This is a genomic window from Phormidesmis sp. 146-20, assembly GCF_052939475.1.
Map to the genome: position 1 here is coordinate 1 of NZ_JBJPHT010000037.1, position 55903 is coordinate 55903.

The following is a 55903-nucleotide window of genomic DNA, read 5'->3' on the forward strand; positions in this document are numbered from 1 at the left end:
CTGCCTCGAACATCGGAGTCTTGCGTCTTATCTTTAAGGAGATTCGCCCTTTTCTGAGCAATTGCTTCCGGGTTTTTCAGGACACTCTTTAAGTCTTTTGCTTCATACTCAGTCAATTGGCTCAAAGCAAAGCCTTGCACTTGGGGAGAGCGATCGTCCAGTGCCGCCAAAACTCCATTAATCTGCCACTCTTGCGGCTTTGGTTTCGGTTTTTCCTTGGCGCTGACCCAGGGAGAGGCAACCAACAGCACAGCAGTCAAGCAAACCACAAACAGCAAGCGGTAAAAAGCAAGCTGTCTCTGAAAACGTTGGGGGCAAACCATAGGTAAAGATGCAAACAAGGGGCAAGCACAGGAATCCGATCGACCACAAGCCCAAAGCATTATTTTACGGACACCAGTAATGCTGTCTAAACTATGACCTGTGCTTTTGCGAACCCCGCTTTTCTTAATCCATCCTCAACAATTTCCCCTCAAACTGCGATCGTTCCTGTTTGAAGTGCGATCGTTCCGACTTAAAGCAACAAATTTCTTGTTTAAAGCACGATCGTTCCTGTTTGAAGTGCGATCGTTCCGACTTAAAGCAACAAATTTCTTATCTGAAGTGCGATCGTTCCTGTTTAAAGTGAGGATGTTCCTGTTTGAAGTGCGATCGTTCCGATTTAAAGCAACAAATTTCTGATTTGAAGTGCGATCGTTCCTGTTTGAAGTGCGATCGTTCCAGTTCCAAGTGCGATCGTTCTCATGTCAACCTGCAAATCCCGAATTCAAAGCGCGATCGCTCTATTCATACTTTCAAACGCGATAATGAGAGCAAGTAGAGGACTTTGCGATGATTGCCACACCTCAACCTCAAAAGATGTCGATCGAGGAATACCTTGAATGGGAACCTCGCCAAGAAATACGCTACGAATACGTTGACGGTGAAGTTCTCGCCATGACAGGTGGCACCCTCCCTCACAACGACATTGCGATTAATTTTCTGACACTCGTGCGATCACAGGTTCGGGCTAGAGGCTGTCGGATCAACATGGCAGATGTCAAAGTTCAAGTTAACGCATCCGGTCTTTATTACTACCCAGATCTGATCGTCAGTTGCGACCCTCGTGACCTCACTGCCCACAAATTAATCCAGTACCCCAAGCTAATTGTCGAAATTCTCACGCCCAGCACAGAGTCCAAAGATCGGGGCGACAAGTTCACAGCCTATCGCAACCTATCGACATTACAGGAATATGTGCTAGTAGACTCCGAAAAAGTCAGCGTTGAATGTTATCGTCGCGGTGAAGGTCGGATGTGGCTCTATACGCCCTATACAAAGGGTGACATCCTGAGCTTAGAAAGCATTGCCTGGAAAGGTCAAACAGAATTGCTTTATGAAGACGTACAGTTCTTCTCACAATAAATTAAGTTACTCACTTCAGTGGCTCACTCAAGTCCTACACCCTGGAGAGAGTTACCGTGACTTCCCAAAATCTACAGTTTGGATCAGGAGAACACAGCCGCTTTCCAGACTCATCACTGCAATGGGTAGACTAGCGGCACGAGTACATTAGGAAAGATTGGATGATAATCGAGGCGATCGCTCCAGGCAGCCCCCTAAATCCCCCACGAGTGAGGGACTTTGAGCAAGAAATCCTCTCCGAAAGTCCCCCAGATTTGGGGGTTGGGGGGCAGAAGCGTTAAATAATGAAGCGAAAAAACTCTATCGAATTCACGTTACATCAGGAAAGATTGGATGATAATCGAGGCGATCGCCACCCTTTTATTAGGCGCACTCTGTTTTCGGTGGGGAATGAAAGTCGGGCGAGTGCTGCTGCGTCAAGGCTCCACGGCGAATGATTTATTTCGTGGCAAGAATACGAACCCTATGGGAAGCGAAGCTACCGCCCTGCTCTTTCTGGGTCTCTACGTCGGCTTGATTTTGCTGGCGCTAAACATTCCTCAGATGCAAGTCTTTCCCCTCACCTGGCGCGTCTATGGAATGCAAGTCACCTGGACAGCGATGCGCGTGATTTTATTAGGATTTTGTGGAGTTGCCTTTGCGATCGTCTGGTCAAGCGCCCGAAAGCAAGTATTCGCCATTCTGTTACTCGGTCTAATCGGTATCACCGGATTTACCGCCACCGAAGCTTACTTTCTCGCCCCCATCTACACTGACCTGTCCAACAACTTGCAGCCCAACGGAGTCTTTCGACAAACCTCCATGAGTAGCTGTGCCCCCGCCGCTCTCGCTACCATTCTGCATCGGTGGGGCATTCCAGAAGCGACCGAAGTCAGTGTGGCTCAACAAGCCAGAACCAGCCAAATGGGAACAACCATGCCGCAGTTAATCGTGGCTGCTCGTCACTTTAGAATGGATGGCGTTGAGCTTGCCCCAACCTGGGAGCAGATGCGTCAAATCAACCGTCCCGGTGTCCTGGGCGTGTGGTTAATCGACGGCAAAAGAAAGCTCCCCCATGCGATCGCGCTTCTCTCAATGAACCAAAACCAGGCAGCGATCGGTGACCCAGCCAGCGGCAAGATTTTCATTCTCAATCAAGCTGAGTTTGCCAAAATATGGCGAGAGCAATACGTCCCGATTTTTCGCAGAAACGAAGATTTGTCTATCACGACGACTCAAGCGATCGACTATCTAAAGCGACTCGGTTACTCAACGCAAACGTTCAAATCAGCCCTACAAGACTTTCAGAAAACAATGGGCATTGAGCCAACAGGCAACCTCGACACTCAAACCAAACTACTGCTAACGGGATCTTTTCTTAAAGGAGTCCCTACGCTCAAAGATTTGGATCTAAGCAATCCAACATAAAGACTCTCAATTAACGCGAATTCGACGAAATTCATCGTTTTAGTTGTAGGTTTGATCCCCCTTAAATCTCCTACAAGTAAGGGACTTTGAACTAAAACTTTTGTCTAAAAGTCTCCCAAAATTGGCAGCTTGGGGGGCAGAAGCCGTGAACAACGAAGCGAAAAACTCTCATCGAATTGACGTTTAACTAACCAATTAAATCAACCAAGTCGTTATCGCCGCTTTGTTGCTTCATATAAATAGAACTTGCCAAACAAGCCTACTGTCTCAAACTGATAAGCGGGCAGCGGCAGTATCGACAGTTGGGGGACAAGCGATCGCACCGATAGATTCGTCTCGTAGTAGCTAAATATTCCAAAGTCTCGCCGCTCTGTGTTTTGGGTGATGATTTTTTTGAGTTCAGCCCGATTGTCATCCACAAACTTGGGACACTGCTTATCTAATCCCAACGACAGTTCTTTGCAGGCATCCTCTCGAATTCGCTCCAAAGCAAACTCTTCAAACGCTTCTTGTTTGGGATTGGTCATCGCCAACGCCACCCCTGCCCCCAAGACAGCTACTCCCAAAACTCCTGCTATCAGCCTGGACATTTTCATCCGTTGCTACCTTACTACTGACGATCGTTTAACGAGTCGGCACTTCCCCAGCAATTCTCAAAGGCTCCTCAACCGCATCTTAGGCGCGATCGCTCCCCACGTACCAATTTGTAAAAAGTAAAAAAATCTGGATCATTCATTCCTGAGAATGCTATATTAGTTATCGCAATGGCGAGCGTAGCCAAGTGGTTAAGGCAGTGGATTGTGATTCCACCATTCGTGGGTTCGAGCCCCATCGTTCGCCCTTCTAAAGTCAATGCGTGAGTTAATGCGTGAAGTTGCCATTTTTGGGTGACGATGTAGACCTGCATTTTTGTTCCCTCAAGGTTGAACGCTGCCGTCGGGCATGATCGTTCCCTTAAGAATGGCTCTGTTGAGATTGACTGCTTTCAAATTTACCTCCAACAGATTTGCAGAGGTCAGGTTAGCTCGACTCAAGTTGGCTCCTCGCATGTAAGCGCCCGTGAGATTTGCGCCTGTGAGATTTGCGCCTGTGAGATTGGTGCCTCTCAAGTTTGCGCCTGTGAGATTGGCGTTTGTCAGGTCTACCTTACTCAGATTGGCCCAGCCAAAATCGCCCCTCGTCAGATTGGCTTCTCTCAAATTTGCGCCAAACAGATACCCACCTCTGAGATGAATTTGCATCAAGTTGGCTTTTTGCAGGTCAGCCTGGTAGAAATGCGCCTCGATCGCCTCTGCCTCAAACAACGTTGCGCTGCTCAGATTAGCCTGTGAAAAATTGGCTTTGAGCAAAATTGCCTGACTCAAGTGGGCGTGTCGCAAGTCTGCCTGACTCAAATCCGCTTCTCGAAACCTGGCGCTTCTTAACTCCGTTCCAATCAGATTTGCGGCAACCAGATCGGCTCGATCGAAGTTAGCTCCCTTCAGATCCGACCCGATCAGATTTGCGTGGCTTAAATCGGCTCCTCTCAAATCGGCTGCGATCAGACAAGCATCGACCAGTTCCGCTTGTTGCAAAATCGCATCAATGAGTTGAGCTTTGTAGAGATTGGCTTGATTGAGAATTGCTCCCGTTAGCTGGGCAGAAATTAGTTTTGCCTCAGACAGGTCAGCTTTTCTCAAGTTGGTGTGACTGAGCGCTGCGCCGCGTAAATTTGCGCCCGTCAGATCGGCTGCACTCAGGTCAGGTTCTGTAGATGGATGGTGCGATCGCCACTCAACCCAATTCACGGCACCCTGCTGCAACCGCCTCAGATGCTGAATGTTTGCCATTACCTATTCCTTTCGCAAATTGAGGGGGTAGTCGCGTCCGGGGAGGTTCTCGATCGCCGCCAAAACGCCTTGCTGGGCTGCCAAAATGTCTCGCTCTGCACCACCCAAATAGAGCCGCCCAAAGCTACCCACGGCCGAGATTTGCAGAATGTTGATCAGGGCTGCTTTTTCGGCTTCGTTGGCGGCGAGGGCGGCGTAGGCGGCGGGTTCAACTTCAAAGACATAAAGGGTCTGTCCCGCGAGAATCATATTGCCGCGACGAGTGCGATTGATCAATTGAGTATGGTGAGCGTCAATGTTGCGAATCACTTGACTAGAAATGATTCGAGGTTTGAGACAATCGCGCTGCTGAACGCCCAAAACATCTAGAATGGCCCGTCCTGCTGCTTTGACTTCTCCCTGATTGCTGGCATGAATTTCTAACAGTCCGTACAGCCGCTCGACCACTTGCACACCAGGACGAACCACTGCGGACTTCATCGCCACATCCATAATGCGATTGATTTCGATGCCTGGAGAAATCTCAATCCAGAGAGAAGCGTCTCCTGGCAAGGGCAAAAACCCCAGTGATTCGGTGCCCAGATAGGCGGCGTGTTGAGGCTGTAAGCTGTCGAGATAGACGTAGCTGCGAAGGTCGATACCCAAAGGAAACCCAGGAGTGAAAGGCTAGATCAGTATACGGTTTCTTTCTAACCTGTCGCTACTGTATTGCTTGACGACCCTACTTGAGCGCGATCGTCTCTTTAGCAGCAAACGTGGATTGAACCGACGGATGTGCAGGCTTACGCTTGGGAAACCAGATTCTGAAAAAGTATTGCCAATTTTTGAGGCGAATCAAGTAGTGAGCCAAAACGCCCAAGCAGCGAAGGCGCTGAGTGTAGGTCAATTCAGCTTGCAGCACCGCCATCAGACAGCAGACCGACTGCCGCTCTTGTAACCGAGTTTTTTTCTGAATTCCATTTAGCCATTGTTCGCGTTCTTTTGCCGACTGCATGGCGGTAGACTGCTTGAGATGAAAACGTCTGAAGATCAGCGCTGTCGGAATTTCTGCAAAGCGACCCTGTAATGTGAGGGCAGCGAGAATGGCACGATCGGAGCCATAGTGACTCCCCATCGGCGCGACTTTTCTCAACGCACTTGTCCGCATCAGCCCAAACACTTCATAACACCAGAAGGTTTGCAACAGGATGCCGCGAAATCGCCGTGAAGGTTGATCTGCATCTAAGGCGCGATCGCTGGGGTCACATTTTGCTTCGATGACATTGCCTTGCCAGTTGATACAGCCCACTTGAGAGGCACAAAGAACGGTAGAAGCGTCGCGATCGAGGAGTTCGACACACTTTTCTAGAGCGGTTGGAGCCAACAAATCGTCATGGGTTGCCCATTTAAAGTATTGCCCTTGAGCAAGTTGAAAAACGCGATTAAAGTTCCAGGCGGCTCCTAAGTTTTGGGTGTTGCGGTAATAGTGGATGCGATCGTCTTGAGCGGCGTAAGTGCGGCAGATTTCTTCGGTGCGATCGGTCGAGGCGTTGTCTGAAATAATTAGCTCAAAGTTTGTAAAGGTCTGTGCCAAAATTGCGTCTAAAGCGGCGGTGAGAAAGGCTTCTCCGTTATAGACTGGCATTCCAATCGAAACAGCGGGAGGATGACTATTCATTTTTCTTAAGGTTGGGTCAAAAAATTGTGATGTGAAGCGATGTGGTGCCTTAACCTTCCAGGCATTAGAAGTGAGAGCTACCTGGAGGTTAAAGGTATTGGTGATGCATACACTCAAATGAGTGCAATTTACGAGAATTCAAAGCGTTTGGTTGAAGCGGTATTAAGCTGTTGAAAACCTGATAAAAAAATACTAGAGGTAATCACCCAAACTTTGATTAAAGCTATCTTTAAGTCTTGATAAATCTTCCGTGTATTTCCCTAGAGAAGCTTCCTGCACGAAAGAGCTTTGTGAGTTTTGTCGAGAATCTCTTGACCCGCATCCGCAACCCCCCGATCGCTTCTCAGAGATTTTGCGGAATACTCAAGGTGTCGCCCCCACGTCTCTGCTGTAATGGACGGTTTAACCCGCAAGATTCACAAATCCGTCGATCTCCGTGCGCCTTATCGATTTGCCTCCCGAAAACTGAGTTGGGATTGGCAGAAAATTTTTGTACTGCTGATTAGCGATGTGGCGGGGTTGGCGATCGCTTGGCGGTTGGCGGCGTTCCTCAATAAGTTTTATTCTCCGTTGCCGCCGCAGCTTAATTGGGGGGTTTGGGTGGGGTTGCCGGGGCTGTTTTGGCTGTTTGCATTGGTGACGCTGGGCGTGTTTGCGAGAGGTGGGCTGTATATTTCTCCGACTCAGTGGAAGAATTATGGGCGATCGGGGCAGTTGGTTAGCGTGGTTTATCTACTGTCTCTGGTGGTGCAGTATTTCTATGACCCAAAACTTGATCCGCCGCGATCGCTCGTAATCACTGCCTGGTTGAGTAGCATTGGGCTGATTGTCGGATTTCGGCTGATGGCGACGCTGTTGATCTGGCAGTTTGAGCAAACGCGCAGTCAGGTTTCGGTGTTTTTGATTGCCCCGGCGCATCGGTTGTCTAAGTTGGCAAAGATTCTCCAGCGTCAACCTCATTACAAAATTGTGGGAGCGGCCTTGTCTTCGACGGCGAGCAGTGCGGCAACTTTGCGATCGATTCTCAACTCCAACGCCCAAGAAGTTCTCGCTGAAAATTTGCCCCAAACAGAATTGGCATCGGCACTCTACTGGCAACTTCGGCGGGCGGGCATTGCGCTGCGGTTGATTCCCTCTAGTGTCGAAACCCTTCATCGGCGGGGCGTTCCAGAGATTTTTGCGGGGGTGCCCACGGTGCGCGTCGAACCGCCCTTCTTGAGTGGCTGGGACTACCGAATCAAGCGCTGTCTCGATTTTGCGGGTGCCTTTTTTGGCATTATTCTGCTGGCTCCGCTATTTGTGGGAGTGGCGATCGCGCTCAAACTTTCGTCTCCTGGCCCGGTTTTCTTTCGTCAAGAACGCATGGGACTGCACGGCAAAGTCTTTCAGGTCTGGAAATTTCGCACGATGTCGATCGAGGCTCCCCAGCTTCAAACTTCTCTAGAGCAACACAATCAAACCGACGGCGTAATGTTCAAAATCAAAGACGATCCGAGAATTACGGCGATCGGACACTTTCTCAGGCGCACCAGTCTGGATGAATTGCCGCAGTTGTTCAATGTTCTCTTAGGACAAATGAGTCTGGTTGGGCCGCGTCCGCTACCGTTACGCGATGTGGCTCGATTTGATGACTGGCACCACATTCGCCATCAAGTCTTACCGGGCATTACGGGACTGTGGCAAATTTCAGGACGATCGACGATCGAAAACTTCAATGACGCTGCTCGACTGGATCTTTACTACATCGATAACTGGTCACTCAATCTCGACTTGGACATTCTGTTAGAAACGATTCGCATTGTCGTCTTTGGCAAAGGAGCTTATTGAAGGGAGGAGAGAGGAGGCAGGAGGGAGGAGGCAGGAAAGAAGTTTCTGGAGGGGGCGATCGAAGGTTAATCAACAGTGAGCGATTTTCTCACAATTACTAAATTGCTCATCTTTCAACACTTCGGACAGAATTAAGCAGCGATAACGCCGTAGGAGCGCAGACTTTCGTAGTTGGGATGGGATTTGATCACCGTCGGGGACAGCGCTAACTTTGAAATAAATCGCTCAAGTAGATGGTCGTTGAGTGCCCGTCGCTTAATGCTTGCCATTGAGAAGACTAAGGGCTGCCCACCCGCGCTGGCTTGAGCCGCCTCCAACTTAGCGAGATTGAGGGCCGTAAAACTGGCATTAAAGTGGAAGTCCAGTTTTCTGACATTGCGCGCCTGGCCATCACACAGACCCGTGAATTGTTTGGCATCGCGAAAGAGGAATTCGATCTGAAAGCGTAGCTTGTAGAACTGATAGATTTGGTCAACAGCTTGCTGCACATCGGTTGAGAACAGCACGACGTAGCCCGGCTTGCTGGGCTTGCGGATGTCTTGTAGGTAAGCGAGTCGAATTTGTCGCTTGAGCGAGACATGCCAGACGACTTGCGTAAATACCCCTCTTTCATCACTCTAGGCAGATGAAAAGTAGTGGTTATCCAAGTTGCTACGCTGAGATTGCCAACCCCTAAACTGATTTAGAATCGCAATGAGATGAGCGAAACCCTGCTCTAAGAATGGAATCTCAAACACGAATAACCAAGATTTAAGCAAGTAGAAGCAGATGAACGGCTCAATGATCAGCCGCAAGTTGTGCAATCGACTAGTCCAACTCTTCGATGATTGCCAACACGGATGCTCCTGAAACTTCTCTAACAACGGGTCGGGATTTGAACACTCATTCCCGTCCAATCCATCAAACTGTAAGCTCACCATCAGGTAGGCACTACTCACAATCTCCCACCATCGTTCAATCTGCTCGTAGTGCGTCACCCGATAATCTGCCCATCCTAGCTTGTCTTTACATTGCTTGAAGCCATGCTCCACCCAGGTTCTCAAGCCATATAGATTGCCAATCTGGTCAAAGTGATCTCGCTGCTCATCTAGGTGACTCATCACTGACCAGGTACTATTGTCCGGTAAAGTCTCTGGGTCATTGGTTAACAACCAGTAGCGCCATGTCAACCGATGACCAAAGAGGGTTTCTTGAATGTAGCGTTGCTCAGTTGTGCCATCCGCAAACACCCGCTCAAAGCACTGCCAATCGCTGTCAATCATCTCAGCCTCTTCAGGCATCTATACCTCATGATTCGAGCGGATTGCGACAATCCAAGGAAGGTTCAACTGGTCAAGGCTTCGCACAAACGGATGACTTTCGCCATACAAGCTATCCGCAAGGACTAGCTCAATCTTGAAGCCAAACTCAACTAGCTCCTCAACGATGCTTTGCGCCAACTGTAACTTGGTTTGGTAGACATCTTCAGGCTTGAGCCGATGCTTGGGTTTGAAGACCTTGAACAATAACGGGAAAGTTAACTGTCCCACAATGCCATAGGCATTCACAGAGACAATGCCACTCTCAATCTTGCCTAAGTTACCAATGTACTGTCGCGCCACGTAGTCAGTGGTATTGCCTTTTTTACGGTCGCCCGTTTCATCTATCACAAGTGTCATTGCTTTCCCTTTCAACTGCTGCAAAATTAGTTCTAAGCGCCGTTTTTGCAGGGCTGCAACAGACCAAGGTGACTCACTCAAGAATGATGAAGGACTTGATCATTCGATAGTCCAACCGCACGAGCGATTGCCGGTAATGATTTGCGTGGAAGGTCACTCATCATGCCCAGATGCAAGTATTTGAATGCTTCAAAACTTCGCACATCGACAGACAGATCGCGGTAGACCGCGCAGTAGTGATCGATAAAGGTAACGGTTTCGACGGCTTCGCGTGGCTCAACCATTTCGATGACAAGCATCTCAGGAACTTGCTCTTTAGCGCAGCTAGAGTGATGAAAGAGGGGTATTGCTAGTTCACCTAATTATTACTCTTGATCAGCACTAAATTCATATCCTACTCATCGCAGATGTCCCGATCGTAAGATACTCACGATCAACCACAGTCCCAAAAAGCTCGCCGCCGCAAACAGTACATCGCTCAACCAATAGACCTGACTCGACTGAGTATTCGCCGAAATTGTGGCTGCTCCAATAATCAGTGACCCGACCACCACGCTAAACGAAAGCCGATTGGCAGAAGAATCAACCGTCCGGCGCATTGGCTCCAGTTCTCGTACCGAAAAATTCCACTGCAAAGTCTCTGACGTGACGCGATCGAGCAGCATTTCGACCTGACGCGGCGACTGCAACGAGAGATTTTTCACATCCAAAACCGTCCGCAACAACGCAGCCAGCGGAGCCTCTCCTACGATTTGTCGCTGAAACACTTCCGTCATCATCGGACGAATCTTATTCGGAATGTTGAAGTTCGGGTCAAGGGTGCGGGCAATGCCTTCCAGGTTGGCGATCGCTTTAGCACAAAGCCCTAGATTGCCAGGAATGCGAATCTTATTGCTTCGAGCCACTTGCAGCACTTCGTAAACAAGCTTGCTAAAGTTGACCTGCGAAATGTTGAGACTATAGTAGCGGCGCAGAAGTTGGTCAAATTCTGTTTCAAGTTTAATGCGATTGATCGGCTGAGTCGGAGGCGCTAGTTGCAAAATTAGCTGAGTACAGCGTTGAGCATCCAGATTGACGATCGACAAGATCAATTCCAGCAAGATCTGCTGAGTGCGCGGATCGAGTCGTCCGACCATACCACAGTCAAACAGAGCCACCCGGCCATCGCGCAGGTAAAACAAGTTGCCCGGATGCGGATCAGCATGAAAGAATCCATCCAGACAAATCTGCTGAAAAAACGCCCTTAGCAGCATAGTGGAAATTTCTTCCCGTTCGCGATCGGCATCCCCTTCAAATTGCGGATTGTCGAAGCTGGCAGCCAACAGCGGGACACCATCCAACCACTCCATCACCAGCAGTTTGTCAGTCGTCAGTTGCCAATTAATCTGCGGCACCGTAATGCGATCGACATCAATCCAACGAGAAGCCGCGAGATTGCGTTTAAGCTGATCCGTATTGTGAGCCTCTTGAGTAAAGTCAAGTTCTGCCCGCAGCGCCTGCGTAAATTCTTCAGCGATCGATACAATGTCGTAGTACTGTCCAAAGTCGGTTTGTGCAACCAGTTTAGCGATCAGGCGAATCAGTGAAATGTCCTGTTCGATCACGACTTCTAACCCAGGACGCTGCACCTTTAAAGCAACTTCTTGACCATCCTTGAGGGTTGCCCGATGCGTTTGAGCGATCGACCCTGCCGCCACAGGCTGATAATTAATCGCGGCAAAGGTTTCTTCGAGAGGCGCTCTTAGCTGTTTGCGAATCACCACTTCAACTTCTGACCAGTCCACCGGGGGCACTTCGGCTTGCAGCGTTGAGAGCGCTTCGATATATTCGGCGGGCAGCAGGTCAGGGCGAGTACTCAGCAGTTGTCCCAATTTGACATAGACCGGCCCAAGGTCTACCAAAATATTGCGTAAAACCGCAGGGGGCGGAAGTTTTGGCTCATCAACTTTGCCCCCAGTCAACAATCGTCTCATGTAATCCCAGCCGTTTCTCAAGACGACTTCAACGATTTCTCCCTGGCGAGAACTGGTCTGGACGATGCGTGAAAACATAAAGGCGATGGGGATAGCGGGTTTGAGTCAGATCAGCAAGGCAACCTCTCAAACCTATCGCAAGAAGGAAGTTTCGGCTATCTAACTTTCGGTAAGAATTTTGGGCTAAGACAGGACGGTTAACCCCCAAGCTCCCGCACCCCCGAACGGAAAAAAACAAGCTACTCTGAAAGGACAGACTTGGAGCTAAGACAGTGCGATGAATCGAATCTGGAGCGTAGCCGGAAAGGTAGTCGGTGGGCTGCTGTTATGTGGCGGAGGAGCGGTTTCGATCGGTCTTCTCTTAGGCATCACATTGGGCAATCCTCCAGGTTGGGCGTTGGCGCTGTTGTGGTTGCTGTTAGTATTTTTTGGATTGGCACCTGCATCCATTGGCGGACTGCTAATTTACGCTGGCTCAAAAGCCTCTCGTCACGCCATTCGCGATCGCTTCTTTCAGCTATTACAAATCAACCAGGGAAGAGTGTCGCTATTAGATTTTGCAACAGCAACGCGATTAGAACCTGCGATCGCGCGTCGTCACCTAGATGATTGGGCAAAAGAATGCTCGGCTACATTTGAAGTGACTGATGGTGGCGATGTCTATTACATCTTCTCCACCGAACCTCTCGCCCTCCCTACCGATCAAAACATCTTTCGACAAGCAGTTAAAGAATTTGTACGATCGCTGTAAGATTCTCACGTAATACAAGCAAGCGATCAAAGAACTTATCATCGCAGAAGATCACCTTAGACGTGTCAGAAAATTGCTGCGATCATTGATACAGCATTGGTTCGATAGAAATCTTTCGCTACGGTGATTAATCCGGGCAGCCCCCTAGATACCCCACGAGTGAGAGACTTTGAACTAGGAATCTGATTTAAAAGTTCCCCAAAGTTGGGGGGTTGGGGGGCAGAAGCGCTAAACAACGCAGCGAAAAAATTATCGAATTAACGTTAACACAACATCTGTTTGATAAACGTCTTTGCCCTGCAATTCCTGTCTGAAAGTTCCCCAAAATTGGCAGCTTGGGAGACAGAAATACTCGACATCAAAGCGAAAAACTCCATCGAATTTACGTCACATTAGCTTTTAACAAAACGCTGACGAATCCGACCTACAAATAAATCGATTTCTGGAAGTTTCAACTGAGTGGCGAAAAGGGCAAACAGAGACAGTCCGACGAGACCCGATAAGCAAAGTTGAATCAGTAGAATTGGCAGCCCTTCATTACCTAGCACGTTTCGCAATCCCAAAAGAGTGCCCCAACTGGACAGACCCGCGATCGCACTTCCCACCGTTAGCCCCACCACAGGCAAAATCCATTCTCGCAACGGCAAGCCATCCAGTTTACGATTCAAAAACCACAGAAGCGCGATCGTAGAGATGACGTTTACAGAAACAGTCGCTAATACCAATCCCGGTAAACCAAGTGGCTTAATTAATAGAAAGTCAAACAACGCATTCAAGAAAATATTGACAATGCTAATGCGAAACGGCGTATCTCCATCGCCCAACGCATAAAAGACGCGAACTAAAACATCTCGGCTCAAATAAACAAACATCCCGATCGCATAGGCCATCAATACCATCGCCACCAGTCCAGAATCGCCCAGCTTAAACGCCCCCCGTTCATAAACCACTCGTACGATCGGTTTTGCTAACGCAATCATCAACGCACTTAAGGGCAGCATCGCGATCGCAGTCATCAACAATCCCTGACGAATTCGCATCTTTAACTCGCCCCAATCTTTAGGATCAGACAGCCGAGAAAACACAGGCAAAAAGGGCACCAAAATCATATTCGACAAAATACCCAAAGGCGTTTGTACCAAAAGATTGGCATAGTCTAACGCAGACACCGCCGCCCCCGGATTGGGCAAAAAAGACGTAAAAAACATATCCGTGTAGACATTGATTTGCAGCATTCCCGACGCAAACAGAGCCGGCCCCATCACCTTCATCACGTCTTGCACACCCGGATTCTGAAAGTCAAACCCCCATCGAAATCGGCTCAATCCTGCCTTTTGTTGGGCCCAAACCTGCGCCAGCCATTGCAAGATTGTCCCCGCCAAAGCCGCCCACGCCAAAACAATTCCCCCGATCGCCGCATACTGAGGCTCGACAATATTCCGTCCCAGATAAAACGCCAGCGCACCGACCCCAATCACGATCGTCACACTCGACAACAGCGGACTCACCGACGGCAACCAGTACAAATCCGCCGCATTCAACGTGCCAAACCCGATGCCAATCATGCCAGCAAACCAGGCGATCGGAGCCATAATTCGCAATTGTTGAATCGCGATCGCTCTCACTTCCATCCCGTGGGCAGTCTGATGCAAACCGGGCGCAATCAGATCGATAAACTGAGGCGCAAACGCAATTAACCCTAGCGCGACCAGAAATAGAACGCCGCCCACCAGTGTAGAGACCGTTTCGACCAGAGGAGCCGCTTCTTCTTTATCGCGCTTGGCAAGCGCACTGACCATCGCACTGTGAAACGGGCCGTTAATGCCACCCAGCAAAATCAGAAAAAACCCTGGAATGATCGCTGAATATTGGTAAGCACCGTAGGCCGCTCCCAGCCCAAAGGCCGCCGCGATCGCAACCTGACGCACCAACCCAAACACTTTGCTGATCAGCGTGGCGATCGCAACAATTCCGGCAATTCCGGCGAGCGATCGAGTGGGCTTTGAGGATTCTGGCACAGGCTTTTTGTAAAATGGCTTCACTTATTTAATCATTTTTGGTCAAAGGTGACGGGAAGACTCCGCAGCGATGCAGATCTTCTATAGTTGGGTTTTAGGTCTGGTGTTTAAGAAATTTATGACTCCTTTTTGTTCCGCACTTCTCAAGCGATCGGGGCTGTGGGCGATCGTTCTTTTATCAACTCTGCTGACCGCTTGCAGTTTGCCCCAGGTGAGTGCAGAAGATCGGCTGTTTTTACCCATTTCCGTCGAGTTTTTAGAGGCTTATACGCTGCCCAAAACAACGTTTCAAGACACGCCTGTGGGGGGATTGTCCGCCCTCACTTACGATCGTCCCCAAAATCTTTTCTATGCGGTGTCAGACGATCGCAGCGACCGCACACCCGCCCGATTTTATACAATGGCGCTGGCGTTAAATCCAGACAAATCAAAAATTGAGACTGTCAGCATCAAAGCTGTGACAACGCTCAAAACAGAAACAGGACAGCCCTTTGAGAAAGGCACGATCGACGCAGAAGGAATTGCCCTCTCACCGATCGACTCACTCTTTATCTCCAGTGAAGGGGTAGTTCGCGATGGCGTTGCACCCTTCATTGGCGAATTTGATCTCAAAACCGGACAGCTAAAGCGCAAACTCCCTATTCCAGAGGCATTTTTACCAGACGATTCCAATCAATTACTGCAAAAACGCGGCATTCAAGACAACGCAGGATTTGAGCCACTCACACTCAACGCCGGAGCCGCCAGCATGGGAGCAATGGAACCCTATCGCCTATTCACTGCCACCGAGTCTTCGCTCATCCAGGATTTAGAACCCGCCAACGCCAACCAGGGAGCCAAAAATCGCCTGCTGCATTATCTAGTCGAAGACGATCGCTTTACGCTAATCTCTCAACACCTTTACCCATTAGAACCAAAACCCGTCGGAGCCTTTGACCAGGGATTGAGTGAACTGTTGGCAATCGACCAGGCAGGTCATTTTCTCAGTTTAGAGCGATCGTTTGGACTCCAAGGCTTCCAGGTCAAGCTGTTTCAAATCGCCACAGGCAGCGCGACTGACATTTCGACAATCGCCAGTCTCAAAGGCACCCTCAAAGGCACTCAGCCCATTCGCAAGCGGCTTTTACTAGATTTCAATCAACTCGACATTCCGATCGATAATCTAGAAGGAATGGCGATCGGCCCTCGGTTATCAGACGGCTCCCAAAGTCTAATTCTCGTCAGCGATGACAATTTTAATTCTCTCAACCAAGTTACCCAATTTCTCCTACTCCGCCTCAAAGGAAAAGTGTGAGAGATGCGCCCTTTAGTTTGATAAATCGGCAGGTTTGCGTCTGCAAATTGATCGAACTAACCAGCCTATATTTTCAAGTACAATTTCTCCCGTACCAAGGAACGATCGAGTATTCCTAACGACAACTTCTCCTGCATCAAGGAACGATCGACCATCTCTAACGACAACTTCTCCTGCATCAAGGAACGATCGAGTATTTCTAACGACAGTTTCTCCCGTACCAAGGAACAATCGAGCCTCATCAACTGATAGGTCACACGCCAGAGACTCAGAGACATTGTTTCCAGGCACCTCCCCAAGCCCCTAAAATGTTCTTCAAAGTAGACCGCAATTTTAGTTAACTTTCATGACTCATTCCACCGATATTCAAGCCCTAGCCCGTTTGATGGCCGCCGACTTTAGCAATCAAGAACAAGCCTTTGAAAATCCACCTTTCTATGCTCACATTCGAGTTTGTATGCGTCCGTTGCCGATCAACCTGCTTACAGGTGTAAGTTTTTACATTGAGCAAGCCTACGATTACATGCTCAACGACCCCTATCGAGTGCGGGTGTTAAAACTGCTCGAAAACAACGGACGCATCGAGATCGAAAACTATATTGTTCACGATGAAAAGACTCTCTACGGCGCTTCTCGTGATACCCAACGCCTGCAAGATCTCAAGCTCGATCGCTTAGAAAAACTACCCGGCTGCAACATGCACGTAGAGTGGACAGGCACCAGCTTCAAAGGACAAGTCGAGCCAGGAAAAGCCTGCATGGTAACCCGCAAAGGACAACTCACCTACCTCGATAGCGAATTTGAAATCGACAATCAGAAATTTATGAGTCTCGATCGCGGTCGAGATCCCGCCACCGATGAAATGGTCTGGGGTTCTGCGGCCGGCCCGTTTCACTTTGTCCGCTGGGCCAGCTTCGCCAACGAAGTAAAGAGTTAGCCACCCACTCAAGCGGTTTGCCAAAAATCACACCCTAAAAAACCTCTTTAACCTGCGACGGCAGGTTTTGTTCTATTAGCCGCGAATTCATTCGCCCGATCGCCCACCAGGTTAACGTGAATTCGATAGAGTTTTTTCGCTTCATTATTTAACGCTTCTGCCCCCCAACCCCCCAAATCTGGGGGACTTTCGGACAGGATTTCTTGCTCAAAGTCCCTCACTCGTAGGGGATTTAGGGGGCTGCCTGGAGTGATCGCTACAGCGAGGAATTTCATCGAATTCACGTCAGGTTAGCCAGCCACACGATTCTAAAGACTGGGTTAACGTCAGATTATGCCTTTTGGTAGTTGTTCCTCACCGTCGATCGACCCCAAACTCAAAAGCTAAAAGCCAGAAGTGAAAAGCAAACCGCCAATCCCAAGAGCCTTATCAACAAATCCAAAACTCTTAATCCACAAAGTCCCCAAACCTGATAGATTTGGCAAAGTATTCGCGAACAAGATGTAGCAAGATGAAAGTCCTAGTTATTGGTGGTGATGGATATTGCGGTTGGGCGACCGCGCTTTACTTGTCCAACCGAGGGCATGAAGTCGCGATTTTAGACAGTCTGGTCAGGCGACACTGGGATATGGAGTTGTGTATCGAAACACTCACCCCGATCGCGCCCATTCAACAACGCCTCAAACGCTGGCACGACATTACAGGCAAAGCGATTCAGCTATTCATCGGCGACATCACCAACTACGAATTTCTCAGCAAAGCACTGCATCAATTTGAACCAGACTCGATCATTCACTTTGGCGAACAGCGATCGGCTCCCTTCTCCATGATCGATCGAGAACACGCCGTTTTGACTCAGGTTAACAACGTCGTCGGCACGCTCAACCTGCTCTACATCATCAAAGAAAGCTTCCCCGACTGTCACCTCGTCAAACTGGGCACGATGGGCGAATACGGTACGCCAAATATCGATATCGAGGAAGGCTACATCACGATCGAACACAACGGCCGCAAAGACACCCTGCCCTACCCCAAACAGCCCGGCAGCATGTACCACCTCAGCAAAGTGCATGACTCCCACAACATCCATTTCGCCTGCAAAATGTGGGGACTGCGCGCAACAGATCTCAATCAGGGCGTGGTCTATGGCGTTCTCACCGAAGAGACGGGCATGGATGAGTTGTTGATCAATCGTCTCGATTACGATGGCGTGTTTGGCACCGCATTAAACCGATTCTGCATCCAGGCAGCAGTCGGGCACCCCCTCACCGTCTATGGCAAAGGCGGACAAACGCGAGGATTTTTGGATATTCGCGATACCGTGCGCTGTGTAGAACTGGCGATCGCCACCCCCGCCAATCCCGGCGAATTCCGCGTCTTCAACCAATTTACCGAACTGTTTAGCATCGGCGATCTAGCCACAATGGTGGCAAAAGCAGGGACGGCGATCGGTCTCAACGTCGAAGTCAAAAACTACGAAAATCCCCGCATCGAAAAAGAAGAACACTACTTCAACGCCAAAAACACCAACCTGCTCAACCTGGGACTTCAGCCCCACTACCTGTCTGACTCGCTGTTAGATTCACTGTTAAACTTTGCCGTCAAATACAAAACCCGCATTGATGAAGATCAAATCCTCCCCAAAGTAACCTGGAAGCGCTAACCTATGAACCTTCGAGTTTCGGTCTTGCTGCTGACGATCGTCTTACCTGGGCTAGGAGCGATGGCACTCAGTGCGTTTTATCTGTTTCCAGAGTGGGCGGCCTTAGATAAAAGCTATCGAAACTACGAAAAACTCGCGGCGACGGGGGCGGGGGTTCGAGAACTTTCAATCGCGCAGTCCGCAGAAATGAGACACCGCCTCAACTGTTTTGCAGAAGGAGTAGGCGTTTTGTTAGGAGGGGTGATCGTGGCAATTGGCATACATGGATGCACCCTCCCCAGGCAGCAATAACCGTTTTATGTCATCTCTTCTTTTATGCGAGTTGCCCTGTTTACCGAAACGTTTTTGCCCAAAGTCGATGGCATCGTCACTCGGCTGCGTCACACTGTCGATCATTTACAACGTCTGGGCGATCAAGTTCTAATTTTTGCCCCAGAAGGCGGCTTGACCGAACACAAAGGAGCCAAAATCTTTGGAGTGTCCGGTTTTCCATTGCCGCTTTATCCTGAGTTAAAACTGGCGCTTCCTCGTCCAGCGATCGGCGAAGCCCTCACCCAGTTTCGGCCTGACATTATTCACGTCGTCAATCCCGCCGTATTGGGACTCGCCGGACTCTACTACAGCAAAACGCTAAACATTCCCCTGATCGCCTCCTACCACACCCACCTGCCCGAATACCTTCAGCACTACGGACTGGGCGCACTCGAAGGGCTACTGTGGGAACTGCTCAAAGCGGGACACAATCAGGCACAACTCAATCTCTGTACCTCCACAGCCATGATGCAAGCCTTGACAGAGCATGGAATTGAGCGAGTCGATCTGTGGCAGCGCGGCGTGGATACCGAAACTTTTCAGCCTCATCTAGCCAGTGCAGACATGCGAAATCGGCTCAGTCAAGGCCACCCCGAAGCGCCATTGTTGCTCTATGTCGGTCGCCTATCTGCCGAAAAAGAAATCGATCGCATCAAGCCTGTTCTAGAATCAATTCCCAATGCTCGTCTCGCGCTCGTGGGCGGCGGCCCCAATCAGCAAGCGTTAGAAAAATATTTTGAAGGGACTCCGACACACTTTGTCGGCTACCTGGCAGGCCAAGAACTCGCTGCTGCCTTTGCTTCTGCCGATGCCTTTGTCTTTCCGTCGCGCACCGAAACCCTGGGATTAGTCCTACTCGAAGCGATGGCGGCCGGGTGTCCTGTTGTAGCGGCTCGATCGGGCGGCATTCCCGATATCGTCGAAGACGGCGTAAATGGCTATTTGTTCAATCCAAATGATGACCAGGGGGCGATCGTTGCCACTCAGCGACTCATCTTTGAGCAAGAAGCACGAGAAACCCTCCGCCGCAATGCTCGACGCGAAGCAGAACGCTGGAACTGGTCATCGGCAACTCGGCAACTCCAAAGCTACTACCGAGAAGTCGCCGGACAGTCTCTCTCATCGGCTGCCTGAAGCGATCGAGCAGTTTTCTCTATCCCAAATCAGCGCGACTCGATAAAACCCTTCGCTGCCATCACCCATACGGGAATGCTCCCTCAACTTCTCACCCGTAGAAGACTATTCTAACGTCAGTCTCCAAGGAAGGGGTGTAAGGCTTGTTGTTGCAGTTCTACTTTGGTTCCGAGTGTGAGCATCCATAGGGTGGCGACCGACATGGCTAACCCCATCCGCTCTGCGCGTTTTGGGTCGGTGATGCGTGAGGACTGCCCATGCCAGCCATCACTTTTGAAATCGCGATAGCCATCTTCAATCCACAGGCGGTAGCTGTACCACAAGCCCTCGGCTTGGTCAGTCGGCAGGTCAGTGACCACGAACCACGGGTCAGTATCGCCTTCGTCCCAGCGTGCGACCAGGGGACAATCGAGCGGATTGGTGCGAAAGCACCGCACTGCACCGCTCCAAGCTTGACCGAGCCGAATCCAGTCTTTGAGCAATTGCCAGTCGCCATTGGGGAGAACTTGGATTGTCTGATTCGGGTGTTGATTGATCCGCAAGAACGGATGCCACCCGACTGCCCTGGTCGCGGCAAACAGCCAGTCGGCATACAAGCCTCGGTCAGCACAAACCACCACCCGCCAGTCCGGTGGAACCCCGCCAGCCAGTTGAGCGAACAACGGCTCCCAGTAGGGTTGCCAGCGATCCGGTTGATTCCCAGGCACAATTAATTTTCCATGCCACCGGAATCGCGCTACCGCGATACTGCACCGAAACCGACAGGACACTCAATCGGTCTTTCTGCGTCGTCACATCCATGGCCAGAAAGAGTTCTCGACAACGGTGCGGCAACAGCGACAGCACCCAAGTCAACAGCGGCGCAAAGCAAGGTTCGACCTGCCAATCCCAGCGATGCTTGCCGCTTTTTGCTGCCGCATCTTGATACCATTCCTGGAGGCGTTGGCGCACCGTGTCCGGTCGCTCCCCGTTTAATCCAGCCATGGTTTCGGCAACGCGACTGAGGCTACTCGATTGGGTCAATGCGATCCCAAAACTCCACACCCTTAATCCCGTCACGTGCGATAGGCTGAGGTTGCCAAATCGTTCGCTGACAATCCGGTTCCAAGCTTTGAGCGAAGGGTCTTGTAGCATCTCTACTGCCTCCATACTGCTCTTCTTCTCATTATCGAATCGTTGGGGTCACTGCTCGCACCTTCACCACAAACCTACATCTGTAAGGGGGTGGGGGGCAGAAGCGTTAAATACCGAAGCGAAAAAACTCTATCGAATTCACGTTAATCTGATTGACTGACAAATCTTTTCAGGTAGGTTGGGTTTCACCAGGTTCGACCCAACGTTAGCAACGGTAGAAAGGCTGCTGTTGGGTTTCGCGTCGCTCAACACCAACCTACGAAGAATCGAGGGTTTCAGGAGTTTTGTCAGTCAACCAGGGTATTAATTTCTCAAAACTGATTTAGGAGTCACTCCCAGTACCCTTTTAAAGTGACGATTGAGATGGCTTTGATCTACAAATCCTACAGTTCTGGCAATCTCTGCGATCGTCAGTTCTCCTTGTAGCAGTAATTCCTTGGCGCGTTTTACCCGGCACTGAATCACATACTGATGCGGTGTAAACCCGGTAGATTGCTTAAATTGCTCAGAGAAATAATGGCTGCTCAGTCGCGAAACCGTCGCCAACTCTACGAGACTCAGATCTCGATCGAGATGGTCATGAATGTAATCGACCACTTGCCGCAATCGAGTGTTAGACAACTTTCCGAGATTGCTGCTCAAAACGGGTTGCTGGGTTGCGTAGCGCTGAAGTAAATGCACTATTAAGGCGTTCGCCATCGTTTCGGCGTAGAGGCGACTCCCCGCATGAGGATTTTCTAGAATCGCTTTGAACACTAATCCAATTTGGTGAACTAAAGGATCAGGCGTGGCAAAATGGGGCACCAGTTCTACTCGGTCTGGGTCAAATGATTCGTGCATTGCTTGGGCAAAGATGCTCGGCTCAAAACTTAGAAAAATAACTCCGCCAGAGATGTTCCATTGCGATCGCGCACTCACAGTCGCCGGGACAATCAGCATATCGCCCTGCATGACTTGTTCCTGACGAAAGCATCCACCTAACGTTCGCTCTACCGAGGCGGGCGATGAGAGTTCTGTAAAGATGGCCACACAATGCTGTTTTGAGGACACTTCAGGTGTGGCTCCGGGCATCAGATAATCGTAGGCGCAATCTACCCCCTGCCACTTGTCTGCCAAGCTAGTTAGCAGCGGCAATTGAGCAAACACCCGCTCATATCCTGCTTCTTTTTCTTGAGCAAAATCGATCGTTAAGGAAGTCGCTTCTGACATCTGCTGATTGCCTCCGCGCCATTTCATCACTTTTTATCGCATCACTTTTGACAGTACCCGATCAGAAACCGGACGAATCTGCAAAAAATCGGACGAATCTACAAGACCTTGAATCACAGACTTTCTACACTCGCTAATAAAAGACTCAACTTTAAAGCGTTTGGAGGTCGTCTGCTCATGCCACTGATCGAAACTAAAACCGAACCGATGCTGCTCAATATGGGGCCGCACCACCCCTCCATGCACGGGTGTTTTCATCTCATCGTGACCTTAGATGGCGAAAACGTCATTGACTGTGAGCCTGTGATTGGCTACCTGCATCGAGGCATGGAAAAGATTGCCGAAAACCGTACCAATCTGATGTACGTTCCCTATGTGAGCCGTTGGGACTATGCAGCCGGGATGTTTAACGAAGCCGTGGCCGTCAATGCCCCTGAAAAACTAGCCAATATTGCCGTACCCAAACGGGCCAGCTACATTCGCGTCATCATGCTAGAACTCAATCGCATTGCCAGTCACCTCCTTTGGCTGGGCCCCTTCATGCTCGACATGGGTGCCGGAACTCCGCTCTTCTATATCTTTCGAGAACGAGAACTGATCTACGATCTTTGGGAAGCGGCCACAGGCTACCGCATGGTCAATAACAATTACTTTCGCATTGGAGGGGTAGCGGCAGATTTGCCTGATGGCTGGCTCAATAAATGCGAAGACTTTTGCAACTATTTTATGCCCAAGGTCGATGAATATGAGCGATTGATTACTGACAATCCGATTTTTCGGCGGCGTGTGGAAGGCATTGGCACGATCGCTCGCGAGACCGCGATCAATTGGGGGCTTTCAGGCCCGATGTTGCGAGCTTCTGGTGTTCAATGGGACTTGCGAAAAGTAGACCATTACGAATGCTACGACGACTTTGATTGGCAGGTGCCGTGGGAAACGTCGGGCGATTGTTTGGCCCGCTATCAGGTACGAATTCGGGAGATGCGAGAGTCGTTAAAGATTCTTCGACAAGCGATCGCTCAGATTCCGGGGGGTTCTCACGAAAATCTGGAAGCCAAGCGCTTGGAGGCGGGCCCTAAATCACACTGGCAGGACTTTGATTATCAATACATCGGCAAGAAAATTGCACCCACCTTCAAAATTCCCCAAGGTGAACACTACGTGCGAGTAGAAAGCGGTAAGGGAGAACTGGGAATTTACTTGCTGGGAGATGATAGCCCATTTCCTTGGCGCTGGAAAATTCGAGCCGCCGATTTTAACAATCTGCAAATTTTGCCTCATCTGCTGAAAGGCATGAAGGTAGCCGATATTGTCGTGATTCTCGGTAGCATTGACATCATTATGGGATCGGTCGATCGCTAATTTCATCGCTCCTGATCAAAGCGGTTCAAACCTTCCCGGACAAAGCCTAAGCACTCGGTGAAGGTCACCCACCTAGGGAGGGATTAATTTGCAGTCTCAACGGCTAGTCCACCAGATGATGATCCATTGCAAACCGTACTAGCTCGGCTCGATTGCTGGTGTCTGTTTTTCTGAGTAGGCTGCTAACGTGTTTCTCAACCGTGCGGGGACTCAGATGTAGCTTGTCGCCAATTTGCACATTCGACAGCCCACCACTCAAGAGGTGTAAAACGTCTCGCTCGCGATCGGTCATTCCGGTGCCCATCAGCGGGGACTGCGTGAGAATTTTTGGAGACACTTCCGGTTGAACGGCCTGAACGCGCGATCGCCATTCTGACTCGATCATCTGCGATCGCTCCATCAAGTTTCGCACGACTGCACCCAACTCCGTCAACTCAAACGGTTTTGCAAGATAGGCATCACAGCCAAGCTGGTAGCCCAAAACGCGCTCTTTTGTATCCGTTCTACCCGTCAAAAAAACAACGGGCAATAGGCGCAGTGATGGGCGACGACGAACTTGGCGGATCAGTTCATAGCCATCCATTTGAGGCATCGTAATATCGGTCACAATCAAATGAGGCTGGTAAACCTCAACCATTCCAAATGCTTCTTTGCCATTCTCAGCAGACACGACTGAGTAGCCAGAGGATTCGAGGTAATCGCTAATCGATAAACGGGTGCCTGTGTCGTCATCAGCAACCAGGATTGTCAATGGCATGGAGAGAAGACAATCGCATTCCCAATCCTAAGATCGGGTCGAGCGTACAAGGTGAAAATAATCTTTTACTATGCGGTTTTGGGCGGGGTCAAGTTCTCAAGGAGTCTCGCACCCTATCCTACTATCCCTATCCTAAAGGATGGTCTGCCGGAATGAACGATCGTCTTTTTGACATGTGCGGACATACTTTAACACTTTGTTCACCAGCGCGCGGTTTTTGTCCTCAACTTGATGGCTTCTGCAAAACGCTACTCACCTGATTTAACGGCTTATTTTCAACCTTTTGGCTCAAAACTCTCTGGCTGTCCCCTTGACTGAATCGCCTTAGTACATTAATACTATAAATAGTATCATTGTACTACGCTAACAGTGAAGTCCGCCAGCCCCCAGGAGACGATGATGAGAGAACTGAAAACCGAAAGCCAGTCCAATCGGACGACACAGACGCAGCCTGGTTTGAAGAAATCGACTCCTCGGACTGTGGAGGATTGTATCGAGCAGCATGAAACGATCGAACTTCAATCAGCCCTCAATTCAGAAATCGACCCCTCTGCCGAAGAAACGCCCGCCAAACGAGGACGCAAACCCCCCGCAAAACAAACCGCAGGTAAGGCCAAGCGATCGACCACCCCAAAAGCCAAACAGATCACCTCGACTCAAGTCAAACTCACCTGGGAGGCTCCCGAATCTTCAGAGCGAACGCCCTTTGGTATTGCAGTGCGCTTTCAGCAATTAGAGCACGAGTTGACTCAACTTAAAAGTCAAGCAAACCAGATTAACCAGCAGTCGGTCGAGATTCAAACTGAGATGGAGGCACTGCGGACAATTGCCCAGCAAAGCGCCTTATCCCCTGTTCCAGAAACCCCTCAGCCGCGCAAACCTTCTGGGCCGTCTATGCCTTCATTCATGCAGTCTCCGGCTCGACCTGCCCGATCGACCGCTTCCCCAGACCAAGCTTCCCTAGAGCAGACCACCCCGCCGCCTGTCGAATCTCTTCCATCTGTCAGCCCAGGCGCTTCCTCAGATCGATTGCGAGCAACCCGCCAGGAGTTTCCCCGGACAGTTCCTCAAAAGCCAATGGCCGCCGCCACGCGAGCAACCCTCAAAAGCTTGAAAAACCCTGCCCCGCCTTCTCGTCGCCGTCGATCGCTGCGCCATTCTCTAAACCGTTTTGCGCCCTCACTGGGATTGCCCAAACCACCGATCGCGCGTCTTTTGGATGCGCTGCTCTGGACGCTGGCAGCCGCCGGGTTGCGGATTGGACTGAGCTTTTTGGTGGAAATCATTCCCGTTTTGGCAATGCCGATCGGGGCGCTGATGTTTGTCCCGGCGATCGTGGCGGCTTATTTAGCCTTTTTTGTACCGCGATCGAGTCCTGTCTTGCTTTACCGTCTGCTGCTCGTCACGCTTGGTTTATTTATTGGAGGAAAGCTATAATGCCCCGTCAGAGTCGCAGATTTAACCTCAAACAGCTTCTAGCCGGAGGAGCCGCACTGCTGGCAATAGGACTGTTTTTTGACTTGGGCAGCTTGCCTTCTTTTGGAAGCAAAAAATTAGTTGAGGCTTGTCAAGAGACGGTGCAATCTCAAGCAAAGCTGTCGAGACAACAGTTGGCCAGGCTGTTAACGGTGCCCGAAGGCGAAAGTCGAAGCAAAATTCGTGAGATTGCCAAAGAGCCTTACTGTAAGTTGTCGAGCTTGCAAATCAGGGCGGGAGCCACCGCAGACCGAGAAGCTTACCCACTGGCGTTTGACCCACAGACTCAGCTTGTCGTGCTTTATGAAGGGGATCAGTATGCGGGATATCGGTTTTTGGTGCGTTAGGGCGGCGTTGCTGCTCAGTCCAGTTCTCACGCTGTTGGGAGGATGTGGTGCCCCACAATCGAATGAGCCGCCGATCGACGTAACCCTCTACCAAAAATGGGAACTGCAACCTGGAGACACGATCGCTACCTATAAAGTTACGGGCGGATTGGGGGATATCTCGATCGACCTCAACCACAATCGCGTATACGCCCCATTCGATGGCAGAGCGCAAATCGATAAGCGAGGCTGCGTGATTTTCTCAACGCCCAACGTTCCTGCTTATTTGTTTCGCCTCTGTGGAATCAGCTCGCCCAAACTGGGGTTGCTGCGTCAGGGGGAGGCGATCGGCAATGGCGACATTCTGCAATTTGCGGCTTTGAGAAAACAGCCCGATGGCAAATGGGCGATCGTCGAACCTGCTAAAGACATTTTAAAACGGACGCTGGAGGCCCGGTGAGCAGGGGGCTTTGACCTGAGAACTTGGACATTACTTGAACATTAGACGTTGGACATTAGACGTTGGACTTTAGATCTGAGACAGAATAGAGAACGCCATGAAGCATATTCTTTTGGTTGCGCTGAGTGCGATCGCAGTAGTCATGCCTGCTGCCAAAATCGCCAAAGCGGGTGGAACCTTGGATTTTTCTCAAGCGACGGCCCGTAGAGAAGTGATGGAGCCAAGTCGAGAACAGTCCTCGTCGGGGATACTCGATTTTGCCTTGCCTGCTGGGTCTCGTCCAGAAAAAAGTCAGCCTGCCACGATCGCCGCTGCCCGCCCCAAAGAAGCTGATTTGGAGGCGATCGCTGCCACCGATCTGTTTGAGGGTGGTTCCGATTCGCTCGTGGCCAAGGCGGTTGGTAGTGCAGAAGGAACCCGCACCCCAGACGGCGGTCGAACTCGCGCCTATTACGGCCACGTCGATCCTGGCAATGGCCGCTGGAATCAAGGCAGTTTTTCTTATCAGCATGGAGCCAACTCACCCGAAGCGGCCGATTACCAACAGTTGCGTCGGTTGCAGTCTCAGGCTGACTTAATTCGTCAAAAGGCGGGCACCAATCGACTAATGCTCTCTCTCGAAGCAGAACTCAACGGCATCGATTTGGCCAATCAGGCTCCTCTAGCGGCCTTGGACAACGGCGGCTACGTGGATCGGCTCAAACAAGCCTACGATCGCGGCTTCACAGGCTCAGATGCGGTTTTGCAGGCGAGAGTTTACTCGTTTATCAACCCCAGAACCAATCAGTGGGATGCGCCTGGTTTGGGCAACACCGAAGCCAGCATTACCCACGATCAAGGGCGCAGATTAGACGCGATCGCTCAGGCACTCTCCGCCCACCGACTTGCAGAAAAGCAGGCTAAACCGGACACGATCGCCGCCAAAAATTTCTCAAAAAAAGAAGCTAAAAAGTCGGGATCTGGTTCAAATTCCGTTGAGATTAGCAAAGCGCTGGTGGGTCATTCTTCTACCTCAAATTAACGTGAATTCGATGAAATCCCTCGCTGTGGCGATCACTCCAGGCAGCCCCCTAAATCCCCCAAGTTTGGGGGACTTTGAGCAAGAAATCCTGTCCGAAAGTCCCCCAGATTTGGGGGGTTGGGGGGCAGAGGCGTTAAATACCGAAGCGAAAAAACTCTATCGAATTCACGTCAAATTAAACGCGACTCTTTTGGCATGATCTGATAGGGTAAAGGACGGAAATCTTTTGTAAATGGGCACCTTCGATGTAGGGGATTTGCCGGATTTGCGATCGACTTCTCTGAAGGGTGCTTGAGTTCAACAACGTGTCCTGATCCGAAACCTGTGAGGAGGTTTTAGCCATCTATGCGATTTTTGCAACCCTTAACAAAAAAGGGGCAACGCCGTTTGACTTCGTGCCTGATGAGTGCGATCGTTGCCACAGGTTTGGTCGCTCAGGGTCGGTGGGCAAGTCCTGCTCAGGCTGGGTATTTGCCTTATTGTCAGCAGACAGCCGAGGGCATCGCCAAAAAAGAAACCGCCCGCCGTGCTGCGCTCAAAGGTGACAAAGGCGCTCAAAAGCGGTACAAATCTCTCCTGGCGGATCAAGCCGAGCAGCTTCGCAAATGTCGCACTCAAAACTGGCTCAAAAACCAGGCCCTCTGGATTCGCCTTTACCCTTGTGATATTCAGCCCGGTGTGCTCGAAGAAGTGCTAGATCGGATTGTCGATCGCGGCTACAACGAGATTTATGTCGAGTCATTTTACAACGGTCAGGTGCTCCTCCCGGCGGCAGACAATCCCACGAGTTGGGGTTCGGTGGTGAGAACGTCAGGCGCAGAAAAAGTCGATTTGCTAGCAGACGCGATTCGTAAGGGACGCGAACGCGGGTTAAAAGTTTACTCGTGGCTGTTTAGCATGAATTTTGGCTATCCCTACGCGGTGCGACCTGATAAGCAGAGCACGATCGCCAAAAATGGTAACGGATTGACCAGTCTCAACGCCAATACGATCGCTGGACTCAGCACTGATCTGGGACTGTTTAACCCCAATGAGGCGTTTATCGACCCCTACAGTCTGCAAGCCAAGCAGGATTATTATCAAATGGTGCAGGCGATCGCTCAACGCCGTCCTGATGGCGTGCTATTTGACTACATTCGCTATCCACGCGGTCGGGGAAGTGCGTCGGTTGCCAGTAGAGTTCAAGATTTGTGGATTTACGGCGACTCTTCTCAGCAAGCCATTTTGCAACGGGCTTTGAATAATAAGGGGCGAGAGTTAATCAAGCGCTATCTGACGCGAGGCAGCATTTCGCCAGGTGATGTGGCCGCTGTCGATCAACTCTTTCCGGGTGAAATCGATCCTCCACTGTGGCAGGGGCGCACTCCGGCTCCCAACGAAAATCAGGCTTCTCTCGGTCAGCGTCACGCCTTGTTGTCGATCGAGCTTTGGCGGTTTAGTGTGGCCCACGCAATGCAGGGAGTCGTCGATTTTCTCAACGTGGCGAATGCACCTGTGCAAAAGGCCGGACTTCCCGCAGGAGCCGTTTTCTTTCCGGAGGGCAATCAGACGGCTGGGGGACGAGGCTTTGACTCTCGATTGCAGCCGTGGGATCGCTTTCCTGCCTCTCTAGAGTGGCATCCCATGTCCTATGGGGTCTGCGGAAACGCGGGTTGTATTGTCAGTCAGATTCAGCGAGTTCTCAGTCAGGCTCCCGCAGGAACGCAGGTAAAACCTGTTTTGGCAGGCATTTGGCAGCAGTCTGTGAGCAACCGTCCGCCGCTAGAAGTCCAAATGGAAGCGATTCGTCAAAGATCTCCGCAGATTAAGTCGATCAGTCACTTCGCCTACTCGTGGCAAGAACCGCAGTCTGATCGCGATCGTAAATCCTGCCGGATGCGAAAGTGACATTGTTGATCCCTGTGGACTCTAATCCGTGCAGCCTCTCGATCCCGATTTTGAATCGCTTGTCTTAAAGTCCCCCAGAATTGGCAGCTTGGGGGGCAGAGGCTCTGAGCAACAAAGCGAAAAAACTTCACGAAATGGACGTAGACTCCAAGAAGGCTCAACAAAAAAGGGCGGACAATCCACCCCAAAACGATCGAATAGCTTGAAGATTATGAGCTTGAGGTGGCTTCGTCCTTGGGCGTTTCTGAAGAGGCGGCTTCGCTGGCGGCAATCTTTGCTTGGGCACGTTCTTCTCGCTTTTTGCGATCGGCTTTGATCAAGTCTTCCATCACCAGTTGAGCCTGGGCCATTTTTTCCAGGTTGCTCTGATAAAGCTCCAGGTCTTTTTGTACCTTGTCTTCGGGCAAATTTAGCGTTGAGCAAACCTGTTTGAGGGCGGCAATCCGACTGGTTTCGTCTTTGAGCAGAGCGGGATCAGCGGTGCCAACCAGCGTAAGAACGCCGATCGCAAACAGCCGACTATATTTGAACTTGGGATTGTGAGCGATCGCCTGAATGTTTTCGCGCAAATAGGTGTCAGGAACGTCAGCCGACGTGGACAGCAACTGATCCCAGGAATGGTTAGCCGCTAGAGACAGCAAATGCTCAGAATCTTGGCGAAACTTTTGGGGATCGTAGCCCAACGCCTGACAGATGGCATTAAAGATCGGCTCTTTGTCTTGTTCGGGACGGTAGCCCTGCATAAAGCGATCGAAGGACGTAACCACACCCAATGCGTAGAGCGGGTCGTAGCGGAAGTCCACATTGACGGAGAGCAGGTGCATTTCGACCATCAACTCTTCGACGACTCGACGGTAGATGGAGTTTACCGGACGAGTGTGAGTGTTGTAGAAGGCACGCTTGGTATCGGATACGGTGCGGACGTTGTTCACTGGATCAGCCTTGTGGGTTACATTGATCTATTCTCTCGCTTGATTGAACGTTTGCCAAGTTTTCTTAAATCAGGGGATCGCCAAAGAAGGGTTGTCTTCGCTTCTCACTCAACTAAACTTCTCACTCAACTAAACTTCTCACTCAACTAAATGGAATTCTTTGAACGCGGGGAGAAAGTTACGATTTTCGTGGCTCGATCGGCTGAGTTTGATCAAGGCGAATCTTTGGAGTGGCGTTAGAGAAGCCCATTGATCAGGAGTGAGAGAAAGGTTGAGCGATCGCGCTTGACTCAGAACACTTTTAGGAAGATCGGGCGCAAGCCACTCTGGATGGGGATCGATCGCCAGGTTGGTAGCAGTTTCACCTGTTCGCTCCAAAATTAGAGTGTGAAGGCGCGATCGATACTCAGCAATTTCAGCACTGGTTTTACAGGGAGAATCTACTAGAAGTTGGCGATCGTGGGAATTAAATTTACTCCACTGAGCCAGTTTTAGCTTAACTCCACAAGTATCTAGCTTTAACCGAACCTGCATCGGAACGCAGCGCAGAGAGTCTACAAAATCAGCTTCAAACTGAAAGAAATCACCCATTTTTATATCCTTTTTACAAACATTTTGTGGCTGTACTTCACCGTCTGTTTGATCAAGTTTTTCCCCCGGTTGCGAATCTCAGAGAGCCAGCTAAATTTCTCATGACTAAGGGATTTTGAGCGGCAAAACTTCTCACAAAGTTCTCAGAATTGGGAGGTTGAGGCAGAAGCGATCGACAACACAGCGAGGGGACTCATTAAGTTCATTAATTAAATTCATTAGTTAGGATGTTTAGAATTAACTCGCCGAATCACCCAATAGCTGATCGACAGTGAGAGAATCGCAACGCCCAACCCAATGATGTCTACACCTGTCGTTTTGCTCAAGTCTAAAATGATAATTTTACGCGCAACTGCAATCAGAGAAGTCACAATCACTAGCTCAACTTGAATGACATGCTTTTTGAGGTAAGCCGTAATATTTTCAAGAATTTCTAACGCAATCAAGACATTGAGAAACAGCCCAAATATCTTAAATAAAATCTCACTAAATCGAGCCGAATTCGGGGAAAAGATTTCGCTGGCTAATTCTTGAAAAAGGAAAATCCCTAAGTCATAAACGGCAACGATCGTCACCAACACCATCAAGATCGACAGCACTTTTGAGATTAGACTTTCAATCTCTTCTACCAGATGGAGAAATTTTTCATCTTCTCCAAAACTCATCAAACGCTTCAAGATTCGTCCAAGTCGTCGCATCACACCTGACCAACACTGCACAGATGAGGTGAGGATACTCGCCAACGGGGACAGGTATCAACCGATTCGTACCTTTCGCAACATGACGCTTTTTAGCTTAAAACATTCGGAGAACTCTATTGATCGAAACTAGCTGCGAACTGGGAGAGGGGTCGCGATCGCTTCAGCAGAATTACCCCGCACACCAGCAGCATCATTTTCGGCGATCGGGGAGCTCAGTCGAACAGGCACAATCTGTACAGCGCAGGCTTTTAGTTCTGGTTGCCTTGAGTCAGGACAGGATGCGGGATGCGTCAGAGCGTTGGCTTCGGCATGGTCTGCCCACAAAGCGCCCCAATGCATCGGCACAAAAACAGTTCCGGGAGCGATCGCTTTGGTCACTCGCACTGGAAACTGGGCAAATCCTCGGCGCGATCGCACTTCGACTAATTCTCCATCCTCTACCGCCAATCTCTCGGCATCGCGAGGATGAATCTCAATAAAGGGGTGAGGGTGCATTTGCTGAAGTTTGGCAACTCGTCCGGTGCGGCTTTGGGTGTGCCAGTGACCATACAATCTGCCCGTCGTTAACACAAAGGGATAGGTGGGATCGGCAGGTTCTGCCAGACCTTTTGAATGATAGGGAACAAATTGAGCGCGGCGATCGGGTGTGTGAAACTGGTGATCGGTGTAGAGACGATCCGATCGATGGCCGTCTGAAACTTGGGCGGGGCAGGGCCATTGGAGCGGGCCATCTTGAGCAAGGCGATCGTGGCTCATCCCAGACTGATCGCAGGGGCGGCCTTGAGTGAGTCGAGCAAATTCGGCATAGACTTCGGCGGCGTGATTAAAGGCAAACGTAGTCCCAAACCCCAGACGACGACCAACTTCGGCAAAAATTACCCAATCGGGGCGGGCTTCTCCAGGCGGCGTTCTAAACTGGGTGCAAAGGGTGACTCGCCGTTCAGAATTGGTCATCGTGCCGGGGGCTTCGCTCCATTGGGCGGCAGGCAGTAAGACGTGGGCAAACTCCGTCATCTCAGTCGGCGAGTAGCAGTCCTGATAAACCGTGAAGGGCGATCGCTTCAAAGCCGCTTTCGTTCGCTCTAGGTCAGGCATACTGACGGCGGGATTGGTCGCAGCCACCCACAACAATCCGACTTCTCCAGTTTCGAGTCCGGTAATCATGTCCCAAGCGGTGCGGCCGGGTGTGGGAGCAATGCTGCCGGGAGGAAGGTGCCAAAACCGTTCGACTTCGGCGCGGTGTCGGGGGTTGGCGACTGATCGATACCCTGGCAACAGCCCACATAATCCGCCAGCTTCTCGGCCGCCCATCGCGTTGGGTTGGCCAGTGAGTGAGAATGGGCCGGCTCCCGGTTTGCCGATTTGTCCTGTCATCAGATGTAGATTGACGATCGAGCAGACTTTTGCCGTTCCTTCTGAAGATTGGTTGACTCCCATCGACCACATGGATAGGACTTGCTTTGAGTTGCCCCAATACCGAGCGGCGGTTTCTAAGTCTTTGACCGAGATTTCGCAGCGATCGGCGACCCATTCTGGCGTGTAGGTGTGCAGTAGATCTGAGAACTGGTCAAATCCGTTGGTGTGTTGCTCAATAAACTCGTGGTCTAGCTGATTCCACTTCAACAGCAGATGAGCGATGCCGTTCAACAGATCGATGTCGGTGCCTGGTTTGATGGCTAAATGCAGGTCAGCGACTTCGGCAGTTTGGGTGCGACGCGGATCGACGACGATTAGCTTGACGTGAGAATTTTTTTTGTGGTGCTTTTTGAGGCGATTGAACACGATCGGGTGACATTCGGCTGTATTTGTCCCGATCAAAAAGGCACAATCGGTCAGATCGATATCTTCATAGCAGCAGGGCGGGCCGTCGGCTCCCAGGGTGCGAATGTAGCCTGACACAGCAGAAGACATGCAGAGCCGCGAATTAGCGTCAAAGTTATTGGTGCCCAGACAGCCCTTAAATAGTTTTTGAGCAACGTAGTAATCTTCGGTCTGAAACTGCCCAGACCCATACATACACAGCCCATCCACGCCCTGAGTGTCACGCACGGTTTGAATGCGGCTGACGATGCGATCGAGCGCTTCATCCCAACTGACTCGTCGAAATGGCTGATCCAACGACTCGCGCACCATCGGAAACAGCAAGCGATCTTTGTGGAGCGGCTCACTCACGGTCGCCCCCTTGACGCAAACCATCCCTTGGCTGGAGGGATGAGATCGATCGCCTCGCACTTGCCAAATGGGAGTCCCTTCACTATCCCGATGGGTCACTTTGCCGGGTTGTGCAGGAGGCAAGACTTCTAGCCCACAGCCAACACCGCAATAAGGACAAAGAGTCTTCGCGGGAGGGGTCATAGGAATGCTCAACAGGTGTTTTTAAGTGTGAAAATTCTAAGAAGCTCTGATTATAGGGCATTGCTTCAAGGAATCTGACATAGACGAAAGACACTGGACGCTGGACGTTAGACAAACTGAGTCCATTCGTTTCGTGCTTACATTCTTTTTAGTGTATCGTCTATGGTCAAATGTCTGAACTTCACTTTAAAAACAAATACATTCTGAGCAATGCGATTTGTGATGCTAATATGATTGCAATCATCTCACGGGTGCGTTGTGAGATCTATCCCCAGTGATGGTAATGCGATCGCTCTATTCAAAAATTCTTTTAAATCAGCGCTGTATTCATTCCTCTGTCAAACTCGTCTCCTCGGCGCGATAAGTCATGTTTTGCTGACCGTTCTCTGCTGCGTTGCGATTAACCTGTAGCCGAAAGCAAGAAATTCGTTCGGTGGGTGTTGAGTTGGTGGTTGTCTGAGTGGTTGTCTGAGTGTAAATCTCCAGCATTGCTTCTGGGATTGCTTCAAACAATAATCGCTGTTTTGGAAAAATCAACCGCTCAAACCGAAAGCCAGGGATGTTCTTGATCTGAGCAATCTGAAGCCGATTGGTCACATTGACGTAGTAACAAAGGATGCGCTCAGTTAGTCCGTCAGGCAGCGAGGCAGAGGTGAGTACCATGAGTTTTGGATGTCGCGTGTTTAACGTGTCAACGTAATCGGACAAGGGAGGCACACGGGAATGGAGGAGGGAGAACTTTGTTCCGCTTTGCGAGGAGGGATGAAGAGGGACTAGTTGGTTTCGGGGATTGGGGGGAATTGGGTGTCTTCGATCGCCATTGCAACGCCTTCTAGGCTGGAGACAAAGAAATGAATGGTGAAGCCGTTGATGTCGATCAGGTCGCCGTGGTGGATGGGGTGTTTGTCCAGAATGGGGAGGCGACGACGGTTGACGAGGGTGCCATTTCTGCTGCCCAAATCGACCAGATAAAAGCCTCGACCAGGATGATAGCCGATCGCAAAGTGACAGCGAGAAATTGACGGTTGGGCCAGGGCGATCGCACAGTAAGAACTACGACCAACCAGCCAGCTTGTCGAAACTTCGGTGAGATAGACCTCGCGATTAGGGGACAAATTAGTAGCCAGAAAAGCAGTCCGACCTGTGCTGATTGCCTGAATATAACGACTGCCCTGGGCGTGATCGCGAGTTGCCAAAATGGGGTCGATGATCGTGGCAACTTGTTTGGGGTTGGGGCCGATTTCTGCAAATAGCGATCGAGAAACTGCGGGATACTGTTCTAAAAACCTCAGAGCGGGTTGATCGGAGGCAGCGGAATTGAGAGTCAACATAGCCGGAGCGTAGGGTAAAGAGAAGCTAGAAGGAAGCGTCTAAAACTTTGGCCTTTCAATCAAACCAAAGACCCACTAGGCATCGTCGTCGTGGGCATATCGGCTAAACAGGAAGTCAAGCGCCTCGTTGCGGAGGGTGTAGTAGTGCGGGTCTTCCATGATTTGGGCGCGATCGCGGGGACGGTCAAACGGGATGGTCATAATTTCGCCAATTTTGGCAGCAGGCCCGTTGGTCATCATCACAATGCGATCGGACAAAAATAGTGCTTCGTCGATGTCGTGGGTGATCATCAAAACGGTGACGCGGTTTTTACTCCAGATTTGCAGCAGTTCTTCTTGCAGTTCTTCTTTGGTGATGGCATCAAGTGCGCCAAACGGCTCGTCAAGAATCAGCACCTGGGGACAGATGGCCAGGGCGCGGGCGATCGAAACCCGTTGTTTCATGCCGCCTGAGAGTTGACCGGGCTTTTTGTGCATCGCTTCATCTAGTCCCACCATAGCCAGATGTTCGCGGGTGATCTCTAATTTGTCTTTTCTGGACTTGTCGGAATAAACCGAATCGACAGCCAAAAACACATTCTCAAAAGCCGTCTTCCAGGGCAAAAGGGCGTAGTTTTGAAAAACCACCATGCGATCGGGGCCGGGGCTGGTAATTCGTTGTCCCTGAAGGGTGACTTGTCCCGTGGTGGGCGTGTTGAAGCCAGAAATCATGTTGAGCAAGGTGGTTTTGCCACAGCCAGAGTGGCCGATGACGCAGACAAACTCGCCCTCGTTAACAGCCAGATTGACTCCATCCAAAACGGTGTAGGGGCCGCTGGGAGTCGGGTAAATTTTGGAAACGTTGTCTACAGATAAAAAGGGCATTTCTGCTTTGGTTTGTGGAGCCGAATCCAGCGTGTTCAAGGTTTGCATAGGTGAGGAGGGTAGGGGGTTGAGCGAGATAGCGTCGGATACACCGTGAATTGGGTTGCCGTGAATTTGAGCCAGGTTTCCTGCTTGGTTGGTTAGAAGCTCCTGCCCCCCAACTGCCAATTTGGGAGACTTTCAGGTAAGCGTTTCGGGTAGGGGGGGATTCAGGGACGCTCTAAAGTTGTCATGGGAGCAGAGTTTGTCGAATTCACGTCAGGCAGTTGACCGAAATTTTCCTCAGAGTCTCAGGCGGCCAGCGATACGGCGGGGTCGAGACTGATCTCTTTGATGGTGAATTCGCGACGAATTTTGAGACTGTTGAGATAAGCGAGTGGGTCATCGGGGTTAAAGATCACGCCGTCAAATAAGCCAAAGGAATCGCGATCGGGTTCGCTGTCGGGCAGTCCTAGCTGGCGGGCGGCTTCGCCATAGAGGTCAATCCGGCGGCTGCGTTCTGAAATCTCGATCCAGTTGCGCGGAAAGGGGGTGATGTTCCAGCGGGCTAGCTGAGTCATCGTCCAGATTGCTTCGGTGCGACGGGGGCAGTTGGCTTGATCGACGTTGAAGTAGAGGTATCGCAACATGGCTTCTGGCTCGGCACCCTGACTCCGCACGTAAGGATCAGTAAATCCAGGACGCATGTAGGCAGGAGACACGCCCACGTATTCGGGACGGCTGAGAATTTCGAGAATTTCTTCGCGGTTGCGTCGATCGCCACAGTATTCACAAGCGACCAGCAAGGCTTTGATTAGCGCAATGTGGGTTTCGGGATACTGCTGCGCCCAGTCTTCTCGCACGCCCAGCACTTTTTCGGGATGTCCTGACCAGATCTCTAAGTCGGTGGCAATCACAAATCCGTGGTCTTCTTGAATGGCGCGGTTGTTCCAGGGTTCACCGACGCAGAAGCCATCAATGTTTCCAGCGGCGAGGTTGGCGACCATTTGAGCCGGGGGAATCACTGCAAGGCTAACATCGCGATCGGGGTCAATGCCGCCGGCCGCCAACCAGTAGCGCATCATCAGATTGTGCATCGAAGCGGGATGCACCATTCCCAAGGTGTGAGTTTTGGTGGGGGACTGGTCGATCGCTTGCTTAAAGTCCTGAATCGATCGCACGCCCTGATTGTAAAGCTCTTTGCTGAGGGTGATGGAGTTGCCGTTGCGAGAAGTGACTAGCGCCGTTACGACGGGAATCGGAGTATTGCCTCCCACGCCCATTGTCATCGCCAAAGGCATTCCTGCAACCATTTGGGCCGCGTCTAAGCGTTTGGTGGCGACTCCTTCGGCGATCGCTTTCCAGTTGGGTTCGCGAGACAGATTGATGTCTTCTAAGCCAAATTCTTTAAAGAATCCTTTCTCTTTGGCAATGATCAGCGGCGCACAGTCGGTCAGCGGAATAAAGCCGATATCCAGGTTGACTTTTTCTAGACCGTTGCGGGCGATCGCCACTTTGGGAGCCTGCTTGGCCCTGCGTTTTTTGTCGCGTTTTTGCTGGTTGAGGAAGTAGATCACTTCGTTGCGTAAGCCGTAGTAACTGGGGTGGTTGACGACTTCCATCCGTTTGCGAGGGCGAGGAATCGGCACGTCGAGAATTTGTCCGATGTGGGCTTCGGGGCCGTTGGTCAACATGACGATGCGATCGGATAGCAGCAGCGCCTCATCGACATCGTGGGTCACCATCAGACAGGTCACCTGACTTTCTTCGCAGATCCGCATCAGTTGTTCTTGCAGATTGCCTCGTGTCAGCGCGTCTAATGCGCCAAACGGCTCGTCGAGCAGCAGCATCTTGGGACGAATTGAGAGGGCACGCGCGATCGCGACCCGTTGTTTCATGCCGCCAGACAGTTCTTTGGGCTTGCGGTGAGCGGCAGGCTTTAGCCCTACCATCTCGATGTTGTGTTCGACAATTTCTCGGCGTTCGGCGGGTGACAGCGTTTTGAGAACTTTGTCTACGGCGAGTTCGATGTTTTGTTGAACGGTGAGCCAGGGCAAGAGTGAGTAATTTTGAAAGACCATCATGCGATCGGGCCCTGGGCTGGTGACTTCTCGCCCTTCTAGCACCACACCGCCCACTGACGGGCTTTCTAGTCCAGCGACAATGCTCAACAGCGTAGACTTACCGCAGCCAGAGTGTCCGATTAGCGTGACAAACTCACCTTCGCGGATGTTTAGGTCAATATTCTTGAGTGCAACATAGGTGCCGCCATTGGACAGCGGAAACACCTTATCAACGTGGTCAATTCCGAGAAAAACAGACATGGCAGCAATGGGTGTAAGGGGTGGAGTGGCTTGCGACTAATTCCCTGACCTGATTGACGTGAGTTCGATGAGGTTGCTTTGCTTTGTTATTGAGCGCTTCTGCCTCCCAACCCCCCAATTCTGAGGAACTTAAGATAAGACTTCCGGTTCAAAGTCCCTCACGGGTGGGGGATATAGGGGGCTGCCTGAATTAACAACCGCAGCAAAGATTTGATCGCACTGACGTTGATTAGTTTTCGGAGACGATGCGAGAGCCGAGCCAACCGACGAGGCGATCGAGCGCTAGACCGACCAAGCCGACGTAGAGAACGGCGATGATAATTTGGCTCATGCTGTCTTCGTTGCCTGCGTTGTAAGCGTCCCAGATAAAGAAGCCGATGCCCCCTTCTGCTTTGAGCATTTCGGCAGCGACGATCGCCAGCCATGCCAGTCCGATGCCGATTCTCAAACCACCAAACACGTAAGGCACCGTTGAGGGCACCAGGATATTGAAGAAGTACTCTTTGCCTGACAGACGCAGAACTTTAGCCACGTTGTTGTAGTCTTGAGGAATTTGTTGAACGCCTACCGCAGTATTAATGACGATGGGCCAAATTGCGGTCACAAAAATTACAAACAGCGCCGCCGGGTTACTATCTTGAAAAATTCCTAACGACAACGGCAGCCAGGCCAACGGCGGAACCGTTCGCAGCACTTGAATCATCGGGTCAAGTCCACGTCGCATGAATTCGCTCGTGCCGATCAACACGCCCAGCGCAATCCCGACCACGGCCGCCAAACTGTAACCAATCATTACCCGTTGCAAACTAATCCAAATCTGCCAGCCGAGTCCTTTTGAGGTGCCCCCATCATCAAAAAACGGGTTGAGAATCCACAAAATCGTTTGAGTAACCACCTTAATCGGGCCAGGCATCTTGGATTCTGGACTCAGACACAGTAACTGCCACAGCACCAAAACCACCAGCGTACAAATAAACGGCGGCAGCAATTGTTTTAACTGCTTACTAACATTTTCAGAAAACTGTGAAGGCTGACGGAGAGAAGGATTAGCTGTCATGGTGAAGAAGTTCCTGAGAGCGAGTTGAGCAGAAGAAGAAAAATGAATCAGGGCTGAATGTTTGAGCGTCGGTGCTGATGTCTAGAGGTGCACCGTTGATACTCAGACCAGCAAGCGTGATGTCTAGAGGTGCATCGCTGATACTCAAACCAGCAAGCGTGATGTCTGGAGGTGCATCGTTGATACTCAGACCAGCAAGCGTGATGTCTGGAGGTGCATCGTTGATACTCAAACTAGCAAGCGTGATGTCTAGAGGTGCATCGTTGATGATTGAACCAGCAAGCACGAAGCGTTGAAGTTCATCGCTGACGTTTTGCCCATCACGCCTGATGGTTTAAGCTTTATTGCTGAACTAGGCTTTTTTGATCTTCAAACCGCTCAGATAAGCGCTGGTGTTGGCGGGATCAAACTTGACTCCATCAAAGAAGGTTTCAACGCCGCGAGAAGCATCGGTCGGAATGGCGGACGTTTGACCGATCGCTTTCGCCGCTTCTTTCCACAAATCTTCACGGTTGACCTTATCGACGAGTGCCTTCACATCGGTATCGGCTGCAAATCTGCCCCAGCGCATGTTCTCGGTGACAAACCAGGTGTCGTGGCTCTTATAGGGATAAGACGCATTCTCACGCCAAAATTTCATCATCAAGTCGCTATTTGCCAGCGTGCGACCGTTACCAAAGTCAAAGTTGCCCTTGGCTCGTTCCACGATGTCTTTTGCAGGAGCTTTCACATACTTATCAGCCGAGATGATTTCGCACATCTCTTGTTTGTTTTCGTCTTTGTCGCACCAGACCTGAGCTTCTTGAATCGCCATCAAAATTGCTTTGGCTGCTTTGGGATTTTTATCAACCCAGTCCGCCCGCATTGTGAAGGCTTTTTCGGGGTGTGCTTTCCACAGTTCGCCTGTCGTGACGGCGGTGTAGCCGAGCTTTTTGTTGACTAGACGACCGTTCCAGGGTTCACCCACACAGAAGGCATCCATTGTTTTGGTTTCCATGTTGGCTACCATTTGGGGCGGCGGTACGACGACGAGATCCACATCGTTTTCAGGATCGATGCCGCCTGCTGCCAACCAGTAGCGCATCCACAAGTCGTGAGTGCCCGCCGGGAAGGTAACAGCCGCCTTGAATTTCTTACCCGCCGCTTTTGCAGCTTCAACTTTGGCTTTCAACGGAGCGCTATCGGCAGCTAGTTTCAAATCTAAGTAATCGTTAGCAACGGAGATCCCCTGTCCATCAGTATTCAATCGCGCCAAAATGTACATCGGCAGCGGCGTATTGCCTTTGGTGATCTTGCCAGAAGCCATCATGTAGGGCATCGGAGTCAGAATGTGCGCCCCATCAATGCCGCCTCTGTCAGACCCTAGCTCAATGTTGTCGCGTGTCACAGCCCACGAGGTTTGTTTAGAAACGGTGACATCCGTCATGCCGTACTTCTTAAACAGTCCTTTCTCCAACGCAATCACGAGCGGCGCACAGTCCGTCAGCGCGATAAAGCCCAGTTTTGCAGTCGGCGTTTCTGGCGTTTCGACACTCCCCGAATTGACAGCAGGAATCGCACTGGGTGAACTGTCAGCACTCGCGGCCGTCTTGGTCTTATTCGGAGAACTACAGCCATTGACAAGAATCGTTCCGGCTGCGGCTGCACCTGCGGTGATGATAAATTTCCGTCTTGAGAGGTCACTCATGAATCGTCTTCCAAAATTAAGTTTGCTGGGAAAGGAAAGGAGGGATGAGGGATGAAAGGAATCTTCAGGTTTGAGTTCTAAGTTCTGAGTTCCGAGTTCCGAGTTCTGAGTTCCGAGTTCTGAGTTCTGAGTTCCGAATTCTAAAATGCTGAATCCTTTACCGCTCCCTCATCCCTCATCCCTCATCCCTCATCCCTTGTTTTTGCGCCAAACTGCTGCGTGAGAATCTCTTGCAGAATGGGCTTGAGATCTTCACAGGGAATGCCTTTACGAACACAGGTGCCCAGGTGAGCATCTTTGCCGACTTTGCCACCCATATAGAGATCGACTCCTTCGACGGTGCGCCCGTCTTTGCGGACTTTGGTGCCCATCAGACCGATATCAGCAACCTGGGGCTGACCACAGGAGTTAGGGCAACCTGTCCAATGGATTCTCACCGGGTGCGGGCACTCGATTTCGGCTTCCAGTTCTTTGATCATTGCCACGGCTCGATTTTTGGTTTCGATCAGGGCAAAGTTGCAAAACTGGGAGCCAGTGCAAGACACCAATGCACGAGAAAGGTTTTCTGGCTGAGTCGAAAATCGCTGAACGATCGCTTCCTCTAACAGTGCCGTCAGTCGCGAATCGGGCACATTGGGAATGATGATGTTTTGCTCAACGGTAAGGCGAATCTCTCCACTGCCATAGACTTCAGCTAGACGAGCAATGTCAAACATGTCTGGAGCAAACAACCGACCCACAGGAACGTGTAAGCCGACATAGTTGAGTCCGGGTTGCTTTTGGGCGTAGACTCCAATGTGATCGCGCTTGTCCCAGAGAATCTCGTCTTTGGCGGCGGCGGGTTGCAATATGTGGCCGATTTGAGTCTCAACTTGCGATCGAAACTTCTCAATCCCCCACTCGTCAATCAGCCACATCAAGCGAGATTTTTGACGATTGGCGCGCAGACCGTGATTGCGGTAGACAATCAAAATCGCTTCACACAAAGCCACCACATCACTCGGCGGCACCCAGACATTCATCGAAATCGCCGCCTCACACCGCTTGGCAGAGAAGAATCCTCCTACCAACACGTTGAAGCCAAGCTCATCACCCTGATAGGCAGGCACAAAGGCAATGTCGTTGATCTCCGCATGGACGGAGTTATCGCGGCACCCGGCGATCGCAATGTTGAATTTACGCGGCAGATTCGTAAACGCAGGATTGCCAACCCCGTTGCTCGTGATCATGTCCTGGACTTGTATCGCCAATTCACGAGTATCAATCAGTTCATCAGCATCAATGCCAGCGACAGGCGACCCGGTAATATTGCGGACATTATCCATCCCGGATTGCACGCTGGTCAGCCCTGACTGTTCAAACTTGTTGAAAATATCGGGCAAATCTTCGATCCGCACCCCTCTAAGCTGAATGTTTTGGCGGGTTGTAATGTCTCCATTGCCATCTTCGCCATAGCGCTGTACGATTTCAGCCAGCGTCCGCATCTGTCCACTGGTGAGAATTCCAGTCGGAAACCGCATTCTCATCATGAACTTGCCGGGAGTCACCGGGCGAAAAAACACCCCTAGCCATTTGAGTCGGTGGTCACGATCGGTCTCATCCATTGCTTCCCAGCCAACTTGAGCAAAATGCGTCAGGTCAGACTTGACTGCAAGACCATCTTTCTCGGCTTTTAACTTCTCGAACTTATTGAGGGTCGCGGCTGCTGAAATAGTGTCTGTCATGGAGGGTGCCTAGAAATAAAAAGTGTCCCAACCGAAACACGGGCAGACGATCGACGCACCTGAATAGAAGAACCTGCGGAAGGTCGGATGTGGGGTGCGAGAATCGGGGTTGCGATTGCTCTTGAAGGTTAAGTTAGGCGAGATTACAGAGGAAATTCGTATACGTAGTTACAAAATATTTCCATGTATGAATTTTCTGCATAACTGTAATGCGGAAGATGCATTTTTATTTTTTTGGATGCATTTCCCTCGTAGACTAGCGATGGCGCTGTCGATCGCTTTGGGTTATTGTGCACTCGTTCTAGTTCTGCTCCCGGCACATCAAGTAAACTGTCCGGTTTGTCTACAAGCAGAAGGGATTTAGGGAACAGCAGCTAGACTTGAACCCGATCGAAAACTTTATCGCTTTCTGGAGAACACATCATGGATCGTCGAACTTTTTTATCTTGGGTGAGTTTGGGCTGGGTGGCGAGTAGTTTGCCTGTGGCGATCGTGGCCTGTTCGTCTAATTCTCAAACCGAAGCAAAACCTGCGGCGAGTCCGGGAGCGGATGGCTTTGTGAAGGTGGGGGCGGCGACCGATCTGGATAAGTCTGGGCAGATTTTGAATGAGCAATTTGCGGCGGGCCCGTTGCTAGTCGTTCGCAATCCATCTGACCCCAAGGCAGTTGTGGCCGTCAATCCGACCTGTCCTCATCAGGGCTGTTTGGTGACCTGGAAGACAGAGCGTAAGTCGTTTGCTTGTCCCTGTCATGCGTCTCAATTTGCGGCGGATGGCAAAGTATTACAGGGGCCGGCTGTCAAGGGATTGGCAATGTATGAGGCCAAGGTTGAAGGAGATTCTATTTTGGTGAAGGGAAAATAGGAAGTTGAGTGGTTGTTTTGTAGGTCAACAAAAGCGCGTCTTCCACATTTGGTCTTCCACTTTTGGTAGATGAACGATCGCGCCTCTCAAACCATTCTTAAGGGATACCGATTTGGGAGATTTGACTATGACAACGACTACCGACAGCGCTCGTGCTCTTAGCAACCTCGAATACGATTTGCTTACGGTTCTTCAAAACAAAGCTGAAGCGGTCAAGGCATACGATACCTACATTCAAGATGCTCAAAGCATGAACTCTCAGCCCTGTGTTGAACTCTTTCAAAAATTGAAGGAAGAGGACATGCAAAAGGCTCAAGAAATTCGGCATCATCTGCAACAAGTCATGCAAAATGGCAAAATGTAAGCCAAGGGATCGGCTGATGAATGTGTTCTGAAAAACTGCATCTTTTAATTTTGCTCTGATTGACTGGACACAGCTTTTTGACCCCCAATTTCTATAGGAGACTGGGGGTTTTATGGTGTTTGAATCAGCTTTATTTAGGAGTCAAAGGCTGTTCAAACATCCTCTAAAGCTGTGACTTGCTGCAAACTCCCTCTGCTCTCCAAAGGTCACAGCTTTTATCTGTGTAGTTCTTATCAAAAAAGTTCAAAGCTTCGCCAGCAGACCTAAAGTACTCAACTTTAATAGGCGACTTGTTGGGATAGTCGGGCGATCGCCACACTTTCAAGGTGTATTTACTGTTGTTGTCATTTGCCCAGAGTTCAAATTCATAGCTGTGGGATCTTCCTGTTTGGCGATCGTAGTAACCCCCACTCCCATTGTTTGCGAGAAATTTGGCAGATGCAATTTGAGGCGTTGTAAACATCAATCCTAAAGCTAATATCGGCAATGCGACTTTTGCAAAACTCACCATAATTGACTGACCGATCCATCAAGTTTACCTCTCAGATATAGACAGGTTTTGCTACTTTCATCTCAGAGATTCTGCGTGGTTCTTCGTAAATTTATGAGCGATCGACTTCGCTTCACACGCAGGATCAAAATCCGTAGAATCTGTCTAGAGGGGAACAGACAAGCTCGATCGAAATACGTTATCTTTCAGCCAAATGATAGTTAGGGAAAAAGTCCAGTGTTTCCTCTTAGCGATGACAATCCAACGCGGATCACGCCATATGTCACTTATGGTTTGATTGCAGCAAACATACTTGTTTTTCTATACGAATTGAGCCTGACTCCTCAGCAGTTAGAATCTTTCTTCTACACCTGGGCGGTTGTTCCTCGGCAGTTGACGGCGAACTTTTCGGGGGCACCCATCGATGCGAGTGGGTTTCCAGAATGGGTGACGCTAATCACATCACAGTTTTTGCACGGCGGCTTTTTGCACATCATCGGCAATATGCTGTTTCTCTGGATTTTTGGCAACAACGTCGAAGATCAGTTAGGGCATGTCAAATATTTAATCTTTTACCTTGGCTGTGGCGTTTTGGCAGCGCTGTCACAGTGGTTTTTCTCATCAGGGTCGGCCGTGCCGTCATTAGGAGCCAGTGGGGCGATCGCTGGCGTAATGGGTGCCTACATTCTGCGCTTTCCCAAAGCCTCGATTCTCACACTGATTCCGCTAGGCTTCTTCTTCTGGACTTTTCGGATTCCAGCGGTCGCTTATTTAGGCATCTGGTTCTTTCAACAAGCATTGTATGGAATCGCCAGCCTGCAAGCAAAAACAAATATTGGTATGGAAAGCGGTGGAGTCGCCTACTGGGCCCACGCAGGCGGATTTGTGTTTGGGGCAATTTTGGGGCCGTTACTGGGACTGTTTTCTAACGATTCGAGGGCGCGATCGTACTAGGGATGAGGGATGAAGGATGAGGGATGAATAGAGGTGGTTCTGTCCTTTATTCTGGGATGGTTTGTATCTGAGTCGTTTGATTTTGCGAAGCCCCTTAAGCTGAGACTTCTTTGCGTGAGCAAAAGTCCTTTTTAGGGGTTTTTGGCTTGAAGGGAGAGTGACTACTTCGTATCGTACTCTACAGAAAGTTATGGTTTGGGGTTGCAAGTGTTCATCGCTGCATCTGATAATCAGACTATAGGAATGCTTATGTTCTGAGTTTTGGCTTGGGTGTGCTTCAGAAAAATGGATCAGTCAAAGGACGATCATTTCGCTAATTTTTAGACAAGACTGCGCCGATTTTGACCCTGTTTAACTGTTCAGCAGAATTTATCAAAAGTGGGAGAAAGCTCGATCGACACGCTATATGATCAGCAAGGCTAGACGATCGTCAAACTTGACCAACTTGTTTGCCACCCAGTTTTTCATCAGTCCAGATTCCTATAATCTCAGCCTCAGCAACATCCTAGGAGCAGTATCACATGAGCGGTCTAATCAACCTCATCAAAAGCATTTTCGGCGGAATTCTTTCTTTTATCGGCGGACTGCTTGGCAGCAAAAAACCTGCCCTTGCTTCGGATAATGCTCCCAAAACTCGCAAGAGCGCCGGGTACTTTTTGGAGCTAGACGAAGCGGCCTCCGCCCCGATCACCCGCCTGCCCGACACTCAAAAAAACTCTGAGTCACCAAAGGCTTCTGAAACTCAAAAAGCTGCTGCCTCTGTTGCTGTAGCCGAAAAGCCCGAAGCCGCCCCGACTTCCACCAAACCTGCTGAAGAGGCTTCTAAAAAGAAAGCTTCTACAAAGGCATCAAATAACGGCACCTCAGCGACCGCTACAGCCGTCCAAACTGCCCCTGTTGCAGTCGCCCCCAAAGAGCCACAGTCAGCCGAGTTTGCTACAAAGTATCTCGTTCCTACTAGCAATGGAGGCCGTCGTCGTCCCGGTGCCAACATGAATTCTTATCTAGACATGGCACGAAATATGAAAGCTGGAAACAACTAATTGATTAGTCAGTTTTTAGTACGTTCAACTTGATTTTTCTCATTAAAAAACATCCCAACCAGTCATCGATCGGGATGTTTTTTTGTGGTCGTTTTTCTTAGTAGGCTGCGTTCTGTCTTTCGTCAGCCTTTTGCAGGAACCACAGCGCATGAATCACACCCGGCACCCAACCCAACAGCGTCAGCAGAATATTGATAAACAGAGCGGAGCTAACCCCTGCTGTCAGAAAAACACCGATCGGAGGAACCAAAATAGCCAAAAGAATGCGAATGAATTTCATAGGATTTCTCTAACCAACTCAGCTTAATTTGTTCACTATTATTGTCTTGAATCTGTTAGGTCAGTCACCTCTCTCTAAGGGACGAAAAGGGGACGAGAAGAGTTAAAGGAGTCTGGATTTGGGAGTCTGGACTTGGGATTCTAGACTTTGAATGCTGTGCTGTTAGCCTTGCGTCTTTGGTCTAATGCCCGATCCCTAAGCCGACTCTCTGAGAAAAGCTAATCCACTGTAAAGGTGAAACGCTGGATTCCAGGGGCTAGAGTCTTGACCAAAAAGGTGAACGTGGGAGTTGAGCCGTTTGAGTAGAAGCGTGTGGTCGATCGCCGTCTCTCCAAATGTCTGAAACTCTAACCAGGCGGGCTGTTGAGGAAGCTGATATTTGAGAAAGGCGATTAAATTATTCCAGTGAATGCGGTTGGTAGCCTGGTCGATCGCCACGGAATCTTTGGGAGGCGCAGAAAAGGCGATCCCCTGGTGAAATTGATAGTTCAAATCGCACAGCCGGAGAATGCAGCGACGCTTGGGAAGGTGTAGATCGCAGAGGTGTGCGTAGTCTTGAGTGGTCTGTTTTCGCTGCCGTTCGATCGTGCCTTTGCGAAGATCAGTATCGACGACTTGTTCAAAAATCGGTAGCATCCCTTCGACACGCCGACTGACTTCTGACCAATCAAATTTGAGTGAGCCGATTTGCCCCTGTTCGTTTTGGCAGACGACGATCGCTTGAGGTTGGTATTCCTGAATATAGTGAACTTGAAAAACGGGCAGTTTTTGTAGCGCATTCACAGAAGCCCAAAATGCAGGAATTTCGGCGTTTCTCAGTTGTTGTCCATAATGTTGCAGTTCGCCGATCGCCCCGACTCGATACAGCCGCCAGCCGCGATTGGGAATCTGCATTCGGGCGGTGTAAGCGTCTAGTTTCATGATGCGTGCTAGATTTTGAGCCGCAGAGGATCTGGCATCGCTGGGCATGGATTCCAAAACGAGAATTCCTGGTTCAGCGTTTTCGGGGTCGGCGGTGGCTTGGGCAATGGCTTGTTTGTGTTCTGTCTGGGCAATCTCATCAAGTCGTTGAATTCCCTGTCGCGCCTGTGTCACCAGTTTGGGATTTGTCCCGTCGCGCAACAGATGACGATAAATTTCGCCTGCCGCTTCTCGTTTGCCAGAGATTTCATAGAGTCTTGCTTTGTAAAACTGCCCCCAGACATTTTGAGGCGACTCCTGCAAGAATTCTTTGAGCAGTTTGGCGGCGGCGCGGTAATCTTGGCGATCGATGGCGGCGGCGATTTGTTCGAGCAGCATGATGGAGGGGGGATGAGGGATGAGGGATGAGGGATGAAACAGGAACTGATTTGCAACACTACTTTGAATTCTAATGCGCTAGTTTAGTCTTCATTCGTTCTTTCGAGTGATCCTGAGATGAGGGAAAGGGCGACGATCGGAGCGGTGACGGCTCGCAGAATGCGACGGCCGAGGGAGATGGGCTGGTAGTTTGCGGCGATCGCTTGCTCGATTTCCAGGTCTGTCCAACCGCCTTCGGGGCCGATCGCTAGCGTGATTGCGGAAAACTTTTGTTCTAGCAAGACATCCAGTAGATGGGGAGAGGAGCCTCTGGCTAGACAGATAAAGCGGCGATCGGCGGATTTTTCGGACAGGCGATTAGTTAAGGAGACGGGTTCTAAGATCGTGGGGACGACTTGCCGTTCGGATTGTTCTGCGGCTTCTTGAGCAATGCGTCGCCAGCGGTCTAGCTTGTTGGGGCTGGGGTTGAGAAGTGTCCGATCGCTGATCACAGGTGCGATGCAGGTTACGCCCAATTCGGTGGCTTGCCGAACAACATCGTCAAATCCATTGCCTTTAGGAAGTGCCAGAACCAATGTGACAGAAATGGAAAGCTCTGATTTTGTAACGATCGCTTCCAAAATTTTTGCTTGGTCGGATTCCAGTTCAGCCAGCCAGCCGTTTCCTTGTCCGTCCATTGCGATGAATTGATCGCCCGATCGTAATCGCAATACTCGACTCAAATAATGCTGTTGGTCGGCATTCAACAAAATCTGAGGCGGATTGAATTGATCGGAGGCAATGACCAGCCGTTGTAGTTGAGCCAATTTACTTCTCTACTCGCGATCGTTCCTCAAAAAAGTCTCGAATTCTTCTAAAGTTTGACTGACTCCAACTATTTTGGCGCGCTTGACGAATTGAGGAATGATTTGTGAAATTGCAATGTTTGAAAAGGTTGGACTCCCTTCAGACTCGATATATTCGCCTGCTTGAAACACATTAATTTTGAGAATTCCCTTGGCAAAAATCCATAACTCCGGCACTTCTAGCGCTCTGTAGGCATCGATTTCGGTTTTTGAAGTGACATCTGTTTCGATCGCTAAATCAGGAGGCGGATCGACAGATAAATCTAATCGATCTTTACCAATCACGGCTCTGTAATTTTGAATATAAAAACAATCATCGGGTTCGATTCCGACCGCCATTCCTGCACGTTTAAAGGTGGAAGATCCCAGAGATTCCCACGGTCTTTTTTGGGTCTTCAAAATGGCTTTGACCAAATCAGCAATTAGCACTTTTGATCGCTCATGTTCTGGTAGGGGAGCCATAATCTCTAAGATTTGATTGGCATAGGCGACATGCGACGATCGATGCTCTCCAAGGTTCGCCAAAATTGCTTCAAACTCTTGCCACGAGACAGGCTGAAGCGTTACTTTTTGCCCTGGTTCTAGATAGAGATTGATTGGAGTAGCTAACATGTTTGCTCACCCAATGTTTAAAGCTGAAGGAATTTTGAAGGGCGATCGACCACCGATAAAATTGAAAATCAACTGGATTAACGTGAATTCGATGAAATCTTTCGCTGCGGTTGTGAATCCAGGCAGCCCCCTAAATCCCCCACGAGTGAGGGACTTTGAACCCAAGATCTTGTCTGAAAGTCCCCCAACCCCCAATTTTGGGAGACTTCCGGATAAGAGTTTCGGCTCAGAGTCTCTTACGTGTGGGGGATTTAGGGGGCTGCTAATTGATCGAGATCTAAGGCTCGATCGGCGGCAAATAAGCGTCTAACGCCTCAGCAACCAGTTGAGTAATCGGTTTGTTTTGCTGGACAGAGGTTTGCTGAAGACGGAGATAAACTTCGCGCTGGATGCTGACTCGTGGAATTCGATTGCGTTTGGGCTTGGCAAGAACTTCCTCAGACATCTCCTGGGCCACGACGGTATCTTCTACAGAATCTTCGGCGGCGGATTCTAGAGACGTTTCTGCCACAGCCGTATCTTCGAGTGAATTTTCAATCATGGGTTCTGAAAGTTGGTAACTGCTGACAAATTGACGAATCTGATCGAAACCGAGGCGATCGCAAAAATCACCAAAGCTTTCTCCCAAACTACGCGATTTCTTGAATAACACAAAAATGGGTTCTAGCTCAGTTTCTAGATTATCAATGTGCAGCTTTTCGATGTAGGTTTGTGACAGTCGCGTTTGGTTGGGCGCAGCGCCAAGCCAAATTTGATAAGTGTCTGGGCCGTTGCCAACAAATCCCAGTTCTGCAAGGTAGGGGCGGGCGCACCCATTGGGGCAACCTGTCATGCGAATGATGAAATGCTCATCGGGAAGCCCAACTTTGGTGAGGAGCGATCGAATCCGTCCCAAAATGCTGGGGATGACTCGTTCTGATTCCGCCGTCGCCAGTCCGCAAGTGGGCAAAGCAGGACAAGCCATCGAGTAGCGGACTAAAGGATCAATCTCTTCGACAGACTTGATGCCGCAGCGAGTCAGAATGGCTTGAATTTCGTCCTTTTGAGCGGGATCAATTTCGTAAAAAATCAGGTTTTGGCTGGGCGTGACCAACATTGGCAAATTGTATGTTTCAACAATCTCGCGCAGTGCTGTCTTGAGTTGAAATGATCCTTCGTTTTTGACGCGACCGTTTTCAACCGAAATGCCCACAAACAGCTTGCCGTCTCCCTGTTCTTGCCAGCCGAGAAAGTCGAGATACTCAAATTTGGGCAGAGGTTTGAATGGCTCCAGCTTTTTACCAAAGTATTCTTCGACCTTGGCGCGAAACTTTTCGACTCCCCAATCTTCGATCAGATACTTCATGCGGGCGTGACGACGATCGCTGCGATCGCCATAATCTCGTTGAGTCGCGACGATCGCTTTGACGGCATCATACACATCGTCTTTGGCGACATAGCCAATCTCATCCGCAATCCGAGGAAAGGTTTCTTCTTTGTTGTGGGTTTTTCCCAATCCGCCACCCGCAAAGATGTTGAAGCCTTCGAGTTCGCCCTGATCGTTGGTGATGACGACGAGACTGACATCTTGAGAATACAAATCGACCGAGTTATCACCAGGCACCGTCACCGCAATTTTGAATTTGCGAGGCATGTAATGTTTGCCATAAATCGGTTCGGGGTTGTCGTGAACGATCGTTCCAGTCCCATTTTTTTGACGAGCCGCGACGACTTCAGGATTCTCTTCGGCTGAAATGAATTTCTCACCATCTAGCCAAATTTCGTAATAAGCGCCTGTTTGAGGAGTCAACAAATCGGCAATTCGATGCGAATACTCGTAGGCAAACTGGTACTCAGGGCGATTTCTAAAGGGAGCCGGAGGAGCCATGACGTTACGATTGACATCGCCACAAGCGCCCAGTGTATTCCCCAAGTTGCGAACGATCGCGGCGATCGCCGCCTTCAAATTCTTCTTGAGAATGCCGTGAAGCTGGAACCCTTGGCGTGTCGTAGCCCGAATCGTCTGATTGCCGTACTCATTGGCAATATCATCCAACGCTAGATAAAGCTGAGGAGGAATAAAGCCACCCGGACTGCGGGTTCTGAGCATCATTTGATAGTCTTTTTCTTGCCCCTTCACCCGATTGTCGCGGTTGTCTTGCTGGTAGGAGCCGTGAAACTTGAGGATCTGGATGGCATCCTCGGTGAAATGGGTCGTGTCGAGGAGAAGTTCAGACGCGACGGGTTCCCGCAAAAAGTCACTGCGATCTTTGAGTCCTTCGACTTTAGAAAGCTTGCGGGCGGTGGAATTGGGTGTCGAAGATAGTACCATTGCGCTGCGATCGTGAGGAGGTAGGTTGAGACAGGAGTGGGCAACGAGTCCGCTGGCTTTCGCTCACTCATCACCCATGATTAGAAATTTTTGTTTCCCAGTATATCGGTCGGAATTCTGAGGAATCACTTTATCCTATCATCGCACTCTACTTTATCGGGTGATCGAGTCGAAATGGCGATCGCGCTAAATGATTTAAGACTAATTCTGGTTCTTTTAGTTGTAAATCGACCGCTGGGGGTATGACGGGAGCGATCGGGCTTCATCTAAATCGTTCTTGGTAGGAACCATCTCGTAGACAATTTCAAATTCGCCATCTGGGTCAAGGGTTTGAATTGCTTTCAAATATTCTTCCGCGTGGGGGCGACGACGAAATCTCTCAATCAATTGACGCTGAAAATTGGGCAGGCGACGATAAATTACCCACGGCTTGAGCGAGTCTTGATAACTCATATTTTGGAGGTCATGAAAAATAGTTGAACTCTCTGACAATAAAAAACCCCTGAGTTGGGGTCAAGAGTTTTGGATGAGAGTTTCCAGTAAAAACTTGGAGAATAGTGCAATAATAAATTTTATGAATCTTCTAGCTGTTGCAAGACGGCCTGAAAGATTTCGCGTTGACTCCTTCCGCCTTCCTCTAGCATTCGTTTGATAGTCATGGCATAGCCCAGAGTATTTTCGTATTGGTCAGGCATCCCAGGGAAATCGACTCCTGAACCCCAGCGCTCAACCGTGTCTTCTTCTAAGCCGATCACGCGGGAAAGGAGTTTTACGCATTGTGTACGGTAACCTCTGGCTTTCTCGTCTTCTTCACTGACGTTGAACCACAGGCGGCAAAATTGTCTCGGCTTCATCTTGTTCGGCAAATCATGCGGACTAAACGATGATCTACCTGTACCCTTTAACCTCAAGATTGGATACCTGCTTAGTGGAAGGATTAAGGCTAACTTATCACAAATCTTGAAGCAGTTTGATGGAAGTATTCCAGCATTAATATAAAATCTTTTGGTTCGCGTTATCGTAATATCAGTTGAAAAATCAGAGAGGCAAGCAGCATGTTTCAAGCTTCGCCAAAGTTCATGAGTTTTGAGGAGTTTGTAGCGTGGTATCCCGATGGAGAAGGGCGCTACGAGCTTTATAGAGGAGGCGTAATTGAGATGTTGCCAACAGGTGATCACGAAGAAGTGACCGCGTTTACCACAGGTGAGTTGTTTCTGGAAATTCGGCGACTGCAATTGCCCTACATCATTCCCAGAACCTACCTTGTGAAGCCTCCCGGTGAGGACACAGGCCATCAACCAGATATTCTTGTTTTGGACAAGGCAGCGCTTGAAGACGAGCCACGCTGGAGACAAGCCTCAACGATCGAGCAGGGTAAATCGATCAAACTCGCGGTAGAAGTGGTCAGCACCAACTGGGGCACCGACTATGGGCGTAAGGTGACCGACTACGAGCAAATGGGCATTCCTGAGTATTGGATTGTCGATTTCAAAGGACTGGGCGCAAAGCGATATATTGGCTCTCCCAAACAGCCGACCCTCTCGGTTTATCAGCTAGTTGAAAATGAGTATCAAGTGCAACAATTTCGAGGAAAAGACCGAATAATTTCCGATACCTTTCCAGAATTAACATTAACCGCAGCACAAATTTTCTCAATAGAAACTTAGACAAGATGTCGCTTTTCTAAATGCCTGCTTTTAAGATCTCTTCAGCCGTTAACTGCAAATTTTGAAGGATTTCAAGCTGAGATTGAACTCGATCGCTCCCTCGAAATTCCTTTATTTCATAAGCTCCATTCATTAGTTCACAGACCGACACCACCTGAGTTTCGGGATCAATAATCCAATATTCAGGAATGGCGATCGCCTCATATTGTCCAAGTTTTGCAATGTAATCACGGTCTCGCTGCAAGTCGCCAGGGCTAACCACTTCAACCACCAACAAAGGAGGAGCCATTGACAGACGAATGGTATTGCGCCGCTCCAGTTGTGCAATGTGTTCCTCACGAATAATGGTCAGGTCTGGAAATCGATTCCGAGGTTCACCCATCACTTCAACTTCTAAACCATGAGGTCTAACTCTCAGATATCCTACGATCGCAGCAAGTTGAATTGTCAGAAAAACTGCAATCCCAACATTAAATCCTGACTCTGGCGGCACTTCAATTAACTCCCCATTGAATAATTCATACACATTGTCCGTTCCATCGTCGTAGCCAAGATATTCCTCAAAACTTGAAAACCTTTGCTTAGTTTGAGTCATATTCGCTTTATCCAGGTGATGTTTGTGACTTACTAAATCCTACTCGTTAATAGGAGGTTTGTTTGCTGGCGATCGGCATTCTCCAACCTGTCCCAAAAGCACGATCGGTAATCTTAATTCCGGGAGGAGCCTGACGACGTTTGAATTCTGCAATGGTAACCAGTCTAACTACGCGATCGACCACCGTTGCATCATGTCCAGCAGCGATAATTTCTGTGGCAGATTGATGTTGATGAATGAAGCGATCGAGAATATCATCTAACACTTCATAAGGCGGTAAAGAATCCTGATCGACCTGTCCAGGTTTCAATTCGGCGCTGGGTGGTTTGGTCAAAATGTTGGTAGGAATTAGTTCCGATGAACTTCGACAATTGAGCCATTCACAAATTGAATACACTCGCGTTTTAGGGACATCAGCGATCGCCGCCAATCCCCCATTCATATCGCCATAAAGCGTGCAATAACCCACCGCCATCTCAGATTTGTTGCCTGTCGAAATCAATAGATACCCAAATTTATTCGCAATTGCCATTAACAAAGTGCCACGAATTCTGGATTGAATATTCTCTTCGGCAACACCAAACGACGTTCCAGCAAAGAGTTCTTCTAGCGTTTGATCGTAAGCATTCATCAACTGTTCAATCGGGAGTTTTTGAGTTTGAATTCCCAAATTTTTTGCTAACGCTAACGCATCTCCGACTGAGTGATCAGAACTATAAGGCGACGGCATCAAAATTCCCAACACATTTTCGGCACCGAGGGCAGAGGCCGCGATCGCCGCCACCAACGCAGAATCAATCCCACCACTCAAGCCCAACACTACTTTAGAAAAGCCACACTTTCGCGCATAGTCTCGCACACCCAACACCAACGCCGACCAGATTTCAGCCTCATCACATTCAGGCTCAAACGCGATCGAACTCGGCGAAAAATCTTGCTTTTCAAAATCGTAATCAACCGTCACAAAATCAGCCTCAAATCCAAGAGCGCGACAGATTAAATTGCCTTGGCGATCGACAACCACACTACTCCCATCAAAAATTAAATCATCATTTCCACCAACTTGATTAGCATAGATCATGGGCTGATTAAATCGAATTGCACCATGCTTCAGCATCGATTCGCGTAATTTTTGCTTGCCAACTGTATAAGGCGAGGCAGATAGATTGATCGTAAAATCAACGCCTCTTTGGGCAAGGTCAGCGATCGGATTCAAGTTATAAGTTCGTTTGCCCCAAAACTCTTCGTCATTCCAAAGATCTTCACAGATTGTCACGCCGATATGAATAGACGTTGATCCTAAATCTAATGTGAAATGATTTGCTTCATTGCCTGGCTCAAAGTAGCGATCTTCGTCAAATACGTCGTAGGTTGGCAGCAATCTTTTGTGAAAAATCTGCCGAATCTTTCCCTGTTCTAAAAGTGCCACACTGTTAAAAAGCGGCTTACCACCTGTCTGAAGCGATCGCGCATTCAAATCCACCGTTCCTACCAAAACTGCTAACTCAGACGGCAATTGTGTCGCCAATTTAAGCAGC

58 protein-coding genes, 1 tRNA gene and 1 pseudogene (1 of these 60 cut by a window edge) are annotated in these 55903 nt (G+C 49.9%); 24 read left to right on the forward strand and 36 right to left on the reverse strand.

Annotated elements, in window-relative coordinates; translation table 11 throughout:
- On the reverse strand, positions 1-323 hold a 323-nt coding region (locus tag ACKFKH_RS23175), incomplete at its 3' end, for a hypothetical protein (RefSeq protein WP_446860727.1).
- Between the two features lie 100 nt (positions 324-423).
- On the opposite strand from ACKFKH_RS23175, the gene ACKFKH_RS23180 reads away from it, so the two are divergent.
- From ACKFKH_RS23180 to ACKFKH_RS23190, 3 genes are all read left to right on the forward strand, one after another.
- A complete protein-coding gene (locus tag ACKFKH_RS23180; RefSeq protein WP_446860728.1) occupies positions 424-681 on the forward strand; it encodes a hypothetical protein in 258 nt (85 codons plus the stop codon).
- Between the two features lie 150 nt (positions 682-831).
- Entirely contained in the window at positions 832-1404 is a 573-nt protein-coding gene (locus tag ACKFKH_RS23185; RefSeq protein ID WP_446860729.1) for a Uma2 family endonuclease, read from the forward strand.
- A gap of 333 nt (positions 1405-1737) precedes the next feature.
- Positions 1738-2811, forward strand: a complete 1074-nt coding sequence (locus ACKFKH_RS23190) for a cysteine peptidase family C39 domain-containing protein (protein ID WP_446860730.1) — start codon at positions 1738-1740, stop codon at positions 2809-2811.
- A 212-nt stretch (positions 2812-3023) separates the two neighbouring features.
- Here the strand turns inward: ACKFKH_RS23190 and ACKFKH_RS23195 are convergent, their stop codons facing one another.
- Complete coding sequence (locus ACKFKH_RS23195) at positions 3024-3401, reverse strand: DUF4359 domain-containing protein (RefSeq protein ID WP_446860731.1); 378 nt, start codon at positions 3399-3401, stop codon at positions 3024-3026.
- Between the two features lie 177 nt (positions 3402-3578).
- On the opposite strand from ACKFKH_RS23195, the gene ACKFKH_RS23200 reads away from it, so the two are divergent.
- Positions 3579-3651: transfer RNA gene (locus ACKFKH_RS23200), tRNA-His, on the forward strand.
- Positions 3652-3728: 77 nt separating this feature from the next.
- On the opposite strand, the gene ACKFKH_RS23205 is transcribed toward ACKFKH_RS23200, so the two are convergent.
- The 3 genes from ACKFKH_RS23205 to ACKFKH_RS23215 form a co-directional block, all read right to left on the reverse strand.
- The gene (locus tag ACKFKH_RS23205) at positions 3729-4640 is read right to left on the reverse strand and encodes a pentapeptide repeat-containing protein (RefSeq protein WP_446860732.1); all 912 of its coding nucleotides are present in this window, start codon (positions 4638-4640) and stop codon (positions 3729-3731) included.
- A gap of 3 nt (positions 4641-4643) precedes the next feature.
- Entirely contained in the window at positions 4644-5285 is a 642-nt protein-coding gene (locus tag ACKFKH_RS23210; protein ID WP_446860733.1) for a hypothetical protein, read from the reverse strand.
- Between the two features lie 76 nt (positions 5286-5361).
- A complete protein-coding gene (locus ACKFKH_RS23215; protein ID WP_446860734.1) occupies positions 5362-6297 on the reverse strand; it encodes a glycosyltransferase family 2 protein in 936 nt (311 codons plus the stop codon).
- A gap of 393 nt (positions 6298-6690) precedes the next feature.
- Between ACKFKH_RS23215 and ACKFKH_RS23220 the strand changes: the two genes are divergently transcribed.
- Complete coding sequence (locus ACKFKH_RS23220) at positions 6691-8124, forward strand: sugar transferase (protein WP_446860735.1); 1434 nt, start codon at positions 6691-6693, stop codon at positions 8122-8124.
- 131 nt (positions 8125-8255) lie between these two features.
- Here ACKFKH_RS23220 and ACKFKH_RS23225 read toward each other — a convergent pair whose 3' ends face one another.
- From ACKFKH_RS23225 to ACKFKH_RS23235, 3 genes and pseudogenes are all read right to left on the reverse strand, one after another.
- Positions 8256-8630 (reverse strand): hypothetical protein, encoded by a 375-nt coding sequence (locus ACKFKH_RS23225; RefSeq protein ID WP_446860736.1) that lies wholly within the window; start codon positions 8628-8630, stop codon positions 8256-8258.
- A gap of 111 nt (positions 8631-8741) precedes the next feature.
- Positions 8742-10066 (reverse strand): annotated as a pseudogene (locus tag ACKFKH_RS23230) (IS701 family transposase).
- Positions 10067-10180: 114 nt separating this feature from the next.
- Positions 10181-11833 (reverse strand): ABC1 kinase family protein, encoded by a 1653-nt coding sequence (locus tag ACKFKH_RS23235; RefSeq protein ID WP_446860737.1) that lies wholly within the window; start codon positions 11831-11833, stop codon positions 10181-10183.
- 199 nt (positions 11834-12032) lie between these two features.
- Between ACKFKH_RS23235 and ACKFKH_RS23240 the strand changes: the two genes are divergently transcribed.
- Positions 12033-12506, forward strand: a complete 474-nt coding sequence (locus ACKFKH_RS23240) for a hypothetical protein (protein ID WP_446860738.1) — start codon at positions 12033-12035, stop codon at positions 12504-12506.
- Positions 12507-12898: 392 nt separating this feature from the next.
- Here the strand turns inward: ACKFKH_RS23240 and murJ are convergent, their stop codons facing one another.
- A complete protein-coding gene (murJ, locus tag ACKFKH_RS23245; protein ID WP_446860739.1) occupies positions 12899-14548 on the reverse strand; it encodes a murein biosynthesis integral membrane protein MurJ in 1650 nt (549 codons plus the stop codon).
- A 46-nt stretch (positions 14549-14594) separates the two neighbouring features.
- On the opposite strand from murJ, the gene ACKFKH_RS23250 reads away from it, so the two are divergent.
- Both ACKFKH_RS23250 and ACKFKH_RS23255 read left to right on the forward strand, forming a co-directional pair.
- The gene (locus tag ACKFKH_RS23250) at positions 14595-15818 is read left to right on the forward strand and encodes an esterase-like activity of phytase family protein (RefSeq protein WP_446860740.1); all 1224 of its coding nucleotides are present in this window, start codon (positions 14595-14597) and stop codon (positions 15816-15818) included.
- 346 nt (positions 15819-16164) lie between these two features.
- A complete protein-coding gene (locus tag ACKFKH_RS23255; protein WP_446860741.1) occupies positions 16165-16755 on the forward strand; it encodes a CpcT/CpeT family chromophore lyase in 591 nt (196 codons plus the stop codon).
- 47 nt (positions 16756-16802) lie between these two features.
- Here the strand turns inward: ACKFKH_RS23255 and ACKFKH_RS23260 are convergent, their stop codons facing one another.
- Positions 16803-17030: a hypothetical protein gene (locus ACKFKH_RS23260; protein ID WP_446860742.1), complete on the reverse strand. Its 228-nt coding sequence runs from the start codon at positions 17028-17030 to the stop codon at positions 16803-16805.
- A gap of 236 nt (positions 17031-17266) precedes the next feature.
- Here ACKFKH_RS23260 and ACKFKH_RS23265 point away from each other — a divergent pair, with 236 nt between their 5' ends.
- The 3 genes from ACKFKH_RS23265 to ACKFKH_RS23275 are packed head-to-tail and all read left to right on the forward strand — an operon-like array spanning position 17267 to position 19864.
- A complete protein-coding gene (locus ACKFKH_RS23265) occupies positions 17267-18418 on the forward strand; it encodes an NAD-dependent epimerase/dehydratase family protein (protein WP_446860743.1) in 1152 nt (383 codons plus the stop codon).
- A gap of 3 nt (positions 18419-18421) precedes the next feature.
- A complete protein-coding gene (locus tag ACKFKH_RS23270) occupies positions 18422-18709 on the forward strand; it encodes a hypothetical protein (protein WP_446860744.1) in 288 nt (95 codons plus the stop codon).
- A 24-nt stretch (positions 18710-18733) separates the two neighbouring features.
- Positions 18734-19864, forward strand: a complete 1131-nt coding sequence (locus ACKFKH_RS23275) for a glycosyltransferase family 4 protein (protein ID WP_446860745.1) — start codon at positions 18734-18736, stop codon at positions 19862-19864.
- Positions 19865-19980: 116 nt separating this feature from the next.
- Here ACKFKH_RS23275 and ACKFKH_RS23280 read toward each other — a convergent pair whose 3' ends face one another.
- From ACKFKH_RS23280 to ACKFKH_RS23290, 3 genes are all read right to left on the reverse strand, one after another.
- Positions 19981-20571, reverse strand: coding sequence for a hypothetical protein (locus ACKFKH_RS23280; protein ID WP_446860746.1), 591 nt, complete (start codon positions 20569-20571; stop codon positions 19981-19983).
- Positions 20468-20998 (reverse strand): hypothetical protein, encoded by a 531-nt coding sequence (locus tag ACKFKH_RS23285; protein WP_446860747.1) that lies wholly within the window; start codon positions 20996-20998, stop codon positions 20468-20470. The genes ACKFKH_RS23280 and ACKFKH_RS23285 overlap by 104 nt, the downstream gene beginning before the upstream one ends.
- 303 nt (positions 20999-21301) lie before the next feature.
- Entirely contained in the window at positions 21302-22234 is a 933-nt protein-coding gene (locus ACKFKH_RS23290) for a helix-turn-helix domain-containing protein (RefSeq protein ID WP_446860748.1), read from the reverse strand.
- A gap of 150 nt (positions 22235-22384) precedes the next feature.
- Here ACKFKH_RS23290 and ACKFKH_RS23295 point away from each other — a divergent pair, with 150 nt between their 5' ends.
- Entirely contained in the window at positions 22385-23569 is a 1185-nt protein-coding gene (locus ACKFKH_RS23295; RefSeq protein WP_446860749.1) for an NAD(P)H-quinone oxidoreductase subunit H, read from the forward strand.
- 103 nt (positions 23570-23672) lie between these two features.
- Here the strand turns inward: ACKFKH_RS23295 and ACKFKH_RS23300 are convergent, their stop codons facing one another.
- The gene (locus ACKFKH_RS23300; protein WP_446860750.1) at positions 23673-24326 is read right to left on the reverse strand and encodes a response regulator transcription factor; all 654 of its coding nucleotides are present in this window, start codon (positions 24324-24326) and stop codon (positions 23673-23675) included.
- Between ACKFKH_RS23300 and ACKFKH_RS23305 the strand changes: the two genes are divergently transcribed.
- The 7 genes from ACKFKH_RS23305 to ACKFKH_RS23335 all read left to right on the forward strand — a co-directional run bounded on the left by ACKFKH_RS23305 (position 24320) and on the right by ACKFKH_RS23335 (position 29496).
- Positions 24320-24586, forward strand: a complete 267-nt coding sequence (locus tag ACKFKH_RS23305; protein WP_446860751.1) for a hypothetical protein — start codon at positions 24320-24322, stop codon at positions 24584-24586. The two genes, ACKFKH_RS23300 and ACKFKH_RS23305, sit on opposite strands and share 7 nt — an antisense overlap.
- 139 nt (positions 24587-24725) lie before the next feature.
- Positions 24726-25763, forward strand: coding sequence for a hypothetical protein (locus ACKFKH_RS23310; protein ID WP_446860752.1), 1038 nt, complete (start codon positions 24726-24728; stop codon positions 25761-25763).
- A complete protein-coding gene (locus ACKFKH_RS23315) occupies positions 25763-26149 on the forward strand; it encodes a hypothetical protein (RefSeq protein ID WP_446860753.1) in 387 nt (128 codons plus the stop codon). Before ACKFKH_RS23310 ends, ACKFKH_RS23315 begins: the two co-directional genes overlap by 1 nt.
- Positions 26121-26588, forward strand: a complete 468-nt coding sequence (locus tag ACKFKH_RS23320; RefSeq protein ID WP_446860754.1) for a hypothetical protein — start codon at positions 26121-26123, stop codon at positions 26586-26588. The genes ACKFKH_RS23315 and ACKFKH_RS23320 overlap by 29 nt, the downstream gene beginning before the upstream one ends.
- 97 nt (positions 26589-26685) lie before the next feature.
- A complete protein-coding gene (locus ACKFKH_RS23325; protein WP_446860755.1) occupies positions 26686-27609 on the forward strand; it encodes a hypothetical protein in 924 nt (307 codons plus the stop codon).
- A 10-nt stretch (positions 27610-27619) separates the two neighbouring features.
- The gene (locus ACKFKH_RS23330; protein ID WP_446860756.1) at positions 27620-27808 is read left to right on the forward strand and encodes a hypothetical protein; all 189 of its coding nucleotides are present in this window, start codon (positions 27620-27622) and stop codon (positions 27806-27808) included.
- A gap of 203 nt (positions 27809-28011) precedes the next feature.
- The gene (locus ACKFKH_RS23335) at positions 28012-29496 is read left to right on the forward strand and encodes a hypothetical protein (protein ID WP_446860757.1); all 1485 of its coding nucleotides are present in this window, start codon (positions 28012-28014) and stop codon (positions 29494-29496) included.
- Between the two features lie 209 nt (positions 29497-29705).
- Here ACKFKH_RS23335 and psb29 read toward each other — a convergent pair whose 3' ends face one another.
- The 12 genes from psb29 to ACKFKH_RS23395 form a co-directional block, all read right to left on the reverse strand.
- Positions 29706-30428, reverse strand: a complete 723-nt coding sequence (psb29, locus tag ACKFKH_RS23340) for a photosystem II biogenesis protein Psp29 (protein WP_446860758.1) — start codon at positions 30426-30428, stop codon at positions 29706-29708.
- A gap of 138 nt (positions 30429-30566) precedes the next feature.
- Entirely contained in the window at positions 30567-31019 is a 453-nt protein-coding gene (locus ACKFKH_RS23345) for a nitrate reductase associated protein (RefSeq protein ID WP_446860759.1), read from the reverse strand.
- A gap of 218 nt (positions 31020-31237) precedes the next feature.
- Positions 31238-31738 carry a phosphate-starvation-inducible PsiE family protein gene (locus tag ACKFKH_RS23350; protein WP_446860760.1) on the reverse strand — a complete coding sequence of 167 codons (501 nt, stop codon included), beginning with the start codon at positions 31736-31738 and terminating at the stop codon, positions 31238-31240.
- A gap of 108 nt (positions 31739-31846) precedes the next feature.
- Positions 31847-34075 (reverse strand): molybdopterin oxidoreductase family protein, encoded by a 2229-nt coding sequence (locus ACKFKH_RS23355; protein ID WP_446860761.1) that lies wholly within the window; start codon positions 34073-34075, stop codon positions 31847-31849.
- A gap of 327 nt (positions 34076-34402) precedes the next feature.
- Entirely contained in the window at positions 34403-34738 is a 336-nt protein-coding gene (locus ACKFKH_RS23360; protein WP_446860762.1) for a DUF1830 domain-containing protein, read from the reverse strand.
- A 110-nt stretch (positions 34739-34848) separates the two neighbouring features.
- On the reverse strand, positions 34849-35406 hold the full coding sequence (locus ACKFKH_RS23365; RefSeq protein ID WP_446860763.1) for an FHA domain-containing protein: 558 nt from the start codon (positions 35404-35406) through the stop codon (positions 34849-34851).
- Positions 35407-35481: 75 nt separating this feature from the next.
- Positions 35482-36318: a nitrate ABC transporter ATP-binding protein gene (locus ACKFKH_RS23370; protein ID WP_446860764.1), complete on the reverse strand. Its 837-nt coding sequence runs from the start codon at positions 36316-36318 to the stop codon at positions 35482-35484.
- A 242-nt stretch (positions 36319-36560) separates the two neighbouring features.
- The gene (locus ACKFKH_RS23375; protein ID WP_446860765.1) at positions 36561-38573 is read right to left on the reverse strand and encodes a nitrate ABC transporter ATP-binding protein; all 2013 of its coding nucleotides are present in this window, start codon (positions 38571-38573) and stop codon (positions 36561-36563) included.
- 229 nt (positions 38574-38802) lie between these two features.
- Entirely contained in the window at positions 38803-39630 is an 828-nt protein-coding gene (gene ntrB, locus ACKFKH_RS23380; protein WP_446860766.1) for a nitrate ABC transporter permease, read from the reverse strand.
- Entirely contained in the window at positions 39620-39916 is a 297-nt protein-coding gene (locus ACKFKH_RS23385; RefSeq protein ID WP_446860767.1) for a hypothetical protein, read from the reverse strand. The genes ntrB and ACKFKH_RS23385 overlap by 11 nt, the downstream gene beginning before the upstream one ends.
- A gap of 66 nt (positions 39917-39982) precedes the next feature.
- Entirely contained in the window at positions 39983-41317 is a 1335-nt protein-coding gene (locus ACKFKH_RS23390; RefSeq protein WP_446860768.1) for a CmpA/NrtA family ABC transporter substrate-binding protein, read from the reverse strand.
- A 182-nt stretch (positions 41318-41499) separates the two neighbouring features.
- Positions 41500-43041 (reverse strand): ferredoxin--nitrite reductase, encoded by a 1542-nt coding sequence (locus ACKFKH_RS23395; RefSeq protein WP_446860769.1) that lies wholly within the window; start codon positions 43039-43041, stop codon positions 41500-41502.
- Positions 43042-43464: 423 nt separating this feature from the next.
- Here ACKFKH_RS23395 and ACKFKH_RS23400 point away from each other — a divergent pair, with 423 nt between their 5' ends.
- Positions 43465-43905, forward strand: coding sequence for a QcrA and Rieske domain-containing protein (locus tag ACKFKH_RS23400; protein ID WP_446860770.1), 441 nt, complete (start codon positions 43465-43467; stop codon positions 43903-43905).
- 127 nt (positions 43906-44032) lie between these two features.
- On the forward strand, positions 44033-44269 hold the full coding sequence (locus ACKFKH_RS23405) for a hypothetical protein (protein ID WP_446860771.1): 237 nt from the start codon (positions 44033-44035) through the stop codon (positions 44267-44269).
- 163 nt (positions 44270-44432) lie between these two features.
- On the opposite strand, the gene ACKFKH_RS23410 is transcribed toward ACKFKH_RS23405, so the two are convergent.
- Entirely contained in the window at positions 44433-44780 is a 348-nt protein-coding gene (locus tag ACKFKH_RS23410) for a hypothetical protein (RefSeq protein ID WP_446860772.1), read from the reverse strand.
- Positions 44781-44996: 216 nt separating this feature from the next.
- On the opposite strand from ACKFKH_RS23410, the gene ACKFKH_RS23415 reads away from it, so the two are divergent.
- Positions 44997-45713 carry a rhomboid family intramembrane serine protease gene (locus ACKFKH_RS23415; protein WP_446860773.1) on the forward strand — a complete coding sequence of 239 codons (717 nt, stop codon included), beginning with the start codon at positions 44997-44999 and terminating at the stop codon, positions 45711-45713.
- A gap of 521 nt (positions 45714-46234) precedes the next feature.
- On the forward strand, positions 46235-46756 hold the full coding sequence (locus ACKFKH_RS23420; RefSeq protein WP_446860774.1) for a hypothetical protein: 522 nt from the start codon (positions 46235-46237) through the stop codon (positions 46754-46756).
- Positions 46757-46853: 97 nt separating this feature from the next.
- Here the strand turns inward: ACKFKH_RS23420 and ACKFKH_RS23425 are convergent, their stop codons facing one another.
- The 7 genes from ACKFKH_RS23425 to ACKFKH_RS23455 all read right to left on the reverse strand — a co-directional run bounded on the left by ACKFKH_RS23425 (position 46854) and on the right by ACKFKH_RS23455 (position 52957).
- On the reverse strand, positions 46854-47036 hold the full coding sequence (locus ACKFKH_RS23425) for a YqaE/Pmp3 family membrane protein (RefSeq protein ID WP_446860775.1): 183 nt from the start codon (positions 47034-47036) through the stop codon (positions 46854-46856).
- A 195-nt stretch (positions 47037-47231) separates the two neighbouring features.
- Positions 47232-48335: a tetratricopeptide repeat protein gene (locus ACKFKH_RS23430; protein ID WP_446860776.1), complete on the reverse strand. Its 1104-nt coding sequence runs from the start codon at positions 48333-48335 to the stop codon at positions 47232-47234.
- Positions 48336-48418: 83 nt separating this feature from the next.
- Positions 48419-49141: a 16S rRNA (uracil(1498)-N(3))-methyltransferase gene (locus ACKFKH_RS23435; RefSeq protein WP_446860777.1), complete on the reverse strand. Its 723-nt coding sequence runs from the start codon at positions 49139-49141 to the stop codon at positions 48419-48421.
- A gap of 9 nt (positions 49142-49150) precedes the next feature.
- The gene (locus ACKFKH_RS23440) at positions 49151-49792 is read right to left on the reverse strand and encodes a Uma2 family endonuclease (RefSeq protein ID WP_446860778.1); all 642 of its coding nucleotides are present in this window, start codon (positions 49790-49792) and stop codon (positions 49151-49153) included.
- A gap of 277 nt (positions 49793-50069) precedes the next feature.
- Positions 50070-52103, reverse strand: a complete 2034-nt coding sequence (sir, locus tag ACKFKH_RS23445; protein WP_446860779.1) for a sulfite reductase, ferredoxin dependent — start codon at positions 52101-52103, stop codon at positions 50070-50072.
- A 216-nt stretch (positions 52104-52319) separates the two neighbouring features.
- On the reverse strand, positions 52320-52556 hold the full coding sequence (locus ACKFKH_RS23450) for a hypothetical protein (RefSeq protein ID WP_446860780.1): 237 nt from the start codon (positions 52554-52556) through the stop codon (positions 52320-52322).
- A gap of 119 nt (positions 52557-52675) precedes the next feature.
- Positions 52676-52957, reverse strand: coding sequence for a hypothetical protein (locus tag ACKFKH_RS23455; protein ID WP_446860781.1), 282 nt, complete (start codon positions 52955-52957; stop codon positions 52676-52678).
- A gap of 201 nt (positions 52958-53158) precedes the next feature.
- Between ACKFKH_RS23455 and ACKFKH_RS23460 the strand changes: the two genes are divergently transcribed.
- Positions 53159-53770: a Uma2 family endonuclease gene (locus ACKFKH_RS23460; RefSeq protein WP_446860782.1), complete on the forward strand. Its 612-nt coding sequence runs from the start codon at positions 53159-53161 to the stop codon at positions 53768-53770.
- A gap of 16 nt (positions 53771-53786) precedes the next feature.
- Here the strand turns inward: ACKFKH_RS23460 and ACKFKH_RS23465 are convergent, their stop codons facing one another.
- Both ACKFKH_RS23465 and ACKFKH_RS23470 read right to left on the reverse strand, forming a co-directional pair.
- Complete coding sequence (locus ACKFKH_RS23465) at positions 53787-54365, reverse strand: Uma2 family endonuclease (protein ID WP_446860783.1); 579 nt, start codon at positions 54363-54365, stop codon at positions 53787-53789.
- A 46-nt stretch (positions 54366-54411) separates the two neighbouring features.
- Positions 54412-55903, reverse strand: the 3' portion of a protein-coding gene (locus ACKFKH_RS23470; protein ID WP_446860784.1) for an NAD+ synthase. 197 nt of this gene lie beyond the right edge of the window; 1492 of the gene's 1689 nt are visible here — the last part of the coding sequence; its start codon lies off the right edge, out of view; its stop codon occupies positions 54412-54414.

Bases quoted from the DNA above. Each gene is read 5' to 3' on its own strand.
- ACKFKH_RS23455 (WP_446860781.1), bottom strand. From the start codon at position 52,957: ATGAAGCCGAGACAATTTTGCCGCCTGTGGTTCAACGTCAGTGAAGAA.
- ACKFKH_RS23405 (WP_446860771.1), top strand. From the start codon at position 44,033: ATGACAACGACTACCGACAGCGCTCGTGCTCTTAGCAACCTCGAATAC.
- ACKFKH_RS23425 (WP_446860775.1), bottom strand. From the start codon at position 47,036: ATGAAATTCATTCGCATTCTTTTGGCTATTTTGGTTCCTCCGATCGGT.
- ACKFKH_RS23450 (WP_446860780.1), bottom strand. From the start codon at position 52,556: ATGAGTTATCAAGACTCGCTCAAGCCGTGGGTAATTTATCGTCGCCTG.
- ACKFKH_RS23250 (WP_446860740.1), top strand. From the start codon at position 14,595: ATGCAGATCTTCTATAGTTGGGTTTTAGGTCTGGTGTTTAAGAAATTT.
- ACKFKH_RS23215 (WP_446860734.1), bottom strand. From the start codon at position 6,297: ATGAATAGTCATCCTCCCGCTGTTTCGATTGGAATGCCAGTCTATAAC.
- ACKFKH_RS23400 (WP_446860770.1), top strand. From the start codon at position 43,465: ATGGATCGTCGAACTTTTTTATCTTGGGTGAGTTTGGGCTGGGTGGCG.
- ACKFKH_RS23275 (WP_446860745.1), top strand. From the start codon at position 18,734: ATGCGAGTTGCCCTGTTTACCGAAACGTTTTTGCCCAAAGTCGATGGC.
- ACKFKH_RS23260 (WP_446860742.1), bottom strand. From the start codon at position 17,030: ATGAAATTCCTCGCTGTAGCGATCACTCCAGGCAGCCCCCTAAATCCC.
- ACKFKH_RS23440 (WP_446860778.1), bottom strand. From the start codon at position 49,792: ATGTTAGCTACTCCAATCAATCTCTATCTAGAACCAGGGCAAAAAGTA.
- ACKFKH_RS23360 (WP_446860762.1), bottom strand. From the start codon at position 34,738: ATGGTACTCACCTCTGCCTCGCTGCCTGACGGACTAACTGAGCGCATC.
- ACKFKH_RS23370 (WP_446860764.1), bottom strand. From the start codon at position 36,318: ATGCAAACCTTGAACACGCTGGATTCGGCTCCACAAACCAAAGCAGAA.
- ACKFKH_RS23185 (WP_446860729.1), top strand. From the start codon at position 832: ATGATTGCCACACCTCAACCTCAAAAGATGTCGATCGAGGAATACCTT.
- ACKFKH_RS23240 (WP_446860738.1), top strand. From the start codon at position 12,033: ATGAATCGAATCTGGAGCGTAGCCGGAAAGGTAGTCGGTGGGCTGCTG.
- ACKFKH_RS23195 (WP_446860731.1), bottom strand. From the start codon at position 3,401: ATGTCCAGGCTGATAGCAGGAGTTTTGGGAGTAGCTGTCTTGGGGGCA.
- ACKFKH_RS23290 (WP_446860748.1), bottom strand. From the start codon at position 22,234: ATGAAATGGCGCGGAGGCAATCAGCAGATGTCAGAAGCGACTTCCTTA.
- ACKFKH_RS23205 (WP_446860732.1), bottom strand. From the start codon at position 4,640: ATGGCAAACATTCAGCATCTGAGGCGGTTGCAGCAGGGTGCCGTGAAT.
- ACKFKH_RS23220 (WP_446860735.1), top strand. From the start codon at position 6,691: ATGGACGGTTTAACCCGCAAGATTCACAAATCCGTCGATCTCCGTGCG.
- ACKFKH_RS23395 (WP_446860769.1), bottom strand. From the start codon at position 43,041: ATGACAGACACTATTTCAGCAGCCGCGACCCTCAATAAGTTCGAGAAG.
- ACKFKH_RS23325 (WP_446860755.1), top strand. From the start codon at position 26,686: ATGAAGCATATTCTTTTGGTTGCGCTGAGTGCGATCGCAGTAGTCATG.
- sir (WP_446860779.1), bottom strand. From the start codon at position 52,103: ATGGTACTATCTTCGACACCCAATTCCACCGCCCGCAAGCTTTCTAAA.
- ACKFKH_RS23365 (WP_446860763.1), bottom strand. From the start codon at position 35,406: ATGTTGACTCTCAATTCCGCTGCCTCCGATCAACCCGCTCTGAGGTTT.
- ACKFKH_RS23255 (WP_446860741.1), top strand. From the start codon at position 16,165: ATGACTCATTCCACCGATATTCAAGCCCTAGCCCGTTTGATGGCCGCC.
- ACKFKH_RS23390 (WP_446860768.1), bottom strand. From the start codon at position 41,317: ATGAGTGACCTCTCAAGACGGAAATTTATCATCACCGCAGGTGCAGCC.
- ACKFKH_RS23285 (WP_446860747.1), bottom strand. From the start codon at position 20,998: ATGCTACAAGACCCTTCGCTCAAAGCTTGGAACCGGATTGTCAGCGAA.
- ACKFKH_RS23305 (WP_446860751.1), top strand. From the start codon at position 24,320: ATGGCATGGAGAGAAGACAATCGCATTCCCAATCCTAAGATCGGGTCG.
- ACKFKH_RS23265 (WP_446860743.1), top strand. From the start codon at position 17,267: ATGAAAGTCCTAGTTATTGGTGGTGATGGATATTGCGGTTGGGCGACC.
- ACKFKH_RS23330 (WP_446860756.1), top strand. From the start codon at position 27,620: ATGAAATCCCTCGCTGTGGCGATCACTCCAGGCAGCCCCCTAAATCCC.
- ACKFKH_RS23270 (WP_446860744.1), top strand. From the start codon at position 18,422: ATGAACCTTCGAGTTTCGGTCTTGCTGCTGACGATCGTCTTACCTGGG.
- ACKFKH_RS23410 (WP_446860772.1), bottom strand. From the start codon at position 44,780: ATGGTGAGTTTTGCAAAAGTCGCATTGCCGATATTAGCTTTAGGATTG.
- ACKFKH_RS23190 (WP_446860730.1), top strand. From the start codon at position 1,738: ATGATAATCGAGGCGATCGCCACCCTTTTATTAGGCGCACTCTGTTTT.
- ACKFKH_RS23295 (WP_446860749.1), top strand. From the start codon at position 22,385: ATGCCACTGATCGAAACTAAAACCGAACCGATGCTGCTCAATATGGGG.
- ACKFKH_RS23300 (WP_446860750.1), bottom strand. From the start codon at position 24,326: ATGCCATTGACAATCCTGGTTGCTGATGACGACACAGGCACCCGTTTA.
- ACKFKH_RS23355 (WP_446860761.1), bottom strand. From the start codon at position 34,075: ATGACCCCTCCCGCGAAGACTCTTTGTCCTTATTGCGGTGTTGGCTGT.
- ACKFKH_RS23235 (WP_446860737.1), bottom strand. From the start codon at position 11,833: ATGTTTTCACGCATCGTCCAGACCAGTTCTCGCCAGGGAGAAATCGTT.
- ACKFKH_RS23465 (WP_446860783.1), bottom strand. From the start codon at position 54,365: ATGACTCAAACTAAGCAAAGGTTTTCAAGTTTTGAGGAATATCTTGGC.
- ntrB (WP_446860766.1), bottom strand. From the start codon at position 39,630: ATGACAGCTAATCCTTCTCTCCGTCAGCCTTCACAGTTTTCTGAAAAT.
- ACKFKH_RS23320 (WP_446860754.1), top strand. From the start codon at position 26,121: ATGCGGGATATCGGTTTTTGGTGCGTTAGGGCGGCGTTGCTGCTCAGT.
- ACKFKH_RS23345 (WP_446860759.1), bottom strand. From the start codon at position 31,019: ATGGGTGATTTCTTTCAGTTTGAAGCTGATTTTGTAGACTCTCTGCGC.
- ACKFKH_RS23310 (WP_446860752.1), top strand. From the start codon at position 24,726: ATGAGAGAACTGAAAACCGAAAGCCAGTCCAATCGGACGACACAGACG.
- ACKFKH_RS23460 (WP_446860782.1), top strand. From the start codon at position 53,159: ATGTTTCAAGCTTCGCCAAAGTTCATGAGTTTTGAGGAGTTTGTAGCG.
- ACKFKH_RS23375 (WP_446860765.1), bottom strand. From the start codon at position 38,573: ATGTCTGTTTTTCTCGGAATTGACCACGTTGATAAGGTGTTTCCGCTG.
- ACKFKH_RS23315 (WP_446860753.1), top strand. From the start codon at position 25,763: ATGCCCCGTCAGAGTCGCAGATTTAACCTCAAACAGCTTCTAGCCGGA.
- ACKFKH_RS23430 (WP_446860776.1), bottom strand. From the start codon at position 48,335: ATGCTGCTCGAACAAATCGCCGCCGCCATCGATCGCCAAGATTACCGC.
- ACKFKH_RS23420 (WP_446860774.1), top strand. From the start codon at position 46,235: ATGAGCGGTCTAATCAACCTCATCAAAAGCATTTTCGGCGGAATTCTT.
- ACKFKH_RS23335 (WP_446860757.1), top strand. From the start codon at position 28,012: ATGAGTGCGATCGTTGCCACAGGTTTGGTCGCTCAGGGTCGGTGGGCA.